Below are 46,934 nucleotides of genomic sequence, written 5' to 3' on the forward strand. Positions count from 1 at the left end.
AGCGCCTGGCTGACGTACTGCTTGAGCGTCTCGTTGGCGCGCTGCAACTCCTGGACCTCGCGCTCGAGTTCCGCTATGCGCTGCGCACCGGTGGTTTCCGTGCCCCTCTCCGGCCCCTGCTCGGCAGCGGCCTGTCTTCCGCGCGGTCCGACGGCCACCGGGACGGCGGTCATGGTGCTGCGGCGGATTCCCCTGTCCATCGTCTCTGCACTCATAGGGTCTGCCCCGAAAGTGTGTGTCCGGACATGCCCCGGACTGCGCATGCGGTCGCCTCTGCCACAAGACCCGCTCCGACGTTCACGTCGCACGGCCCGGTCCGTTCCGCTCGGTCCCCGGGCCGGCGTCCCGCACACGGGCCCGGCGCCGCGCGGGGCGGCGCGGGGGCCCGTGGCGGGGTGGTTCATCTGCCGCTGTACGCGGGTGTCTGGTCGGGTTCGCCCGCCGGCGCCGCGGCGTCGTCGCGGTGCCGGAACAGCTTGCTGGGCCACCACATCCAGCGGCCCACGTCCAGGGTGAGCGCGGTGACCAGGACCGAGCGCACCACGATGGTGTCGAGAAGCACGCCGAACGCCACCGTGAAGCCCAGCTCCACCGCGAAGACCAGCGGCAGCGAGGCCATCGCCGCGAAGGTGCCGGCCAGCACCACACCGGCCGAGGTGATCACACCGCCGGTGGACGAGAGGCCGGTCAGCGCGGCGCGCCGGGTTCCGTGCGACAGCGCGTCCTCGCGGACCCGGGTGACCAGGAAGATGTTGTAGTCGATGCCCAGCGCGACCAGGAACACGAACGACAGCAGCGGGAACGACGCTTCGGCTCCGGCGAGGCCGAAGACGTGCTCGAACACCAGGCTGCTCACGCCGAGGGCCGCGCCGAACGACAGCAGCACCGTCGCCATCAGCAGCAGCGGCGCGACCACCGCGCGCAGCAGCACCCCCAGGATGAGCAGGACCACGAGCAGCACGATCGGGATGATCACCTTGGAGTCGCGGGCCGCCGCGTTCTCCGTATCGACCATGATCGCGGTATTGCCGCCGACCTGTGCGTCGGCGCCCTCGATCCGGTGGACCGCGGTCCGGGCCTGCTCGACGGTGCGTCTCGCCGCCTCGCTGCTGGGCTCGTCCTCCAGCTGCGCGAGCAGCACCGCCTCGCCGTCCTTGACCACCGGGTCCGCGACGGTGCTGATCCCGGGCACGCCGGCCAGCGCCGTCCTGACCCGGCCGGCCGCGCCGGCCTCGGCCACGACGTGGACGGGGGTGCCCGACCCGGCGGGGAAGTGCGCGGCGCGGATCTCCTCACCGACGGCCATCTGCGGCTTGCCGGTGAACTGGTCCTTGTTGGACAGGCCCGAGGCGTCGAGCCCGAACGTGCCGAGCGCCATCGCCGCGAGCACCAGCACGGTGCCCGTCCACACCAGCCGCGGGCGGCCCGAGATGGCCTTCCCGACCCGGCTCCAGACGCTCTCCTTCCGCTCCTCCTCGGCGCCGTGGACCGGCTTCGCCGGCCAGAAGATCCACCGGCCGCAGGCGACCAGCAGCGCCGGCATCAGCGTCACCATGGCGAGCAGGCCGACCACGATGCCGATGGCGCAGGCCGGGCCCATGCCCTTGGTGGAGTTGAGGACGGCGAGCATCAGCAGCATCAGGCTGACGGCGACGGTCGCCGCGCTGGCCACGATCGCCGGGCCCGAGCGGTACAGGGCCTCCGCCATCGCCTCGTGCCGGTCCTCGTGCCGCGCCAGCTCCTCCCGGTAGCGGGAGATCAGCAGCAGCGCGTAGTCGGTGGCGGCGCCGAAGATCAGGACGATCAGGAGGAAGCCGGTCTGTTTGTTGATGACGAGACCGGCGTCCCTGGCCAGCAGATAGATCAGCGCCTTCGCCGCCGTCAGGGACACACCGACGGTGATCAGCGGCAACAGCGGCAGCAGCGGACTGCGGTAGGTGATCAGCAGGATCACGACCACGACCAGCGCGGTGATCGTGGTCAGCGCGCCGCCGCCGCCGAACGCCTTGATCGAGTCGGCACCGTAGCCGGCCGGCCCGGCGACGTGGAAGCCGAGGCCGTCCGCGTCCTTCTCGCCGATGTCGGTCATCGCGTCGACGACCTTGCCGAGCCCTGCCCAGCCGGACTTGTCCTTGTGGACCTGGACGACGGTCTGGATCGCCTTGCCGTCCTGGGACGTGACCGGTGCCTGCGGCGGGCCCACGACGTTGGCGATACCCCGGAAGGCCTTGGCGTCCGCCTGGGCCTTGGCCAGGTCGGCGCCGGTGACTCCGGCGGCCCGGTCGTAGATCACGATCGCGGGCAGGGAGTCGGCGGGCATCAGCTTCTGGGCGCGCTCGACGACCGCGGTGGACTCCGCGTTGCCGGGCAGCCAGGCCGAGTTGTCGTTCTCCTCCGCGTCACCGAGCTTCCCGGCCAGCATCAGCGCCGGGACCAGGACGACGGCCCAGAGCGCGATGACGACCCACTTGCCCACCCTTCCACTGGGCAGGGCGGCCAGTTTTCGCAGCATGTCTGTCTCTCCGTGTTCCGTGGGGGTGAACGGTGCTTCTCGTACGGTGCTTCTCGTACGGTGCTTCTCGAACGGTTGCTTCTCAGGGGCAGTGGTCCGGGGCGGGCGGGGCCCGGGGGTTCACCGCGCCTGGTGGAGCGTGCCTCGCAGGTCCGGGACCCGTGCGCGGGCGTGCCCGAGGGCGAGCAGCACCGGGATGTCGGTGAGCAGCGGGAAGTGGTAGGCGAAGGGGCGCGGGCCGACCATGTCGGGCGGGCCGCCGTAACTGCCGTCGGCCTTCTGCCGTTCGAGCAGCCAGGTCAGGGCGGCGCCGACGGGACGTGGGTCGTCGGCGTGGCAGAGCGTGATCAGGCCGTAGGCGGTGCTGATGTCGTCGCTGGGGTCGCCGGGCCGCATGCCCCAGCCGCCGTCGGCGTTCTGCGTCTCGCGCACCGTCCGCTCGATCCGCGCGGCCATGGCGGCGGAGCGCGGATCGTCCGGGCCCGCCGTACAGGCGGCGAGCCGCACCCGGAACAGGCTGTGCAGGCGGCTGCGGCTCCAGCCCGGCTCGAAGCCGCCGTCGGCGAGCTGGCTTTCGGCGAGGAACGCCAGGGCCTTCTCGCGCCGCGGTGCGGTGGCCGGGTGCGGGCCGAGCGCGCAGACCGCGGCGGCCGTCATGCACGGCTCGGAGGAGGCGCCCCGCACATAGGTCGGGAAGCCGCCGTCCGCGCCCTGCACGGCCAGCAGCGCGGCCACCCCGTCGCGCACCGTCCCGGCGTGCGCGGCCGGGTCGACGGCCTGGAGGAACTCCAGGGCGCAGGAGGTGTCGTCGACATCGTTCTGCGCGACGAGCGGTGACATGGACCAGCCGCCGGTCAGCGCCGTGCCGCGGGAGAGCGAGCGCAGCGGGGCGCCGCCCCGCTGGGCCGCGAGCGTCGCGGCCATCCGGCGCAGCAGCGCCGGGTCGGCGCCCGCCGCGTGCAGGGCGAGACCGCCGGTGGACGTGCACCAGTTGTGCATCTCCAGGACGAACGGGAAGCCGCCGTCGGTGCGTTGATGACGCAGCAGCGTCGCGAGGCCGCGGCGCACGGTCTCCTCGTGGCCGGGCGTCCCGGCGAGGGCGTGCAGCACCAGCAGGTGCATCAGCGCGTAGCCCTCCCACACGGTGGTGGCGGGGTCGGTGGCCAGCAGGGTGTCCAGGGCGGCCTCGGTGGCCCTGTTCCGTATGCCGAGGGCGTCGGCCAGGATCAGTGTGATGGCCGCCTGCTGCACGGCGGCCCAGGAGTGCAGCGGGTCGGTGGGAACCTGTCCGCTGCCCGGGAGTTCGGCGTCGGCGGGCAGCGGGCAGCCGAGCACCGAGAGCACCGCGTACACCATCAGGCGGCGGCGGGTGGAGATGAAGCCCGGCGCGGCGCCCAGGACGCCCGACGCCAGGGTGCCGGCGAGGGCGCCGTCGCCGCCGGGCTCCCGGCCCGCGGCGGCCCCTATGGCGCGCGAGGCGAGCACCCGGTCGAGCTTGTCCGGGGACTCCTGGTGGCCGCGCAGATAGGCGAGGAGGCGGCCCCGGGCCGGGGAGTCCGCGCCGGTCCGCGCCATCAGCGAGAGGGCGAGCGCCGACTCCAGCACTCTGCTCTCGCACTGTTCTCGTATCGCGCCGTCGTCGTCGGTTCTCCCGCTGACGTACGCGATCAGCCGGGCCGTGGCCCGGTGCACCTCGTCCGGGGAAACCTCCTCGGGCAGCGGCAGCGGGGCCGGACGCGCCGGGTCCGCGATCTTCATGGAGTGCTCCTGTCTGAGCCGGTCCGGCCGGGACGGCCTGGGATGACGGGAAACGGGCCGGGCCCCGCCGGGGAGGGATCCCCGTACGGGGCCGGGCGGTGGGTCAGCCGACCCCCTGCGCGAACCGGAAGAACCGGTGCGGGTCGTACTTCCTCTTGACCCGGGCCAGCCGCGTGTGGTTCTCGGCGTAATAGGAGCGCCGCCAGTCCGGCAGGCGCGGGTCGATGAAGTTCTGGTAGGTCTCGCCGTTGGAGTACGGGTCGATCACCGCGAAGCCGTCGTCGACGTACTCCCACGCGGCGGCCCTGGCCTCGGACGGGACCGGTGCGGCGGCGTTCGAGGTGAGGTAGCTGACCGAGAAGAGGCTGTCGCGGTGGACGTAGGCGGTGGCGTCGCGGGCCATGGCGTTGGCCCGGCCGCCGAGTGCGGAGATCTGCAGCTGGCGCATCTGTCCGGCGAACCGGTTCGCGTCGAACGTCTCCAGCGCCCTGGCCCAGCCCTCGCGCGGCATCGTCCGCTCGAACAGCCGGCTGCGCCAGGCGCCGAACGCCGGGCGCTGGAGCTTCCCGTCGGTGGAGGTGTCGGCGCGGTGGCACTGCTGCACGGTGAGCTCGGAGCACTGGTACAGCGACATCAGGACCGACTTGTACGGGGCGGTGAACTTCTGCCGGTGCACCGGGGGGCGGCCGACCAGCGAGATCAGCCGGGCGATCTCGCCGTCGAACGCCGCGCCGGTGTCCACCGAGCCGAGGAACACGGAGGCGGTCGGCACGGTGCCGGGACCGGCGTCGGTCAGCGTGACGTTGACACCGCTGCCGATCGTCCACGGGGCGTCGGGCAGCCACCGGGTCCAGCCGTCCAGCATGTCCAGGGCCTGGTCGAAGGTCCATACGAGGTTGATGGCGGCCACGTCGGTCAGCGGCGAGGGCGTGACCTCGTACGACGTGACGATCCCGAAGTTGCCGCCACCGCCGCCGCGCAGGGCCCAGTACAGGTCGCGGTGGGAGTGCGGCGAGGCGGTGACCGCGCGCCCGTCGGCGAGGACCACCCGCGCCGAGGTCACCTTGTCGGAGGCGACGCCGATGCTGCGGGTGAACAGGCCCATGCCGCCGCCCTGGAGGAACCCGCCGGCCGCGACGGTGGGGCAGTACCCGATGGAGAGGCCGAGGCCGGCCGGCGCGAGGGTGTTCGCGATGTCGACGGACTGGGCGCCGGGCCCCAGCCGGACCGAACCGTCGCCGAGCTCCACGGAGTTGAGCCCGGAAACATCGATGACCAGGCCCTCGGTGGTGGAGTAGCCGCCCGCGCTGTGGCCGCCGCTGCGCGCGGCCACGGGTATGCCGTACGCCTCGGCGAAGCGGACGCACGTGGCGACATCGGCGGCGGAGGCACAATAGGCGACCGCCCGGGGGCTGGTGGCGTCGAACTGGATCTGGTAGAGCTGCTTGGCCCGCCGGTAGTCCGCGTCCGACGGGAGCACGAGGCGTCCCCGGAGCCGGTCGGCGAGCCGGCTCCACCGGCTGCCGGAAGCACCGGCCGTGGCCTGCGCGGCGCCGGGCAGCGCCGTCGTGGCCAGCGCGACACCGCCGGCGCCGGCGAGGAAGGACCTTCTGTTGATCATGCCGCTTCTTCCGTGTTCGTAAGGGAGTTCGGGCGGGTGGTGCGGGTGGTCAGGGGGCCCGGTGGCCCAGGACGAGGGCGAGCGCCCCGGTCAGGGCTCCGGCCGGGTCCGCCTCGGCGCCCGTGGCGCGCCAGGCCACGTGCTGGTCGGGCCGGACGAGGACGGCACCCGCGTCGTCCGTCCCGCGCAGGCGCTGCCAGGCGCCGTCGGCGTCGGTGTACGCCGTGTCCCGGCCGGCCTCGTCGCCCTCGCCGCCGCCGATGCGGACCACGGTCACGGGGACGGAGAGCTTCTCGGCGGCCAGTGCGGCGGCCTCGGTCCACGCCGCCCCGTCCGCCCCGGTGATCAGCACAAAGCCGGTGCCGGAGCCGACCAGGTCGTGGGTGGACACGCGCCGGCCGTCCCGCTCGACCCAGGCGTGCGGCAGCAGATGCCCCGGGCGGGTCGTGGGCCGGTGCGCGTCGCCCAGCGGCGAACGGGCCGGCGGGCGGCTGCCGTCCGGGACGACCGCGCCCTGCTCGTAGGCGAAGCCGGTCTCCACGTCGAGGGCCTGGCACTCGCCGCGGTGGGTGGCGAAGATCTCCGCCGCCCGGGCGCGCTGCGCGGCACCGACCGGGGTCGGCGAGAAGTAGGAGAAGAACACCTGCGTGCGGCGCTCCGGCGGCACGTGCGGGCCGAGGCCGACGGCGGCGTCGATGACCACCTGGTGGTGCGCGGCGGCGGACATCGCCCAGCCCAGGTTGTACTGGCCGACGGGCCTGCGCTCGGTCTCGTAGGTGTCGAGCAGGCCGTCGCCGGCGCGGCCCGAGAGCACCGCGGCGAGCTTCCAGGCGAGGTTGTGCGCGTCCTGGATGCCGCTGTTGAGGCCGAGTCCGACGGCGGGCGGCTGGCGGTGGGCGGCGTCGCCGACGAGGAACGCCCGGCCGTGGCGGTAGCGCTCGGCGAGCACCGCCTCGACGCTCCAGGAGGTCACGTCGTGCAGGGTCAGTTCGAGGCCGGGCAGGCCGAGCACCTCGCGGATGCGGCCGGTGACCGCCTCCTCGTCGGTGCGGTCGATACCGGCGAGCGGCAGGTGCAGGCCCCACTCCTCACAGTTCTTGCCCCAGGTCGGGCCCATCTCGATGAGGGCGCTGGACAGGTCGGGGCGGTAGGGGTTGAGGAACCAGGTGATGACCGAGCCCTCGGTCCACCACTGCGACAGGTCCGCGGAGAAGTACGCCGTGGTGGCGTCGAACAGGGCGGGCAGGCCCTCCATGCGGATGCCGAGGGCGGGGCCCACCGTGCGGCCGGCGTCCGCCGCGATCACGTACCGCGCGACGACCGTCGTGGTCTCGCCGGTCTCGGTGGAGCGGATCTCGGCGGTGAAGCCCTCGCCGGTCCCGCCCTCGGCGTTCCCGGTCAGCGAGACCAGCTCGTGGCCGAACCGGACGCCCCCGGGGTTGCGCTCCTCCGCGTGGCGGCGCAGCACCGGTTCGAGGCGCAGCTGCGGCAGCTTGGCCGGCAGTACGGGGCCCGCCGCCTCGTACGTCCCGCGCAGCGCGCCGCCGCCGAAGCCGTCCATCTCGTGGATGACCCGCCCGTCCAGCGGGCCGGGTCCGGTGAGCGTGGTCTGCCAGCGGACCTTGCCGAACTGCTCGGGTGCGGCGGCCGGTTCGGCCACGTCGTCCGCCAGGCCGTACTGGCGGAAGATCTCCATGGTGCGCTGGTTGATGTAGTGCGCCTTCGGCAGGCGCGAGGTGTCGGCGCGGCGCTCCACCAGCAGGTGGTCGACGCCATGGCCGGACAGGAAGACGGAGGCGGCCAGGCCGGAGCCGCCGCCGCCCACGATCAGTACCGGAACTTCTACGGTGCTCAAGGCTGTTCCTTCCGAAAGCGGGATGAGAAAAGAAGAGGGAAGTGGAGAATTGACGTGGTGTCACACCGGGTCCGCGAGGGCCCCTTCGGGGAGCTGCATGATCTCCGGCACGCCGGAACCCCACCGGTAGTAGGACTGGAGCTTGTAGTACTCACCGTCGGGCTGGGAGGCGACCGCGTAGACGAACTTCGTGTTCGGGTCCGCGCGTCGCACATGCCGCACGAACCGCTCGATCCGCTCGTCGAGTTGGACGGGCAGGGAGGCCGGGTCCGTCGTCGCCACGGCGAAGCTGATCCGCTCGATGGCCGGGGAGTCCCAGCCGAGGGTCACATAGACGCCGAAGGCCTGACGGCCGAGGCGGAGCATCTGTTCGCCGGGTTCGGCCTGGTCGACCTCGCGGAGCATGGACCGTACGGACTCGGGGGCGATGCCCCCGGCGGGCGGCTCGCCGAAGTAGATGTTCACGGTGCGGTTGCGGCAGTCGATGCCGAGCAGGCCCACGGTGTCGCCCAGGCCGTGCCGGGCGATGAAGTCGAGGTTCTCCTCCAGGCCGCGCGGCATCGACGGGAGGCCGGCGAGCTTGGTGACGTCCTGGAGGGCGGTGCGGGGCAGCACCACCCAGATCTTCTTGAACCCTCCCACGACACCGAAGTCGATGCCGTAGCCGTCGACGGGGCAGTTGTCGCGCAGGTCCGCGAGCAGCCGGGCCACGGGGTGGTCCGTCTTCTCCAACAGCCCGTTGTCCACGGCGAGTCGGTACGGGTCGATGTCCTGCGGCACCGTGAACCGGCAGTCGAGCTCACCCGCGCGGCCCGCGCCGGTCGCCACACGGAACGCGACCACGGCCCGGGTGAGGTCACCTCCGTACAGGTTCAGGATGCGCAGCACGTCGTCGCGCGCGTACTCCACCTCCAGCAGTCCGGCCGCTTCCTCGATGGCCGAGGAGAGGGCCTGTACCGCGTCCTGTCGGGTGATCGGGGCCGCCTCACTCACGGCAGTCACCATCCTTACGTTTCATGTCGGCCGGTCTCGGCCGTCCGTTCGTGAACAGGGCTGTCACCGGACCGGCCGGCGGCCCGGCGCGGGGTCACCGGGGCGACGGCCTTCGGGGAACCGTGTCCGCGTGCAGCAGGACCAGTGGGTGGAAGCGGTAGTGGTCCTCGCCGGGGGCGCCGTCGGGCTCCGCGAAGAGCAGGCTGCCGTCGACGAGTTCCTCCAGGGCGCGTTCCGCCTCGGCCTCGGACAGGCCGGTCAGCTCGCCCGCGAGCCGGGCGGTGAAGGGGCCGGGCCCCACCGGGGCGAGCCGGGGCAGCACGGCCGCGGTGGCCGGGCTCAGCCGGGTCAGGGCGCGGCCGAGGGTGCGGGTCAGATCGAGGTTGCCGTAGCTCAGGGCGGCGAGCCGGGTGCGCGGGTCGGCGAGCCGGGCGGCGAACCGGGCCACGGCCCGGTGCGGGCGGGCCGCGAGCCGGGCGCCCGCGATCCGCAGCGCGAGCGGCAGTCCGGCGCAGTGGCGCACCAGGTCCCGGACCGCCGCGGGTTCGGCGCGGATGCGGTCGGCGCCGGCGGTCTCGGCGAGCAGCGCCACGGCGTCCTCGTCGGCGAGCGGTCCGAGGCTCATGGTGTGGACGGCGGGCACGGTCGCCAGCCGCTCCCGGCTGGTGACGAGCAGCGCGCTGTCCCGGCCGACGGGCAGCAGCCCGGCCAGTTGTCCGTCGCTCGCGGCGTCGTCGAGTACGACGAGCAGCCGGGAGCCCGCGATCCGGGCCCGGTAGCGGCACACCAGCTCGCCCAGGCCGTGCCGGGCGGTCCGCGCGGTGTCCGCGGTCTCGCCCAGGGCGGCGAGGATCTCCGCGAGCACGGCCGCGGGAGGGCGGGCGGCCCCGTCGGCGTCATGGAGGTCGGCGTGCACCACGCCGTCCGGGAACGCCTCGGCACAGCCGTGGGCCACTTCGGTGGCCAGGGCCGTCTTGCCGCTGCCGGGCATCCCGGTGACCAGCGCCGCCCTGAGCCGTGCGCCGGGGCCCGAGGGGCGGCGCAGCAGGAGCGACCTGAGCCGGGCCGCCTCGGCGGTGCGCCCGGTGAACGCGGCGGCCCGGGCGGGCAGCAGTACGAGCGGCCGGCGCGGCGTGCCGGCGCTCTCGCCGCGCAGCATCCGCAGATAGGCGCCGCTGAGCTGCTGTCCGGGCACGACGCCGAGCTGTTCGTCGAGGATCCGGCGGCCTTCGCCGTAGACCTGGACGGCCTCGGCCTGCCGGTCGGAGCGGTGCAGTGCGGTGATGAGGTGGGCGCGCAGGTTCTCGTCCATGGGGAAGCGGGCCACCAGGGAGAGGAGTTCGGGCACCAGGGAGCGGTGCCGGCCGAGCGACAGGTCCGCCTCGATCCGGCGCTCCAGCGCCTGCGTCCGCAGGAATTCCAGGCGCGGCCGCTCGAAGCGCAGAAGGTGCTCGGTCACGTTCTCCAGGGCATGACCGCTCCAGCAGTCGAGGGCGCGGCCGAGCAGTCCGCCCGCTTCCTCGTGCCGGTTTTCCTCAAGGGCCTGACGGCCGAGCCGGTCGAGCCGTTCGAAGGAGAGCAGGTCGATCTCGGCCCCCCGGGCGTCGAGGACATAACCCGGACCTTTCCGGAAGATCTGTACGCCGTTCCCGAGTGTTTTTCTGAGCCGTGAGACATAGGTGTAGATCTGCGCGTTCGACGTGGGCGGGGGCGCGTCTCCCCACAGCGCGGCGCTCAGCCGGCTGTCGGCGACCAGCGCGCCGCGCGCCAGCAGCAGCACCGCGAGCACGGTGTGGATCTTCGCCCCGGACAGCGGGACCGCCGCGCCCGCCCGGGTCACGGAGACCGGACCCAGCAGCCGGAATTCGAGCGCCCCCGACGTGTCCGCGCCCGGACCGCACGGGTCGCCCGGACCGTCCCGCCCGGCGGTTCCTCCGGCGGGCCGGAAAGCCACACCAGCAGAGTTCAGCACAGTGCAATCTCCATCCCGCAAGATCTCCGGCGAACTACACTCCGGAACCATATCCGCGGGCGCTCTCCGCGCGTTATCGAGTCGATTTCGAGTACGCGAAACAGCAGCGAAATCACATCAAAAGCGTGCACCTCTAGAATGTTTCCAGCATATGAGCCACGGCATTTCTGCAAGCATTCCGGAAACAACGAGGAGATTCCTTTATGCGTAAGCCCCGTACGGTCGCGCGTGCGCTCGCCGGCCCCGCGCTCCTCCCTCTTCCGCCGCTTCTCGCCGAGGGCGCCGGGCAGGGTGCGGACGACGATCTGCCCTGGACGTGACGCGTACGCGGGCCCTGAAGGGATGTGAAGGGACGTGAAGAGAGGGGCGGGAGGGGAGAGGGACGCGCCGGTCAGCGGCCGGCGAGCAGGCAGACCAGGACCGACCCCTCGATGGGGCGGACCGTGTCGTGCGACTCCAGGACCTCGCGCAGCCGGCCGACGCGCCGCTCCCACATCGGCGCGTTGAGCGTACGGAACTCCTTCTGGGCCCAGCCCAGGGGCTCGCCCGCGCCGGTGCCGCCGCGGATCGCCTCCGCGCAGGCGAGGTGGGTGACGATCCGGGCCTGCAGGAACCGGTCCCCCACCTCTTCGGCGAGGCGCAGCGCCAGCAGCAGGCTGGCGCGGGCCTTGTGCGGCTCGTGCTGCCGCCACTGCGCCTCACCGAGGACGCACAGGCCGTGGGCCTCGCCGAGCCGGTCGCCCTGGCCGCGGGTGAGGCCCACCACGTCGTGGCAGATCCGTTCCGCCTGCGCCGGCCGTCCCGCGCCGAGCAGCGCCTCGGCGAGCCGGTAGAGGTTCTGGGTGCGGCTGCGCAGCGACCCCGCCTCGTAACTGACCTCGATCGCCTGGTTGCTCAGCTCCACCCCGCGCTCGGGGTCGCCCTGCTCGATCTCGATCTGGGCGAGCAGCCCCAGCGCGTGGGAGAGGCCCGAGTCGTCCCCTGCCCGCCGGAACAGCGTCAGGGACTCCTCGCAGTAGCGGGCCGCCTCGGCGAGGTCGCCGAAGAAGCGGGCGCACACCGCGAGGTTGCGCCGCACGATGGCCCGGCCCTGGGTGTCGTCGCTCCGCTCCAGGTGGGCCAGAGCGGTGAGCAGCAGCTCCCGCGCCTCCTCGTAGCGGCGCTGGTAGATGGCGAGCGTCCCCAGGGAGCGGAGCATGGTGCCCGCCCCGCGCGTGTCACCCGCGCGCCGGGCGCCTTCCAGTGCGCACTCGGCGGTACGCCGCCAGTCCTCCAGGTAGTTGCGTATCTCGTAGAACGGGACCGACCCCACCGCGAGGAGCCAGGCGCGCTCCGCCTGCCCGTCGCGCACCGCCTGTGCCACCAGGGCGCCGAGCGTCTCCCGCTCGCCCTCGAACCACTCGATGGGGTCGGCGACGAGTTCGCTCACCGTCTCGCCCCGGATCCGCCCGGTGTGTGCCGGGCCGCGCGGGGCCTCGCCCTTGCCGTACAGCTGCTCCTGGGCCGCGTACACCAGCGTGAGCACCGCGGTCAGGACCCTCTCCAGGGTCTGCTCGCGCTCCTGCGCGCTGTCCTCGGCCAGGCACCGCTCCCGGGCGAACAGGCGCATCACGTCCTGGAAGCGGAAGCGGGCCGTGCCGTCCCGCGCGGCACGGATCTCCAGGAGCTGGGCGCCGACGAGCCGGTGGAGCAGTTCCTCGGACGCGTCCGGGGTGACGCCGAGGACGGGGACGCCGATCCAGGCCGGGAAGTCGGGCACGTCCAGCATGCTCAGCTGCCGGTAGAGCCGCGCGGCCCGCACCGACAGCGCCCGGTAGCCGAGCCAGACGCCCGAGCGCACCCCGCTCTCGCCCGGGCTGAGGACGCTCACGCGCTCACGGCGGTCCTCCATCCGCGCCGCCATCTGGCGCAGCGACCACCGGTGGTCGGACAGCAGCCGGGTGGCGACGACCCGCAGGGCCGGCGGAAGCCGGTCGCACAGGTCCACCAGGCGCCGCGCCGCGGCCGGTTCGGCCGCCACCCGGTGCTCGCCGATCGTGGCGGCGAGCAGGTCCAGGGACTCGGCCGGGCTCATGGCGCCCAGTTCCACGCGGGTCACGGCGAACGCCCCGGCGAGCCCGTTCAGCGGGTCCCGGCTGGTGACCAGGGCCCGGGCGGGGCCGCGGCCGGGTATCAGCGGGCGGATCTGGTCCACGGAGCGGGCGCCGTCGAGGACGACGAGCACCCGTCTGCCGTCGAGGGTGCTGTGGTAGAGCGCCGCCCGCTCCTCGGGGCACACGGGGATGGAGGTGCCGGGCACCCCGAGCGCGCGCAGCGCCCGCTCCAGGGCCGCCTCGGGTGTGCCGGGGCCGCCGCGCCCGGACGGGTCCTGGAGGTCCAGATGGAGCCGGCCGTCGGGGAAGCGCCCCGCGACGCGGTCGGCCCAGTGCAGGGCGAGCGCGCTCTTGCCGACCCCCGCGGGGCCGCAGACCACGGCGATGCGGGCCGTCGTGCCGCCGGCGTACCCCGGCGCCGCCGGCACGAGCGGCTCCAGCAGCTCCAGTTCGCGTTCTCTGCCGACGAACGGCTCGGGCGGCACGGGGAACGGGTGGGACACGACGACAGGAGCGGGGCCGGGAGCGGCGTCCGGAACCACGGTGTTCGATAAGACCTCGGCCCGCACCGGGGCCGGCCCGTCGCCCTCCAGTACCGTGCGGTGCAGTTCCCGCAGTTCGACGCCCGGCTCGACGCCCAGCTCCGCGACGAGGACGCGGCGTCCCTCGCGGTAGCAGTCCAGCGCCTCGGACCGGCGGCCCGAGAGGTGGTACGCCCGCATGAGGGCGGCCCGGGAACTCTCGCGCAGCGGATGCTCGGCGACGACCGGGCCCAGGCACTCCACCACCGACCGGTAGCGGCCCCGCTGGAGCTGGACGGCGGCGTACTCCTCGATCAGGTTGGCCCTCAGCTCCGAGATCCGGCCGACCGCGCCGCTCAGCGCGCTGCCGTCCATGCCGTCGAGCACCGGCCCCGACCACAGCGCGAGGGCGTGCTCGAAGCGGGCCGCGGCCTCGCCCGCGTTCCCGGCCTCGACGGCGGCTCGGGCGGCCGCGGCCGACTCGTACAGGTCGGCCACATCGACGTAGTGGCCCTCCCTGTGCAGCACATAGCCGGGCGGCTGCGTCTCGATGAGGCCGTGCACACCCGCCTTGTCCCGGAAGGTCTTGCGCAGGGCGGAGACACAGATGGCGATCTGGTTGCGTGCGGTGACGGGCGGATCGCTGTGCCAGACGGCGTCCGCGAGCGCGTCCACGGAGACGGCGCGTCCCGGAGTGAGCAGCAGCACGGCCAGCACCGTGCGCTGCCGTGCGCTGCGCAGCAGCAGTGGTCTGCCGTCCACACTCGCCTTGAGCGGGCCCAGCACCTTGAACGACAATCGGGGCGCCACACCGCCTCCTTCCAGGACCGCGCACGCCCCGCCCCCCGCGAAGACATTGCCAAGACATTGTGTGGAGTAGACCTGATCTCTACAACACACTCTGCATCAACTCACGCTGTGTGCCGGTCACTTGATTTCTCGCTGCTGATCCGGCGGGTTCCGCCACGTTCCGTCATCAGCCGTCCGGTGCCCGTCCGCCATTTGGCGTACGCGCCTCGGCCCGGCCCTCGGCCTCCTCGCCCCGACCGGTCTCCGGCCCGATCGGTCTCCGGCCCGGCCGTTGGACGGCCCGGCCCTTGGTCGGCCCGACGGGGCCGCGCCCGCCGGGGAGCGTGCGCGGCGCCGGCTAGACCCGGCTGCCGGAGCCGTCCGGCCCGCCCCGCCCGTACGGCCCGGGCAGCGCCGCCCGCTCCACCCGCCCGTCGGCGTCGCGCGGCACCTCGTCGAGGAGGGTGAGGCTCGCGGGGACCAGGTGCCCGGGCAGCCGCCGCCGGCAATGGGCGGCCAGCGCCGCCGCGTCCAGGCCCTGCGCGCCGGGGCGCGGCACCACATAGGCGGCCAGGCGGACATCGCCCGGCGCGGCCCGGACGCCGATGACGACGGCCTCGCCGACGCCCGGGTGGTCGTGCAGCGCCTCCTCGGTCTCCGCCGGGTCGGCCCGGTGGCCGCGTACCCACAGCTGCCCGTCGGTGCGGCCGAGCAGCTGCACCTCCCCCGCGGCCGTCCGGCGCGCGAGCTCCCCGGTACGGTGCATCCGCGTCCCCGCCGGACCGTAGGGATCGGGGACGAACCGCTGCGCGGTCAGCGCGGGCCGGCCCACATAGCCGCGGGCGACGCCCGGACCGGCCACGTACAGCTCGCCCACCGCACCGTCCGGGACCGGCAGGCAGGCGCCGTCGAGCACGTGCAGCCGCACGTCCGCGCCGGGCCGTGCCGGGGCCAGTAAGGGGCCGTACGACGTCTCGGCCGTCCCGTGGGCGGTACGCAGCCGGCCGGGGCCGAGCAGCCCTGCGAGCCGCGCCGCCGCGGGCCCCGGCGCTCCGCCCGCGACCACGAACGCCCCGGCCAGTGCCGCACTCTCCTTGTTCCCCAACTGCCGTACCAGCAGCTCCAGATGGTCCGGCGCCATGACGAGGAACGCGAACGAGCCGGCCGCCGAGAGCCATTTCCCCAGCTCGGCCGGGTCCAGGGCCTGCGGAGCGAGCAGCACCCGCTGTCCGGCGCACAGCGGCGCCCACAGGCCCGTCGCCGCCGGCTCGGAGGCGACCGACGCGAACACCGCCGTGCCGCCGTCACCCGACCCGGTCAGCTCCTGTGCGGATGCCACCACATGGTGCGCCAGGCCGCGGTGTGTAACCGCGACGGAGAGCGGGCACCCGGCCGCCGCGGGCACCTGCGTCACATACGCCACGTCCTCCGGATCCGTCGGCCCGCCGAACGGCTCGTCCGAGTGCCGGGCCAGCGCGCCGCGGACCTCGGGATCGTCCACGTACCGGACCTGCCCCTCGAACCCGTCCGGCCCGCAGGCCACTTCGGCGACCACATATCCCGCCCCGGTGGCGGTGAGCAGCGCCCGCAGCCGGGCCGCCGGGAACTCCGGGTCCAGTGGCAGACACCCCGCACCCGCCTTCCACACGCCCAGCGTCACCGCGTGCAGCTCGGCACCCCGGCCGAGCAGCACCCCCACCAGCGCGCCGCGCCCCACGCCCAGCGACCGCAGGTACCGGGCCCAGCGGTTGGACACCGCGTCGAGCTCCCCGAAGGACAGCGCGAACCCCTCACCCCGCACCGCCACCGCCCCCGGCACCCGACGCGCCTGCCGCCCGACGATCTCCGCGACGCACACCCCCTCCGCGCTCCTCCCCTCCGCCGTACGACGGCGCAGCCCCGCCGGACGCGGATCGGCCCACACCTCCTGCACCCGGGCCAGACAGCGCTCCCGCGCCCCGCTGGTCCCCTCGGCCCGCCAGCCGGCGGGGAGTTCACGGCCGGTCCACCAGATCGAGTACTGCCCCTCGCCGTTGAGCACGACGCGCCACTCCGCGCGGACGACGGCCTGTGGTTCGGACAACGCTGCTCCTGTCGGGTCCTGGGCGTTCTCTGAGTCGGAAAAGTCGGGCCCATCCTGCCCAGGCATGCCATACACGACCTATGCGAGCGCTGGGCCCCAGGGGCAACGGCTTGCCCGAACCTCGGCCGCTTATTCCCCACAGCCTTCCGCGGGCCTCGCGGATCATGGCTGCCAAGAGATCGCCAACCACCGGAAGAGGACCAGGAGTTCTACTGCAGTCGAGACGCCGGGCCCGGCACTCGCACGTATCCCCCGTTCTGTCAGGAATCCGGCACCTTCCAAGGAGGAGCACCCTTATGCACGGCTTCTCGGCGCGACGATCCGCCCTGACCCTGATCGCCGCCTCAAGCGCGCTCGCGGCGTCCCTGGCCCTGGCCGGCCCGGCTGCCGCCGTCGCCCCGGCGACGGCGACCGCGACGGCCTCGTACGACTGCGACTACACGGGCAGCGGCACCGTCACGCTCACCGCGGACGGCTCCGGCAGCGGCAAGACGATACGGATCGACTCCACGGACATCCGCGCGCAGTTCCCGTACGCTGCGAATTCCGTGGCCACAACGCTGAAGCTGAACAAGAAATCCGGTGGTGCGACGAGCGAGGTGCAGTTCTCCGGCGCCGTGCACGCGGCCACGGGGACGGGCGACCCGATCGCGTTCGGTCCGCTCCCGCTCACCGCCGGGTCTCTGGCCGCCGGTGACACCACCGACTCGGTCACCCTCTCGGGCAGGCCGAGCGAGACCAACTGGTCCCTGAAGTTCACCGTGACCCGCCCCACCGGCACCTTCACCTCCTACTGCACGGCCACCAGCAACCAGTCGACGGCCCTCACCTGGTAGTCCGTGGACACGCCGCGTCCCCCGGAGCGCTCATGCCCCGGGGGACGCGGCGCGGACCCCGGGCCGCGGCAGCTCACCGGACGGCTGTCACGTCGGTGTCGTCGTCCGCGGGGGCGGCGGCGCCGTCGACCGTCCGCCCGGCCTCGCAGAGCGCGGCGACCGCGGCCCGGACCGACGGCCGCGCACCGGCCTCCGTCCGCCAGACGGCGAACACCCGGCGGCACATGGTGTGCCGCACCGGGACCATACGCACTCCTTCGGCGACGGGACCGCGGCCCAGGCGGGGGGAGACGACGACGCCGAAGCCGGCGGCGACGAGGGCGAGCTGGGTGTGGTGCTCGTCGGCCATGTGCGAGATGCGGGGCTCGATGCCCTGGGCGCGCAGGGTGCCCAGCAGCCATTCGTGGCAGAACTCGCCCTTCGGCCAGGAGACCCATTCGTCGGCCGCGAAGTCCTCCAGGTCGACGTCCCGCCGGCCGGCGAGCGGGTGTCCGTCGGGCACCGCCACGTCCACGGGGTCGTCGAGGATCGCGGCCTTCGAGAGGCCGCTGGGCAGGGCCACCGGCCGGTTGTTCCAGTCGAGGACGACGGCGACGTCGAGGTCGCCGCGGTCCACCCGCCGCACGCCCTCCTCGGGCCGCATCTCCTCCAGGCTGACGCTGAGCCGGGGGTGCTCGTCGCGCAGCCGGGTCAGCGCGGCCGGCAGCAGCCCGCGGGCGGCCGTGGGGAAGGCGCCGAGCAGCAGCTCGCCGATGGCCCGGCCGCGCTGTGCCTCCAGGTCCGACCGGGCGAGTGCGACCTGGCTGAGGATGCGCGCGGCGTGGGCGGCGAGGAGCCGGCCCGCGTCGGTGAGGCGGACGCCCCGGCCCTGCTTGGCCAGCAGTCGCTGGCCGGTCTCGCGCTCCAGCTTGGCCAGTTGCTGCGAGACCGCGGAGGCCGTCACGTGCAGTTCTTCGGCGGCGCCGGTGATCGATCCGTGGCGGGCGACGGCGTCGAGGGTGCGCAGGCGCTCCAGGTTCAACATGTAAGCGATGCTACGCGGATAAACGCATATTATTTTGCTTGTCCTAAGAGGTCCGGTCAGTACATCTTGAGCCCCATGAGCACCATCACCCCGCGTTCCTCCGCCGACCCCTCCACCGCCCCTTCCGCCCCTTCCGCCCCTTCCGTCTCAGCCGCCGCGAGCACGCCGAGCACCCCGAACCGGGCCTCCGGCCTCGACTGGCGCGTCCGCTTCGGCGCGCTGGCCCTCGTCTGGGGCTTCAGCTTCCTGTTCATCCGGCTGGGCACCGACGGGTACTCCCCGCTCTTCGTCTCCCTGGGCCGCATGCTCTTCGGAACGGCGGTGCTCGCCGCGGCCCTGGCGGTCAAACGGCAGCGGCTGCCCCGGGCGGGGCGCACCTGGGCCCACCTGACCGTGGCGGCGGTCCTGCTCAACTCGCTGCCGTTCACGCTGTTCGCCTACTCCGAGCTCACCATCCCCTCCTCCCTGGCGGGTATCTGCAACGCCACGACCCCCCTGTGGGGCATGGTGCTCTCCCTCGTGGCGCTCTCCGAGGACCGGCCGACCCGGAGCCGGCTCGCGGGGCTGGCCGTCGGCTTCATCGGGGTGCTCGTCGTGCTCGGCGCCTGGAACGGGTTCTCGGGCCAGGATCCGTGGGGCACCGCCATGGCGCTGACGGCCTCCGCCAGTTACGCCGTCGGCTGGATCTACGTGCGGCGCACGCTCTCCGGCACCGGCGACTCCCATCTGTCCCTGACCACCGGCCAGTTGCTGATCGGCACCGTGCAGCTCGCCGTCGTCGCCCCGCTGTTCGCGCCGCTGCCGTCCTCCTTCCGGCTGGTGCCGGTGCTGGCGATCGTCGCGCTCGGGGCGCTCGGCACCGGGCTCGCCATGCTCGTCCAGTACGGGCTGGTCGCCGAGGTCGGCCCCACCACGGCGACCCTCATCACCTATTTCATCCCCGTCGTGGCGACGGCCGCGGGGGCCGCCCTGCTCGGCGAGAAGCTCACCTGGAACATGCCCCTCGGCGCACTTGTCGTGCTGGCCGGGGCCGCGCTCACCCAGGCCAGGGGCGTCCGGAAGGCCGCGCCCCCGGCCGGGGACCGGCGGGAGGCCGCTCAGCCGTAACGTCCCGCCGGGGCCGGGCCGGTCGCGTACGCCAGCGCGTCCGCGACCGGCTCCACGTCGTCCATGCCCAGGGCCGAGACCGTCAGCCGCACCCCGGGCGGCGACGCGAGCCGGAAGCGCGCGCCGGGCGCCACCGCGTACCCGGCCCGGAGCAGCCTGGCCACGACGCCCGTCTCGTCCGGCACCGGGAGCCAGACGTTCATTCCGCTGCGTCCGCGCGCCGCCAGCCCCCGCTCCCGCAGCGCGCGGACGAGCGCGTCGCGACGGCGGCCGTACGAGGCGGCCGTCACCGCCGGGTCCACGGCCCCGGTCCGCCAGAGGTGCAGCACGGCGTCCTGCAGCACATGGCTCACCCACCCCGGCCCCAGCCGCTGGCGGCCGCGCACCCGGTCGACGGTCACGGGGTCGCCGGTGAGCACGGCGAGCCGCAGGTCGGGCCCGTACGCCTTGGCGACGGAGCGGACGAACGCCCAGTGCTCGGTGGTCCCGCCGAGCGGATGCGGGGGGCCGTCGACGATGCCGTGCCCGTGGTCGTCCTCGACGAGCAGCACCCCGGGGTGCCCGGCGAGGACGGCCCGCAGCTCGCGGGCGCGGTCCGCACCGATCACCGCGCCGGTGGGGTTCTGCGCGCGACTGGTGACCACCATGGCCCGGGCCCCCTCCTCCAGCGCCCGCGCGGCCGCCTCGGGCACCGGACCGTCGTCGTCCACCGCGACGGGGACGGCCCGCAGGCCGAGCGCCGGGACGAGATCGAGGAGGCTGCCCCAGCCCGGATCCTCGACCGCGACGGCGTCGCCCGGGCGCAGATGGGCCGTCAGCACCCGCTCCATGCCGTCGAGGGCGCCGGAGGTGACCGCCATCGGCCCGTCCGGCACGCCGTCCGCGCTGAAGGCGGCGCGCGCCATCCGCTCCAGCTCGGTGTCGACCGGGGGTTCGCCGTAGAGCACCGGCGCCCGGGCCGCCCGCCCGGCCGCCGCCGCGAGCGCCTCGCCGAGCGGGGGCAACAGCGCGGGGTCGGGGTTGCCCGTCGCCACGTCGCACACCCCCTCCGGCACCTCCACCCCGATGAGCTCGCGCGGCGCACTGGCCGGCCGGGGACGCACCCGGCTGCCGCGCCGCCCGGCCGTCTCGATCACGCCCCGGTCGCGCAGGATCCGGTAGGCGGCCGCGACCGTATTGGGGTTGACCCCCAGGTTGACCGCCAACTCCCTCAGGGGAGGCAGCAGTTCCCCCGGAGGCAGGCGGCCCGCTCCGACAGCGCGCTCCACACTCTCGGAAATCTCCGCGGCACGACGACCCGTGATCCGATATTCTCCTAGCACAAACAACATTATGCACTAGTGCAATGGAGCCCGCAATGTCCACCGCGAACCAGCTGTCACAGGGCGGGACGTACGAGCGGACCGCCCGCACCACCCCCACCCGGTACCGCGACCGCGCCTCGTACGACCGTGATCTGGTCCACGCCATCCTCGACGAAGGCCACCTGTGCCACCTCGGCTTCGTCCGCGACGGCGCCCCCGTCGTCCTGCCCACGCTCTACGGACGCGTCGGCGAACGGCTCTACGTCCACGGCTCGACCGGCTCGGCCCCGCTGCGCGCCGCCGGGGAGACGGACCAGGGCATACCCGTCTGCCTCACGGTCACCCACGTCGACGGCCTCGTCCTGGCCCGTTCCGCCTTCCACCACTCCCTCAACTACCGCTCCGTCGTGGTCCACGGCACGGCCCGCCCGGTGACCGACCCGGACGAGCTGACCACCGCCCTGAACGCCCTGGTGAACCAGGTCGTGCCCGGCCGCGCCGCCGACTCCCGGCCGGCCACCCCCAAGGAGCTGGCCGCCACCGCCGTCCTCCGCGTCGACCTCACCGAGGTGTCCGCCAAGGTCCGCACGGGCGGCCCCGGCGATGACCCGGAGGACATCGCCCTGCCGCACTGGAGCGGCGTCGTCCCCGTGACCACGGTGCGCGGCACCCCGGTCCCCGCGGACGACCTCGCCCCCGGCACCCCGCTCCCGGACTACCTCACCCCGCGCTGACCGGCTCGCCCGCGGGAGCCGTCGCGCCGCGGGTCTCCACGAGGGCCAGTCCCGCCACCGCGGTCATCAGCACCACCGTGCCCAGGACGGTCGCGGCCGTCAGCCGCTCGCCCAGCACCGTCACGGCGATGACCGCGGCGGTGACCGGTTCCAGCAGCGTGATCACGGTGGCCGTGGTGGCCCGCACCGCCGTCAGCCCGGTGAAGAACAGCGCGTAGGCCAGGGCCGTCGGCACGGTCACCAGGTAGCCCATCAGCAGCAGGGTGCGGCCCAGGCCGTGGGCGGTCGGCAGTACCCCTCCGGCGGCGGCGAGCGGCAGCAGGGCCACCGTGCAGACGCCGAACGAGGTCAGGGTCGTGGTGAACGGGTCCGTCGCCCGCCCGACCCGGCCGAGGTACCGGGCGTGGACGGTGAACAGGGCGTACCCGGCCGCCGACAGCAGCGCGAACGCCACCCCGGCCGGACGGACGGTCGCAGAGCCGCCGCCCAGTACGAGGACGGCCAGTCCCGCGACGGCTCCCACGACGGCCAGCCGGCCGCCCCCGCCGAGCCGTTCGCCCATCAGCAGCCGGCCGCCGAGTGCCGCCAGCACGGGCGCGGCGCCCAGGGTGACGACGGTGCCGACCGCCGTCCCCGTCGACTCCACCGCCGCGAAGAAGGCGGTGTTGAACACGGTGAGGCCGATCCCGTTGACGAGCACGGCCGCCGCCCGGCGGCTCCTGGACCCGACGGGCCGCCGTGTGCGCGCGGCCCTCCGGTAGCCGGGCACCAGGAACCGTACGGCCAGCAGCAGCGCGAACCCGCCGGCGCCGCGCCAGAAGGTGAGGGCGACGGAGCCGAGGCCGCTGCTGTCCATGGCCAGGGTCGCGGTCGCCCCGGTGGTCCCCCAGGTGAGGGCGGTGAAGGTGACGTAGAGGAGCCCGCGTCCGGCGGTGAGTCCGGGGGCAGTGGTGGCCGCCGGGGAACCGACGGGCAGATCCTGCGCGGAGCAGGAGGAAAGAGCGGAGTTGGACATGACTGTTCTCCCGCAGAAGACGTGAAGTGATCGCGTGGTCTTCTCTGCGGGCAGCGCCGGTCGCCCGGGCGCGCGTCGTGGCACGCCGGATGCGATGTTCCGGAAGATTCCGTGGAACCCGGGGAATCCGCCGGGAGGAATCCGGGGAATCCGTGAAGAGGCAGCCGCCCGCGCTAGGCGGCGGGAGGCGGAAGAACAGCAGTCCTGGGCATGATCGGATGCTATGCCCGCGCCGACTCCTCGGACAACCCCCGCTCGGCGGGCACCCCGTCGGACCCCGCGTGCACCCGGTTCTCCGCCGGGGCGGAGCGCTGGGCGATGAACGCACCGAGGAGCACCACGACGCCGCCGGCGGTCTGCGGCGCGGAGAGGTGTTCGCCGAGCAGCACCCAGGCGAGCACGGTGGCGACGACCGCCTCCAGACAGGCCACGACTCCGGCCACCTGCGGGGACAGCCGGCGCACGGACACCACCCCGGTGAGGTAGGCGGCCACGGTGGCGACCAGCACCAGCCACCCCAGCAGGACGGCGGCCGGCACGTCCACGCCGTTCATCGGCGCGCGCCCGGCGAGCACGTGCCAGTCCATGTCCCAGGGCCGGGCCACGGCGGTGAGCAGGAGGGCGCCGACGAGGAGCCCGTAGGCGATGACGCCCATGGGGTCGACGGGGTCAACGCCGTCGCCGCCCCGGTCCGAGAGGACGAAGTAGCCGACCTGGCAGCAGGCCGCGCCGAGGGCGAGCAGCAGCCCCACCCCGTCGAAGCCCAGCCCGGACCACACCTCGACCACACAGGCGAGCCCGCCCGCCGCCAAGGCCACCCCGACCGCGGCACCCCGGCTCACCGGCCGCCGCTGGACGAACCGCACCCAGCCCAGCACCAGCGCGGGGGCCAGGTACTCGATGAGCAGGGCGACGCCCACCGGGATCCGGGAGATGGCCGCGAAGTAGCAGGCCTGCACGCCCGCGACGGCCAGCAGGCCGAAGCCGGCGAGCAGCGCGGGGCGGCGCGTCACCAGGGCGCGGTGCCGCCAGGCCACGGGCAGCAGCACCAGGGCCGCGCCGGCGACCCGCAGCCACACCACGTGGAGCGGGTCGAGACCCGCCTCGATCAGCGGCTTCGCCGCCACACCCGAACCACCGAACGCCAGCGCGGAGACCAGGGCCAGACCCAGTCCCGCACTCCTTCCCCCGGACAGTCGACGCGTCTGCATCGACGCATCATGTCAGGCGCCGACAGGACCGTCATCCATTTTGCTCATGGCCCTCCGGACGCCCGCCGGACCGTGCCGTGCACCACCGGCCGGCAGCGCGCGCAGCGGCGGTACGTCGACCCCGGCGCGCTCCAGCACCTCCACGGCCCGGCAGTGGGGGTCGAGGACCAGGGCGGCCAGCAGGTCGAGCCCTTCGACCGGACCGGCGCCGCGCTCGGCGGCCCGCGCGTACGCCTCGCTCATGGCGGTCGCGGCCGCGGGCGACCAGCCGGGAACCCCGCCTTCCGGCAGCAGCGGCAGGGCCTGGGAGTCCTCCACGGAACCGCGCCAGCGCAGGCCGTAGCCGATGCTGCGCTGGACGAGGTAGCCGAGCAGCCGGGCGACCTGAGGGGCGCCGCCGGGCAGTGCGCCACGGGTCTCCGGATCCGCTTCCAGGAGGCTGTGCAGCAGGTGTGCGGTGTCGATCTGCCGGTCACAGTCGCGCAGGGCGCGTCTGCGAGCACCGGCGACCGTCGCGGCCACTTCCGTGCTCAGCGGCTCCTCGCCCGCCCCGCTGATGTCAGGTGTACGGCTTTGCACCCTCCCACCTCATCAGCACCGGGCCGTCAAAAGCATCCCCGAGGGGAAGCATTCGGGCGTCCGCCCCCGGTTGGGTGCGGACGCCCGCGTGCTCCTCCTTGAGGAGGAGACGGGCGGACGGGGCCTCAGGGTCGGCCGGCCCCCTACGTATGATCACCACATGAGGAAGGTTGTGTCCTGGGGCTTCGCCGCGGCGATGGCCGTCATGGCCGTGAGCGTCGTCGTCGACTGGCGCCGGGGCGACGGCCTGGACCTGACCGTCGCGGCCCTCCTGCCGGTACTGCTGCCCTACGCGGCCGGCGAACTGCTGCGGGCGTACGGCAGGGAAGGCGCGGCCGCCCGGACCGACAGCGCGTCGCGCTGGATGACGCTGCCCGCCGCCGCCCTCCTGTGGGCGGGTCTGATCACCGGCTGGCGCCGGGGCGACGGCACGCAGTGGATCCCGCTCACGGCGGCTGTCCTGATGTCGCTCGGCGCCGCGGTGGGACTGCTCAAAGGGCTCGTCGAACGGCGCGTCAAACAGCGTGCCGCGGCGGAGTAGAGGCCCCCGCGTACCGCGCGACCACTCCACGGGCCACGAAGCGGTGGGGCCGGCAGCGCTCCCGCGGGCCCGATGGGCGACGGGCCTCGGAAGACCGCCCCCACAGGCGGGCAGAACGCCGGTACCGGACCGCGGCCCGGCTCCTGACCCGGATCGCCGTCTCCCCGGACCCGCGGCCCGGTAACACTCCACCGATCCGGCCGGGCACGGAGGCCACCTCCCGAAGAAAGCAGGCCACATCCCAAAGATTGGCCATGTCCCGTCCCCGCCCGCGCCCTCTACCGTCCTTGCCATGCGAATCCGAATCGTCGACGCGTTCACCGACCGCCCCTTCGCCGGCAACCCGGCCGGCGTCATGCTCTTCGACGGCCCCTTCCCCGACGACGAACGGCTCCAGGCCGTGGCCGCCGAGGTCAACCTCTCCGAAACGGCGTTCGCCCGCCCGCTGGACGGCCCGGCGGAGGCGGAGTGGGAGTTGCGCTGGTTCACCCCGACCACCGAGGTGGGGATGTGCGGGCACGCCACGCTCGCCACGGCGCACGTCCTGCACACCACGGGGACGGCAAAGGGCACCGTGCGCTTCGCCGCCCGGTGCGGCCTGCTGATCACGACAGTGCACGAGGACGGCTCCCTGACGCTGGACTTCCCGACCTCGCCGCTCACCCCCGTCGACGCACCCGACGGACTGGCCGAAGCGCTCGGCGCGACCCCCGTCAGCGTGCACGACACGAGCCACCACATCGGCGACCTGGTCGTCGAACTGGCCGACGAGCGCACCGTCCGCACCCTCGCCCCCGACCTGCGCCTCCTCGCCGAACGCTCCAGCCGGGGAGTCATCGCCACCGCGGCGGCCGAGGACCCCGCGGGCGGCTACGACTTCGTCTCCCGCGGCTTCTTCCCGAACGCCGGCATCGACGAGGACCCGGTGACCGGCAGCGCGCACACCGCCCTGGCCCCCTTCTGGTCCGCGCGCCTCGGCCGCACGGAGCTGACGGGACTTCAGGGCGGCACCCGGCAGGGCCTGGTCCGCACCGCGCTGCGCGGCGACCGCACCCTGCTGACGGGCTCCGCGGTGACCGTGATCGACGGCGAGCTGCTCGTCTAGCTGCTCGTCCGGAGGGCCGATGCGACTCCGAACAGCCCGAGAGTGGCGGTGACCGTGCCGAGCAGCGAGTCGGCGTCAACCCCGGTGCGGGAGCGGACGTTCACCCCGTAGGCGAGCAGCACAAGGGCCTCGGCGGTGGCCGCGACAGAGAGCCCCGGGGGCAGCTGCCCCCGCTCGCGGGCGGTTTCGAGGGCGGTGTGCATGGCATCCCGCAGCTGCCGGTGGTGCGCGTCCAGCAGGTCGCGGATCTCGGGATCGTCGCAGTCGGCGTCGGCGTGAGCGTTGACGAGCATGCAGCCCCAGCCCGCGTGCTCGCCCGAACAGCGCGCCGCTATCAGTGCGCTGAAGAACTCCTGTATCGCCGGCAGTCCACGGCCGTCCTCCGCAAGCCGCCTCTGCGCGGGCCACGCGCGGTGGCGGACGTAGCGCCGCAAGGCGGCCAGGTAGAGCTCCCGCTTGCCGCCGAACGTGGCGTAGAGGCTGGAGCGGCTGAGGCCCGTCGCGACGGTGACCTCCTGGATCGACGCCTTGGCGGCACCGTGCTGCCAGAAGAGCCGCTCGGCACGTTCGAGCGCGCTGTCGGGGTCGAAGTGCTTGATGTCGGGCATGTGTTACCGCTCCCGGCCGCTGGACTGACCGTTCCAGGATACCCCTTGACGCATACGCGATCGCATGGTCATTCTTGTCACCGATCCATCCTGGAACAAACGTTCCGGGAACCTCTCGGAGAGAGATGACCGCGGACATGAGCCTTCGTGACGAGCTACAGGACCTGCACGAGAACAAGCACCGCAAGCTTCCCTCCGACGCACTTGAGATCATGGACCGTGCCGCACGGGAGCTCGCCGCGACCCGTATGGCAGGCAGCGCCGTCGGCGTGGGCGCGCAGGCTCCCCGGTTCACGCTCCCCTCGGCCACCGGGAAGGACGTCGCACTGGACAGCCTGCTGGCGGACGGGCCCGTGGTGCTGACCTTCTACCGCGGCGCGTGGTGCCCGTACTGCAACCTCGCACTCCGCGCGCTGCAGCAGCACCAGGACGCGATCACTGCCCGTGGCGCACGACTGGTGGCCGTCTCGCCACAGATTCCCGACGAGTCACTCTCCCTCATCGAGAAGGAACAGCTCGCCTTCGAGGTCCTGAGCGACGGCGGCTCCGAGGTGGCCGAGCGGTTCGGCATCGCCTTCGACCTGTCGGACGAACTGGGCGACCTCTACGACCGGTTCGGGTTCGACCTGCAACGCGTCAACAGCGGCAACGTCCGCACCCTGCCGCTGCCCGCCACCTACGTCATCGACCGGACCGGCGTCATCCGGTGGGCATTCGTGACAACCGACTACACCGTGCGGGCCGAACCGTCCGAGATCGTGGCCGCGCTCCACGCGTTGACATGACCGCCACCCACGCTCCGCCCGGGGCCCGGGGGCCGCCGTGACAGCGTCACCCCATGGGGCATCACGCCGTGGGCAGCCACCCCACCTTCCCCGCGAGCAGCGCGTACCCCACGAACGCCACGATGTCGATCAGCGCGTGGGCGGCCACCAGCGGCCCGACCCGCCCCCACCGCCGGTACAGCAGGACGAAGAGCACGCCCATCGCCATGTTCCCGAGGAACCCGCCGATGCCCTGGTACAGGTGGTACGAGCCGCGCAGCACCGCGCTCGCGGCCAGGGCCGCCATCGGCGTCCAGCCCGTCTGCCCCAGCCTGCGCAGCAGGTAGCCGACGACCACGACCTCCTCCAGCACCGCGTTCTGCACGGCGGAGGCGATCAGCACCGGGAACTTCCACCACACGTCCGGCAGCGACTCCGGCACCACCGTCAGGTTGGATCCCGCGGCCCGTGCCCCCAGGTAGAAGAGCAGGCCGGTGCCGCCCACGACCGCCGCGACGGCGGTGCCGCGCGCCAGGTCGGACCCGGGGCGGTCGCGGTCGAAGCCGATGGACCGCAGGCCGGCGCCCTCGCGCAGCAGCAGATGGGCGACGAGGAGGACGGGGACCAGCGCGGTCGCGATGCCGAAGACCTGCCAGGACAGGTCGAGCCAGGGCCGGCCGGGGGCGTGGGAGGTGTTGAGCCGGGCGGCCTGGTCCTTGAGCCCGCCCGGCCTGGTCAGCGCGCCGATAAAGCTGATCAGCGCCGAGACCCCGCTCGCCCCCAGGGAGAGGGCGAGCACCAGCACGGTCTCGGTGCCCAGCGTCCGCCGTGACGGCGCGGGGCCGGCGGCCGGTACCGCCGCCGGGGCGACGGGCCGGGGCTCCCCGGCGTCGCGCGTGTTCTGCCGCGTCGCTCTGTTCACTCCTGGTCCACTCCTGCCTGCGCCCTCCGCGTCCCCGCCCGCACCGCACGCGGACGGCGCGGGGACCGTCCCTGCCGTCCGATGTCACCGCGGTCGTCACAGCTTGCCCGACGACCGGGCGCAGGTGCGACAGCGGGGGTGCGGCGCGAGGAGACGGCCTCGGGAGCGCGGACGGTCAGCCGACGATGCCCACCGGCCAGGTGTGCACCGGCTCCCCGGTCGCCATGAGCTCGCAGTAGCGGCGGGTGGTGGCGGCCAGCGCGGCGTGCCGGTCCATGCCCCGCTCCCGTGCCGCGTGGTAGGTGGCGGTCTGCCAGGACGCCCCGTTGGCCCGCCAGCGGCAGCGGCCCTCGATGACCCCGAGGTAGCGGTCGCGGTCGGCCGGCTCCACTCCCCAGGCGTCGAGGCCGGCGGCGGCCAGCGGCAGCAGTTCCTCGCGGACCAGCCGGACGGCGGGCACCTCGGCCACACCGCCGTTGCGCCCCTTCGGCCAGCGCAGGACGGCGTCGATGCCGTGCCGGCAGGCGGCGTCGAAGTTGTCCGCCGCCGCGGCGAACGGCAGTCGCGTCCACACCGGGCGGGGCTCCTCCGCGAGGGCCCGGACGAGTCCGTAGTAGAACGCGGTGTTGGCCAGCACATCGGTGACGGTGGGGCCGGCGGGCAGGACGCGGTTCTCCACCCGTAGGTGCGGGACGCCGTCGGCGATCCCGTACACGGGCCGGTTCCAGCGGTAGACCGTGCCGTTGTGCAACGTCAGTTCGTCCAGCCGCGGGACCCCGCCCTCGGCCAGCACCCGCAGCGGGTCCTCGTCCCCGCTGATGGGCAGCAACGGCGGGAAGTACCGCAGGTTCTCCTCGAAGAGCTCGTACGCCGAACCGATCCACCGCTCGCCGAACCACGTGCGCGGCCGCACACCCTGCGCCTGGAGTTCGGGCGGACGGGTGTCGGTGGACTGGACGAACAGCGGCGGCCGGGACTCGCGCCACAGCTCCCGGCCGAAGAGGAACGGGGAGTTGGCGCCCACCGCGATCTGCGCGGCGGCCACCGCCTGGGCGGCGTTCCAGACGGCGGCGAACCGTCCCGGGGTGACCTGGAGGTGCAGCTGCACCGAAGTGCAGGCGGCCTCCGGGCAGATGGAGCGCGCGGTGCAGGTCAGCCGTTCGACGCCCTCGATGTGGATGCTGACGTCCTCGCCGCGGGCCGCCATCACCTGCTCGTTGAGCAGCGCGTACCGGTCGGCGGCGGAGAAGTTCGCGGGGACGAGGTCGGCCTGCCCCAGGGTCGGCAGAATGCCGATCATCACTATTCGGGACCCGACTTCCCGGGCCTTGCGGTCCGCATAGGAGAGCCCGGTGCGCAACTCTTCGGCGAGCTGGTCGAGAACGCGTCCCGACAAGCGGTGCGGGACAATGTTCACTTCCAGGTTGAATTGACCGAGTTCGGTCTGGAAATCATGGCTCGCGATACGCTCCAGCACCTTGGCATTCATCATGCTCGGCATGCCGTCCGGGCCCGCCAGATTCAACTCGATCTCCAGCCCCATAAGGTTGCGGGGCCGGTCGAATCGCTTCTCCTCCAGTAACCTCCCCAGCCCTTCCAGGCACTGCCGGAGCTTGTCGCGGTGGCGCTGCCGGTCGGCCAGGTCGAACTCCACGGCCGCGACCTTCTCACCCATGGACGCGTCCTCCTCAAGCGGGTCGCCCGCGGCGCCGGCCTGCTCCCGTCACGGTCGATGATGCCCAGACAGGGCGATCGAAACGCATCGCCCCGTCACCGTATAACCGGTAGGCTGGCAGCCAAGCGCACTCCGGCACATTCCGTTGGCATGACGGCAGCTCATGGCATGGTGCATTGCGCTGGTGATAAACACCGACGAGTTTCGGCCTACCGTTCCCGGGAAAGAAACCGAGGTCAGGTGTGCGCGACCGGGAACGAAATCGCCGAAATCCACCCCGCAGGCGGCCCTGATTTCCCCTTGCCGGAAATACCGGCGACAGCTAGCCGAAACACCATGTGAACATGTGTCGTATAAACTCGGAGCGAGGCAGAGAGTAGGCGCCCCGGCAGTCGGTCCCGGCTCCCCTCTGACCCCGCACACCGACAGCGTCGTCACCTGCCCAGCACCACCGTGTCTCCGAAGTGAGAGGCGACCCATCATGCCGCTGCATGTCCCCCCTGCCCCCGCGCCTGCCCTCCGCAGCGTCCGCACCGCCCTCGGCTCCCCCACCGCGGTCCGCGAGACCCGCACCCCCTCCCTCAAGGCCGCCCAGGGAGCGCTCAGCTGCGAACTCCCGCTCCCCGTCCATGTGCTGGAGCAGATCTCGCCGACCGGCGGCGCACCGCGCACCCGGCTCACCGGATGGCGCTTCCTGATCAAGGAGGATGAGCACGCCATCGCGGCCGGCGAGTCCCGGCTGACCCCCGACGGCTGGGCGTTCTCCCACTTCTTCGAAGGTCCGTACGTCGTCTCGACCGAACTCGCGCTGCGCCAGGCGGAGTCGCTGACGACGCCGTACCAGCCGCGGCTGCTGACCGTCCCCGGGCTCTACATGCTCACCCTCTGGCTGCACGGCGACATCGCGGCCGAGGCGTCGTCCGGTCTCCCCGCCCCCGGCGACCTGCTGGTGCCGCTCGCCCCCGCCCCGCCCGGCATCGCCGCGCACCGGCCGCACCGCTTCGCCGACCTGCTGCCGGTCCTCACCCTCCGGCTGACCACGGCACCCGTGCTGCAGAAGAGCGCGTGACGCGTCCCGACGGCGCCCCGCGGCCCGGCCGCGGGGCGCCGCGCGCTGTCCACACCCGTGTCACCCACACGGCCCACTCCGCCGAGGTCGACCCGAATCGACCGAAGGGGCAGACTTGTTGACAGCAACCGTCCGCATGGGTGACGCGTCCTCTTCTCCAGAGGACCGCTGCCATGAAATCCCTGCGGAATCACGCCCGTAGGGCAACACTGGGAACGACAGACCACATCGTCACGGGGGGCGGCATGACCACCGCATCGAGCCGCAGCACGGCAACAGCAGCAGAGACATCCCAGCGAAAGAACCCTCCCATGTGCCAGCACCAGCCCGCGTGCCCGTCAGCCGATTCAGCCGACCGGGAAGCCGCCCACCTCGTGGCGCACTTCCCCCAGCAGGGCTGGAGCCTGCTGTGCAACGGCGTCCTGTGCTTCGAGGACACCGGCGAACTGCTGCCGGACGGGCAGATCATCGCCCCGCACCGGCCGCTCGGAACGGAGCATGTGGTGACAGCGGCCTGACGGCCGCACCGAGAACCACCAGCAACACAGCTACATACGAACACCGCACGACGACATGAAAGGGCCGGCCCGGCGCACCCGCCGAGCCGGCCCTCCCCGCGTACGGGATTCCCGCCCCGGGCTAGCCGTCGTACTCCTCCAGCGGCGGGCAGGAGCAGACGAGATTGCGGTCACCGAACGCGCCGTCGACCCGCCGCACCGGCGGCCAGTACTTGTCGGCCGGGGAGACGCCGCCCGGGAAGACCGCCTCCTCCCGGCTGTACGGGTGCTCCCACCCTCCGGCTACGGACGCGGCGGTGTGCGGGGCGTTGCCCAGCGGGTTGTCGGCCTTGTCCCACTCCCCCGAGCCGACCTTCTCGATCTCCGCGCGGATCGCGATCATGGCCTCGCAGAAACGGTCCAGCTCGGCGAGGTCCTCGCTCTCGGTGGGCTCGATCATCAGCGTGCCGGCCACCGGGAACGACATCGTCGGCGCGTGGAAGCCGTAGTCGATCAGACGCTTGGCGACGTCGTCGACGCTGACTCCGGTCGCCTTGGTGAGCGGCCGGAGGTCCACGATGCACTCGTGGGCGACGAGGCCGTTGGGGCCGGTGTAGAGCACGGGGTAGTGCGGCTCCAGGCGCTTGGCGATGTAGTTGGCGCTCAGCACCGCGACCTGGGTGGCGCGCTTGAGGCCCTCGGCGCCCATCAGCCGGACGTACGCCCAGGAGATCGGCAGGATGCCCGCCGAGCCCCACGGCGCCGCCGAGATGGGCCCGACGCCGGTCTCCGGGCCGGCGGCGGGCTGGAGCGGGTGGTTGGGCAGGTACGGCGCGAGGTGGGCGCGGACGCCGACCGGGCCGACGCCCGGACCGCCGCCGCCGTGCGGGATGCAGAAGGTCTTGTGCAGGTTCAGGTGCGAGACGTCGCCCCCGAACTCGCCCGGCTTGGCCACCCCCACCAGGGCGTTGAGGTTGGCGCCGTCCACGTACACCTGACCGCCCGCCTCGTGCACGAGGGCGCAGATCTCGCTGATGTGCTCCTCGAACACTCCGTGCGTGGACGGGTAGGTGACCATGAGCACGGCCAGCTCGTCGCGGTGCTTCTCGATCTTGCCGCGCAGGTCGCCGGCGTCGACCTCGCCGTCCTCGCCCGTCTTCACCACGACGACGCGCATGCCGGCCATCACGGCGCTGGCCGCGTTGGTGCCGTGCGCGGACGACGGGATGAGGCAGACCGTCCGCTGCTCGTCCCCGTTGGCGCGGTGGTACGCGCGGACGGCCAGCAGCCCGGCCAGCTCGCCCTGCGAACCGGCGTTCGGCTGGAGGGAGACCTTGTCGTAGCCGGTGACCTCGGCCAGCCGCTCCTCCAGCTCGTGGATGAGCGTCAGATAGCCCTCGGCCTGGTCCGCCGGGGCGAACGGGTGCAGCGCGCCGAACTCGGGCCAGGTGACCGGCTCCATCTCGGTCGTCGCGTTGAGCTTCATCGTGCAGGAGCCGAGCGGGATCATCCCGCGGTCCAGCGCGTAGTCCCGGTCGGCGAGGCGGCGCAGGTAGCGCAGCATCGCGGTCTCGGAGCGGTGCTGGTGGAAGACCGGGTGGGCGAGGAAGTCGGAGCTCCGCAGCAGCTCCTCGGGGAGCGCGTCGGCGGTGGCGGCGTCCAGCGCCTCGATGTCGGCGGTCACGCCGAACGCGGCCCAGACGGCGGTCAGGTGCTCGCGCGTGGTGGTCTCGTCGCAGGCGATGCCGACCGTGTCGGCGTCCGTCCGGCGGAGGTTGACACCCCGCTCCAGGGCGGCGGCGACGACCTCGTCGGCCCGCCCGGGCACGCGCGCGGTCACGGTGTCGAAGTGCGCGCCGTGCACGACCTCGACACCACCGGCCCGGAGGCCTTCGGCGAGCAGCGTGGCGTAGCGGTGGGCGCGGCGGGCGATGGCTGTGAGGCCGTCGGGGCCGTGGTAGACGGCGTACATGCCGGCCATCACGGCGAGCAGCACCTGCGCGGTGCAGATGTTGCTGGTGGCCTTCTCGCGGCGGATGTGCTGCTCGCGGGTCTGCAGGGCCAGCCGGTACGCCTTGTCGCCGTCCGCGTCGACGGAGACGCCGACGAGGCGGCCGGGGAGGCTGCGGGCGTACTGCTCGCGGACGGCCATATAGCCGGCGTGCGGGCCGCCGAAGCCCATCGGGACGCCGAACCGCTGGCTGGTGCCGACGGCGATGTCGGCGCCGAGCTCACCGGGCGGGGTGAGCAGGGTCAGCGCGAGGAGGTCGGCGGCCACGGTGACGACGGCGCCGAGCTCGTGGGCCCGCTCGATGACCGGGCGCGGGTCGCGGACGGCACCGGAGGCGCCGGGGTACTGGAGCAGGACGCCGAAGACGCCGCGCTCGGCGATCTCGTCCGGGATGCCGGCCGAGAGGTCGGCGACGACGACCTCGACCCCGGTGGGCTCGGCGCGGGTCTCGATGACGGCCACGGTCTGCGGCAGGGCGTCGGCGTCGACGAGGAACACCCCGTCCTTGACCTTGCCCACCCGCCGGGAGAGCGCCATGGCCTCGGCGGCCGCCGTGCCCTCGTCGAGGAGGGACGCGCCGGAGGTGGGCAGCCCGGTGAGGTCGGCGACGACCGTCTGGAAGTTGAGCAGCGCCTCCAGGCGGCCCTGCGAGATCTCCGGCTGGTAGGGCGTGTACGCCGTGTACCAGGCGGGGTTCTCCATGACGTTGCGCAGGATGACGGGCGGGGTGAAGGTGCCGTGGTAGCCGAGCCCGATCATGGGAACGAGCACCTGGTTGCGGTCCGCGAGGGTGCGCAGCTCGGCGATCACCTCGGCCTCGCCGCGGGGTGCGGGCAGCCGGAGCGCCTCGGCGCTCTTGATCACGTCCGGCACGGCGGCGGCGGTGAGTTCGTCGAGCGAGCCGAAGCCGACCTGGGCGAGCATCTTGGCCTGGGCCTCGCCGTCGGGGCCTATGTGGCGGCCGGCGAACGGAGTGCCGCGCTCCAGGTCGGAGAGGGCGATGCGGTGGGCAGTCATCTGCGGGGGCCTCCTGGTCATTGCGACCTGCGAGGGGTACCACGGCGCGGGTACCCGGACGGCCTCCCCCTCTGTCATCTCAACCTGAGAGCTTCACCGGGTCCTGTGCGCGACCCGGCTTTCACCGTCGGTGAGGAGGGGCTCGGCGTGGTGCCCGGACCGGTTGCCCGCCCTGCTTTCCAGAGTGACCTCGTCCGCGCGGTACGTGTGCCTGAGAGATTCCGGGGAGGATTTGCTCCTTCGGCGCCCCCGTCGGCCCCTTCGAGGTCAATGCCTCTGCAGGGCCCTGGAGGACTCTCCCGCGCGGGGTCCACAGCCAATCGCCAGCCTACCAGCGGCGATGCCGACGGCGGATCTCCCGAACGCGGCCTTCCTCCGGCGTCCCTCCACTGCCGCGCCTTTGCATCACATTTGCTGAAAGTTGCGGCTTTTTATGGCCTTCGAGGGTTTTCCTGGGCTTTACGAGATGCTTCCCGGGGAAACCAGGGGACAGAAGTGACTCCAGGGAGGAAATATGCAGTCCGATATCGACCCCCGGAGCCTGATCGGCCGCAAGGCCTACGACCGTGACGGCTCGAAGATCGGCACCGTGGACGAGGTCTACCTCGACGACGCCACCGGCGAGCCCGAGTGGGCGGCCGTCCGCACGGGGCTGTTCGGCCGCGACGCGTTCGTCCCGCTGGAGCCGAGCGAGGTCGTCGGCGAGGCGTTGCGCATCCCCTACGACCGGGCACTCATCAAGGCCGCCCCGGACCTGGGCGTCGGCCGTCACCTCTCCCCCGAGCAGGAGCTCCAGCTCTACCACCACTACCGCCTGACGCTGCCCGGCCCGGCCGGCGACAACGGCTCGGGGACGGGGCAGGAGACCGCTCCTCCCGCGGAACCGAGGGGCGCCCCGGAACGGGGGCACGACACCGGTCCGGAGCCCGGGCCGTAGCCGCGGCCGGGAGTGCGGCCCGGTGGGGGGCGGTACCGGCCCGACGGGCCTACGCCGCCGATCCCTCGGTCCCAACGCCGGACCCGTCGCCGGGACCCGTGTGCGGCCCCTCCGAAGGACGTATCAAGGGTTCCTCCCCCGACACCCCCGACACCCCCGGCGCCTCCGACGCCCGTAGCAGCGGCACGGGCTCCGCGGGCTCCAGGGCGGGATCGTCGACAGGGAACGTCTTCACCCGTCCCGGAGCCGCCGACCAGGGCTCCTCGAACCGCACGGTGACCCGGCCGAGACCACTGCCCTGCACCCAGCCCCGGCCGAACGCGCTGTGCACCACGTCCAGCCCCGGCAGCCACTGCCGCGGCCGGGAGGCGTCGTCCTCCGCCGGGCGGTCGTCCGCCGCGGCGGATTCCGGCACCGGCTGCTCCCCCTCGGCCGTCCCCCGTTCCGCCTCGGCGGCCCGGGCCTGGGCGAAGAGGTCCTCCTGCGTGTAGTCGGCGAGCCCGCTGACGCCGACGCCCAGCAGCCGCACGCCCTCCGTGGTGTCGACGGCCTCCAGGAGGCGTGCGGCGGCCTCGCGGACGACCGCGGGGTCGTCGGTCGGGCCCCGGAGGGTCTCGGAGCGGGTCAGGGTGGAGAAGTCGTACCGCCGCACTTTGATCACGACCGTGCGGCCCGACCGTCCGGCGGCCCTGAGCCGCTGGACACAGCGGTCGGCGAGGCGGGCCAGCTCCAGCTGCACCCGCGTCCGGTCGGTCAGGTCCTCGGCGAAGGTGTCCTCCACCGAGACGGACTTCGCGTCCCGCTCGGCCACGACGGGGCGGTCGTCCCGGCCGGTGGCCAGCGCGTGGAGCCCGGCGCCGTGCGCCTTGCCCAGCAGCCGCACCAGCTCCGCCTCACCCGCCTCGGCGGTCTCGGCCACGGTGTGGATGCCCGCGCGGCGCAGGGTCTCGGCCGTGGCGGGGCCTACGCCCGGGATCGTCCGCACCGGCATGGGCCCCAGCAGTTCCAGCTCCGTGCCGGGCTCGATGACGACGAGGCCGTCCGGCTTGGCCTGCTCGGAGGCGATCTTGGCGAGCATCTTGGAGCCGGCGAGCCCCACCGACCCGCTCACCCCGGTCGCCGCCAGGATGTCCCTGCGCAGCCGCTCGCCCACGGCCCGCACGGCCGCCGACGTCGGCTCCACGCCGCCCGCCTCCAGGTCCACGAACGCCTCGTCGAGGCTCAGCGGCTCGACCAGCGGCGACAGCCGGCCGAGCAGTTCCATGACGACATCGCTCACCTGCCGGTACAGGGTGAAGCGGGGGTGGAGGTAGGCCGCGTTGGGGCAGAGGCGACGGGCCTGGGCCGTCGCCATCGCCGAGTGCACGCCGAAGACCCGTGCCTCGTACGACGCGGTGGCCACCACGCCCCGGGGCCCGATGCCCCCCACGACGACGGGCTTCCCGCGCAGGCTGGGCTTGGCCGCCTGCTCCACCGAGGCGTAGAAGGCGTCCATGTCCAGATGCAGGATCGTCGGTGAACCTCTCACACGACAGATGGTCCCGCATGGCACTGACAATCGCGCTGACGTGCGACGTCACGGTCTCCCGCGCCGCCCGGGGGCCGGAGGCCCGGGGAGCGAGTGTCCTCAGCCCGCCCGGTTGCGGCGCCGGGCCAGCTCGTCCGCCGGGTTGTGCCCGATGAGCGTCTCCCCGGTGTCCACCCGCTCGCCGTGGAGCTGGGCGAGCGCGCTCTCGACGTCCCGCCACACCACGCCGACGGCGATCCCGAAGACACCCTGTCCGCCCTGGAGGAGGCCCACGACCTCGTCGGGCGACGCGCACTCGTAGACCGTCGCGCCGTCGCTCATCAGCGTCATCTGCGCGAGGTCGGCCATGCCGCGCGAGCGCAGGTGCTGGACGGCCGTGCGGATGTTCTGGAGGGAGACCCCGGTGTCCAGCAGCCGCTTGACGATCTTGAGGACGACGACGTCCCGGAAGCTGTAGAGCCGCTGGCTGCCCGACCCGTACGCGGGCCGCACGCTGGGCTCCACGAGCCCCGTGCGCGCCCAGTAGTCGAGCTGCCGGTAGGTGATGCCGGCCGCCGCGCAGGCGGTGGGCCCGCGGTAACCGATGGTGTCCGGACCGGCCGCACCGGCCCCTCCGGCCCCGGCGTCCGCGTCCACGGGGCCGCCGGGACGGGACCCTCGCTGCGAAGTGACCGCCGCCGCGGCGGGGACCGGAGTGCCTCCCACGCCGCCCATGCCGTTCAGGCCATGGGGGCGGGCCACCGGTTCGACCGTTCCCCCATGCAGCGGATACGGACTGCCGACCGCTGTACCGTCGCCCGTGCTTCTCACGCCGACCTCCGTCCTTGACCTGCCTTCTCGACGGTAGGCAGTCGCTCGGGGTGCGTCAACGATCGCCACACTCGGCACGCCGAGTGATAATCACCCTGAGAGTGGTTTTACGTGTCTCCGCGAGGGGAAAGGCTACTCGAATGCGCTGCCGCGGCCTGTCAAGGCCGGGGCCTCCACCTCATAGGCGCCTCATGGACGCCTCATCGGCCGCCTCACTGGCTGTTGGTACCGAAGTCCTCCGGCGAGATCTGGTCGAGGAACTCGCGGAACTTCTCCACCTCGTCCTCCTGCTCGTCCGGGATCGCGATGCCCGCGTCGTCCAGCACCCCGTCACTGCCGTAGATCGGCGTACCGGTGCGCAGGGCCAGCGCTATGGCGTCGGACGGCCGCGCACTGACCTCCACCCCGCTGGCGAAGACCAGCTCCGCGTAGAACACGCCTTCGCGCAGGTCCGTGATGCGGACCTCGGCGAGCTGCTGCCCCACCGCCTCCAGCACGTCCTTGAACAGGTCGTGGGTCAGCGGCCGGGCCGGAGCCATCCCCTGCTGTGCGAAGGCGATGGCTGTCGCCTCCCCCGGTCCGATCCAAATGGGGAGGTAGCGGTCGCCTCCCACTTCACGCAGGAGCACGATCGGCTGGTTGGAGGGCATTTCCACCCGGACACCCACGACATCGAGCTCGTTCACACAGCAACCCTAGGACGTGCTCGGCCGGTTTGGGTAGTCGGGGCGCCTTCGGTCACTGTCCGCGCAATTGGAGCGCGGAGCGCACCAGGGCGGCGTGCAGCCGTACGGACAGTCCGGCCAGCTCGCGCGCGGTGGCCTCCGCGTGGGCCCTGGTCTGCGGGTTACGGTGCCTGCGCAGCGGTGCGACCACCTGTTCGACCAGGCCGGCCTCGCGGTCGGCGGCCGCCTTCATGGCCCGTAGGTGCCGCGGCTCCAGCCCGAAACGTCCCAGGTCAGCGACGAGCCGGGCGACGGCGACGGAATCGGCGGCGAATCCGCCGTCCGGGTGGGGGGTGACCAGGCCGTACGACTCCCACTCCGTGAGCTCCCCCTCGGTCACTCCCGTGGCCTCCAGCAGCTCGGCACGGCCGGTGCGGCCGCCGGGCCCCGCGGAGGCGTGCTCGGGACCGGAGTCCGCCTCCACGTCCTCGCCCGGCTCACCGAGGTCGAGAGCGTCGCGGGGCTGGCCGGGGGCGGGCAGCTGGATCCGCTCGCCGCGGGCCAGCGCGTCCAGGTACTCGCGGATGACCTTCAGCGGCAGATAGTGATCGCGCTGCATCCGCAGCACCTGGGCCAGCCGCTCCACGTCCGCCGTACTGAATTTGCGGTAGCCGGACGGCGTCCGCTGCGGCTCGACCAGGCCCTCCGCCTCCAGAAACCGGATCTTGGAGATGGTGACCTCGGGGAATTCCTCGCGCAGCAGGTTGAGCACCGTACCGATGCTCACCGGCCGTCCCTCCGCACCGGCGGTGCCGGAGGAGCCGGCACCGCCCGACGGTGTCTGAAGCATGGCCTTCCCCTGGTAGGTCAGATGCCCCGCTGGCTGCCGAAGAAGACCAGGCGGTACTTGCCGATCTGCACCTCGTCACCGTTCGACAGCACGGCGGAGTCGATCTGTTCCCGGTTGACGTACGTGCCGTTGAGGCTGCCGACGTCCGTGACGCTGAAGCCGCCGTCGTGGCCCCGCCGGAACTCCACGTGCCGGCGCGAGACGGTCACGTCGTCGAGGAAGATGTCGCTCTGCGGGTGCCGGCCCGCCGTGGTCACCTCGCCGTCCAGCAGGAAGCGGCTGCCCGAGTTGGGACCGCGCCGGACGACCAGCAGCGCCGACCCCAGCGGCAGCGCCTCCACGGCGGCCTGGGCCTCCGGGGAGAGCGACGGGATGGCCGTCTGGCCGGTGGTCTCGGAGTCGTACGCCTCCAGACCCGAGATGGAGATCGTGGACGTGGTCTCCGACGCGCGCTCGGCGACGGCACCGGGCCGCAGCGGCGCACCGCAGTTGGAGCAGAAACGGCTGTTCTCGCCGTTCCGGTGACCACACCTCGTACAGACCAAGGCAGCCCCTTCCCCCGCACCCGACATCGGCGTCCCGAGACCTATACGGCCGGTCGCCGAGGGATCACCGGGAGGAACTCCCTGCCCACCCGGGGCACCGCCGGAAACACCCATCTGATCGCGGAACAGGGGACGCCCCTCCTGGCCCCGCTCATCGCCTTCCACCGGAGCCGAGGCCCGGTGGCGCGCGGAACCGCCGCCACTCTGGCGTGCGCTCTTGCCGAACAACTTCGCAAACAACTTCACGGGCGATTCCCCTTGACCGAAACAGACCCGCCCGTGGGGCAGGACAAACCCTCGATGCACACACCGTCCGACCTGAACATCCTTACAACGTCCATGGCCGACAGACAGTTTCCATCACGCACCCCCATCTTGGTGCGCCGACCCCCCGCAACTTCCCGCCCTCCCCGCAGAGCCCCTGCGTTCGCCCGACTCACTGCGATGACGACCGAGCGTAGTCAGGCCGCTTCGCCGGACGCAAGGCGTCAACATTGATCTTCTCAGACCGGGAGATGTCCACCCCGGCCTGCTCCTTCTGCAGAGTCTGCACCACACCACCGGGGATGTTGAGAGCGGGCTTCAGATCGTCGGGCTTGCCGATGACCTTGAACTTGTACGGCTGCGAGACCTTCTTGCCGTCGATCTCCACCCTCCCCGCGCTGCCCGAGAAATATGTACCGGCGACCACACGGACATCGTTCACCTGGATCGCCTCGGCGCCCGCGGCCCGCAACTCCTGGACGGCGTCGAGCAGCATGTCGGACTCCACCGACCCCTTGCTGTCGCTCACCGTGAGGACGATGCCGGGCCCCTGCGCGGCGACCGTGCCCGCCAGCACCCCGAGCTGCTGCTCCTTCTGCGCCGTCTGCTTACGGGCCTCCGCGGCCTGGTTGGAGCTGTTCTCCAGCTCCGTCCGCTGGCCCTCCAGCTTCCGCTTCTCGTCCTGCAGCCGCTTGGTGCGGTTGTCCAGCTCGTCCAGGATCCGCACCAGGTCCTCCTGGCGCGCCCCGCGCAGCACACTGCTCCCGCTGTTCGACCGGACCTGGATCGCCAGCCCCAGGCCCAGCACGCACAGCAGCAGGGCGACGGTCAGCTGCGCCCGGGTCAGCCGGGGCGGCCACAGGCCCTTGACGAGCCGCTGACGCCCCGTCAGGGGGGCTGTGGCCGGTGGCTCCGGCGGAGGGCCGGACGGCGGCGGCGTACCGCCCGCAGGGCCCTCCCCGGCCGCGTGCCCGGGCCGCCCCGCCGGCTCCGGGCGCTCCTGCGGTCCGGAGGGCTCCGCTTCGGGCGTACCCGGCCCGGTGTCCTTCCGCTTCCGGTCCCCGGCGCCGGGTTCCACCGGCCCGGTCCCGTCCCCGGCGGGCCCCTGGGATTTCTTCGGCTCCTCGGGCGTGTCGTCGGTGCTCATCGGCCTCACGCCCGGAAGACGTGCCGCCGGATGGCGGCGGCGTTGGAGAAGATACGGATGCCCAGGACGACCACCACACCGGTGGACAGCTGCGCGCCGACCCCCAGCTTGTCGCCCAGGAAGACGATGAGGGCCGCGACGACCACGTTCGACAGGAACGACACCACGAAGACCTTGTCGTCGAAGATGCCGTCCAGCATGGCCCTGAGCCCGCCGAACACCGCGTCGAGCGCCGCGACGACGGCGATCGGAAGGTAGGGCTCGACCGCCGTCGGCACCACGGGGCGGACCACCAGCCCGACCACGACTCCCACAATGAGGCCCAATACGGCGATCACGATGTGCCCTTCCCTGTGTCGGCGGCGCGGCCGGCCGCGCCGCCCTCCTGCGGCCGTGCGGTGTGTACGGTCAGACTCGGCGCGGGCGGCAGCCGGATCTCGTCCTCGACGGAGATGGTCGCCCTGACCCCGTAGTTCTGCTGGAGCACGTGCAGGTACTGTCCGTCGACGCTGTCCTGGAACGAGGTGCTCATCCGCCGGCCGTCGCCGATCGCCAGCACCGTGTACGGCGGCACCAGCGGCCTGTTGTCCACCAGTATGGCGTCACCCGCCGCCCTGATCGCCGACAGAGACGTCAGGCGCTGGCCGTTGATGGCCACGGCCTCGGCGCCCGCCTGCCACAGTCCGTTGACGACCCGTTGCATGTCATGGTCGCGCACCCGGCCGGTGTCCGAGAAGCCGCTGCTCTCCCGGGGACCGCCGCCCCCGGACTTCGCCTGCTTGGCGTCGTCGACGACCACCTTCACCCCGGGCCCCCGCACCGGCGTGGCCCCGGCGAGCAGGGAGACCAACTCGGCCTTGTCCCCGCCGTGTTCCTCCAGGGCCTCGCGCTGCCGGCTGCCCACGGACTCCCGGAGACCGTTGACGTCCTTCTGCAGCCCGTCCGCCGCCGACGTCTCCGTCTCGATGCGGTCGATGAGCTGCTCGCGCTCCTTGGCCAGCGTCGGTGCCGATATCCGCGCCTGCGCGGCTCCCAGCGTCACGACCACCGCGGCCAGCAGCAGCGCCGCGGCGAGCCCCAGCCTGGCCCGCAGCTTGCCCGGCAGTTCCTTGCCGCCCTCGGCCCGCCGGGCCGCCGCCTCCGCGTACCCGTCGTCCAGGCTGTGATCCATCACATTGGTCAGCAGCGACATGGAGGCGTCGGGGCGCGGAGGCGGTGCGGGGGTCCTCCGAACGGGGGGCTGCTGCGACATGCCGCACATCGTCGCACGTCGGGGGCGCCGTCTCCCAATGGCCCCACCGGCGTGCCGGAACGGGACCGGAAGCGGCGCCCCCGGTGCTCAGCGCCTCCGCCGTACGCCCGGCGCCCCACGACGGGGCGCGGGCCCGGCGGGGGCGTTCACCGCCCGGCGCCGTCCACCACGGCCGACCACTCGTCGAGCAGCGCCCGGGCCGAGGCGTCGTCAGGACCCTCCGCCCAGAGGTGCGTCACGGCCTCCGCCGGGTCGGGCAGCACCATCACCCACCGCCCGTCGGCCTCCACGACCCGGACCCCGTCGGTCGTGTCGACCGAACGGTCCCCGGCCGCCTCGACCACCTGCCGCATCACCAGACCCTTGACCGCCCACGGCGTCGCCAGGTCCCGCCGCAGGACGTGCGCCCGCGGGATGCGCGCGTCGATCTGACTCAGCGTGAGCTGAGTGCGCGCCACCAGCCCGACCAGCCGGACGAAGGCCGCCGTGCCGTCGAAGACGCTGCTGGACTCCGGCACGATGAAGCCGCCGCGCCCGTCCCCGCCGAAGATCGTCGAGTCGGCCCGGCCCACCCGGGTCAGATCGTCCGGCGACGTCGTCGTCCACTCCACCTGCGTACCGTGGTACGCGGCCACCTGCTCGGCGATCCGTGTCGTCGTCACCGGAAGCGCCACCCGTCCGCTGCGCCGCTCGGCGGCAACCAGATCGAGCAGCACCAGCAGGGCCCGGTCGTCCTCGACGATCCGCCCCCGCTCGTCCACCAGCGAGATCCGCTCGCCCACGGGGTCGAAGCGCACCCCGAACGCCGCCCGCGCGGACGCCACGATCTCCCCGAGCCGCACCAGGCCGGACCGCCGGGCGTCGGCGGTCTCGGTCGGCCGCGCCTCGTCCAGTCCGGAGTTGATGGTCAGCGCCTCCACACCGAGCCGCCCGAGGAGGCTGGGCAGAACGAGCCCTGCGCTGCCGTTCGACGCGTCGACGACGACCTTCAGCCCCGCCTCGGCGACGCCCGAGGTGTCGACGGACCGCAGCAGCGACCCCGTGTACGAGTCGTAGACGCTCGACGGGAAGGACAGGTCACCGATCTCGCCGGGGAACGCGCGCCGGTACTCCTGCCGGGCGTACACCCGGTCCAGCTTCCGCTGGCCCGCCTGCGAGAGATCCGCCCCGCGCTCGTCGAAGAACATGATGTCGACCGAGTCCGGCACCCCGGGAGTGGTACGGATCATGATCCCGCCCGCGCTGCCCCGCGCGGTCTGCTGCCGCGCCACCGGCAGCGGAACGTTCTCCAGGTCCCGCACCTCGATCGCACTGGCCTGCAGCGCCGAGATCACCGCCCGCTTGAGCGCCCGCGCGCCCCGGGAGTGGTCCCGCGCCGTGGTGACCGTCGCGCCCTTCTTGAGCGTCGTGGCGTACGCGCCGGCCAGCCGCACCGCCAGCTCCGGCGTGATCTCCACATTGAGGATCCCCGACACGCCCCGCGCCCCGAACAGATGCGCCTGGCCCCGCGACTCCCAGATGACCGAGGTGTTGACGAACGCGCCGGCCTCGATCGTCTTGAAGGGGTAGACCCGGACGTTCCCCTGGATGATCGATTCCTCACCGACGAGACACTCGTCGCCGATGACGGCACCGTCCTCGATCCGCGCGGCGCGCATGATGTCGGTGTTCTTGCCGACGACACAGCCCCGCAGATTGCTCTGCTGGCCGATGTAGACGTTGTCGTGGACGACGGCCTTATGAAGAAAGGCTCCGCTCTTGACGACGACATTGGAACCGACGACGGTGTGCTCGCGGATCTCGGCGCCGGCTTCGACCTTGGCGTAGTCGCCGATGTAGAGCGGGCCGCGCAGCTCGGCGTCCGGATGGACCTCGGCTCCCTCGGCGACCCACACGCCGGGCGAGATCTCGAAACCGTCTATTTCGACGTCCACCTTGCGTTCCAGGATGTCGGCCTGGGCCTTGACGTAGCTCTCGTGAGTGCCGACGTCCTCCCAGTAGCCCTCGGCGATGTAGCCGTAGATGGGCTTGCCTTCCTTCATCAGCTGGGGGAAGACATCACCCGACCAGTCGACGGGAACGTCCGGCGCCACGTAATTGAAGACCTCGGGCTCCATGACGTAGATGCCCGTGTTCACGGTGTCGGAGAAGACCTGACCCCAGGTCGGCTTCTCCAGGAAACGCTCGACCTTCCCCGCCTCGTCGACGATGGTGATGCCGAATTCGAGCGGGTTGGGCACCCGGGTGAGACAGACGGTGACCAGGGCGCCCTTTTCCTTGTGGAACCGGATGAGATCCGTCAGGTCGAAATCGGTGAGGGCGTCGCCCGAGATGACGAGGAAGGTGTCGTCCTTGAGGGCTTCTTCCGCGTTCTTGACGCTTCCCGCCGTGCCGAGTGGCTTTTCCTCGTTGGCGTAGGTGAGCTCCATGCCGAGCTCCTCGCCGTCACCGAAGTAGTTCTTCACCAGCGAGGCGAGGAACTGGACGGTCACCACCGTTTCCGTGAGCCCGTGCCGCTTCAGCAGCCGGAGTACGTGCTCCATGATCGGACGGTTGGCCACCGGCAGGAGCGGCTTGGGCATGCTTGAGGTCATGGGGCGAAGACGAGTGCCTTCGCCACCGGCCATCACGACGGCCTTCATGTCGGAAGCGTCCTCCTTGAGAGATGACGGACCGCCGACGAAATCGCCTCGATGAACCTGCGCCCAGGGCGAGATCAGTCGGCTGTGGTATCCGCCTTGACCAGTCGGCGGACTTGAACCACATAGAGGATCCCTGCCCACCAATAGAGGGTTGTACCCCATCCGGCGAACGCCCATCCGAAAACAGTGGCAGGCAGCTGCACCCAGCTGTCATTGTCACTGAGAAGCAGCAGCGGGAAGGCATACATCAAGTTGAACGTGGCAGCCTTGCCGAGGAAGTTCACCTGAGGCGGCGGGTAACCGTGCCGTCGCAGGATCCACACCATGACCAGGAGCATCGCCTCGCGGGCCAGGAGGGCCGCGGTCAGCCAGAGCGGCAGGATCTCCCGCCAGGTCAGGCCGACCAGGGTGGAGAGGATGTAGAGCCGGTCGGCCGCCGGGTCGAGCAGCCGGCCGAGGCTGCTGATCTGGTTCCAACGCCGCGCGAGCTTGCCGTCGAGATAGTCACTGACGCCGCTCAGCGCCAGCACCAGCAGCGCCCATCCATCGCTCTTCGGACCGCCGAAGACGGGCTGCAGGATCAGCCACAGGAAGAGCGGGACGCCGACGAGGCGAGCCATGCTGAGGATGTTGGGGATGGTGAGGACGCGGTCGGTCTGGACGCGCGTCTCCTGGACCTCCACCCGGGGGCCTCCTGTGGGGAACGTTCCTGTTGATGCCTCTTGACCTTACCGGTAGCCCGGGAATGCGTGTGCGGGAGGGGCTGCCGGGCCGGTAAACGCAAGTAAGCCCTGGCAGAGGAGCTGGGCTCCCTGCCAGGGCTTACTGAATAATTGCTCGGCGGCGTCCTACTCTCCCACACGGTCCCCCATGCAGTACCATCGGCGCTGAAAGGCTTAGCTTCCGGGTTCGGAATGTAACCGGGCGTTTCCCTAACGCAATGACCACCGAAACACTATGAAATTAACCCAACCAACCATCACTTGCATGGTTTCGGCTGTTCGTTATTTCAGAACAAACACAGTGGACGCGAGCAACTGAGGACAAGCCCTCGGCCTATTAGTACCAGTCAGCTCCAACCGTTACCGGTCTTCCACACCTGGCCTATCAACCCAGTCGTCTACTGGGAGCCTTACCCACTCAAAGGTGGTGGGAGCCCTCATCTCGAAGCAGGCTTCCCGCTTAGATGCTTTCAGCGGTTATCCCTCCCGAACGTAGCCAACCAGCCATGCCCTTGGCAGGACAACTGGCACACCAGAGGTTCGTCCGTCCCGGTCCTCTCGTACTAGGGACAGCCCTTCTCAAGACTCCTACGCGCACAGCGGATAGGGACCGAACTGTCTCACGACGTTCTAAACCCAGCTCGCGTACCGCTTTAATGGGCGAACAGCCCAACCCTTGGGACCGACTCCAGCCCCAGGATGCGACGAGCCGACATCGAGGTGCCAAACCATCCCGTCGATATGGACTCTTGGGGAAGATCAGCCTGTTATCCCCGGGGTACCTTTTATCCGTTGAGCGACGGCGCTTCCACAAGCCACCGCCGGATCACTAGTCCCGACTTTCGTCCCTGCTCGACCCGTCGGTCTCACAGTCAAGCTCCCTTGTGCACTTACACTCAACACCTGATTACCAACCAGGCTGAGGGAACCTTTGGGCGCCTCCGTTACCCTTTAGGAGGCAACCGCCCCAGTTAAACTACCCACCAGACACTGTCCCTGATCCGGATCACGGACCCAGGTTAGACATCCAGCACGACCAGAGTGGTATTTCAACGACGACTCCACACACACTGGCGTGCATGCTTCACAGTCTCCCACCTATCCTACACAAGCCGAACCGAACACCAATATCAAGCTATAGTAAAGGTCCCGGGGTCTTTCCGTCCTGCTGCGCGAAACGAGCATCTTTACTCGTAGTGCAATTTCACCGGGCCTATGGTTGAGACAGTCGAGAAGTCGTTACGCCATTCGTGCAGGTCGGAACTTACCCGACAAGGAATTTCGCTACCTTAGGATGGTTATAGTTACCACCGCCGTTTACTGGCGCTTAAGTTCTCAGCTTCGCCCCACCGAAAT

Annotated in this window: 37 protein-coding genes, 2 rRNA genes and 1 riboswitch (2 of these 40 cut by a window edge); of the genes, 9 read left to right on the forward strand and 30 right to left on the reverse strand. The window is 72.3% G+C overall.

What is annotated here, in order from left to right:
* The 9 genes from HN013_RS04060 to HN013_RS04100 form a co-directional block, all read right to left on the reverse strand.
* On the reverse strand, positions 1-200 hold the 5' end (the start) of the coding sequence (locus HN013_RS04060) for an AfsR/SARP family transcriptional regulator (protein WP_249374706.1). 859 nt of this gene lie to the left of the window's left edge; 200 of the gene's 1,059 nt are visible here — the first part of the coding sequence; it begins with the start codon at positions 198-200; its stop codon lies off the left edge, out of view.
* Positions 201-400: 200 nt separating this feature from the next.
* Positions 401-2,512 carry an MMPL family transporter gene (locus tag HN013_RS04065; RefSeq protein WP_171163035.1) on the reverse strand — a complete coding sequence of 704 codons (2,112 nt, stop codon included), beginning with the start codon at positions 2,510-2,512 and terminating at the stop codon, positions 401-403.
* Positions 2,513-2,632: 120 nt separating this feature from the next.
* Positions 2,633-4,270 carry a prenyltransferase/squalene oxidase repeat-containing protein gene (locus HN013_RS04070; RefSeq protein ID WP_171163037.1) on the reverse strand — a complete coding sequence of 546 codons (1,638 nt, stop codon included), beginning with the start codon at positions 4,268-4,270 and terminating at the stop codon, positions 2,633-2,635.
* Between the two features lie 103 nt (positions 4,271-4,373).
* A complete protein-coding gene (locus HN013_RS04075) occupies positions 4,374-5,891 on the reverse strand; it encodes an FAD-binding oxidoreductase (protein ID WP_171163039.1) in 1,518 nt (505 codons plus the stop codon).
* A 49-nt stretch (positions 5,892-5,940) separates the two neighbouring features.
* Positions 5,941-7,746: an FAD-dependent monooxygenase gene (locus HN013_RS04080; RefSeq protein WP_171163041.1), complete on the reverse strand. Its 1,806-nt coding sequence runs from the start codon at positions 7,744-7,746 to the stop codon at positions 5,941-5,943.
* A 60-nt stretch (positions 7,747-7,806) separates the two neighbouring features.
* Positions 7,807-8,739 (reverse strand): aromatic prenyltransferase, encoded by a 933-nt coding sequence (locus HN013_RS04085; protein ID WP_312018492.1) that lies wholly within the window; start codon positions 8,737-8,739, stop codon positions 7,807-7,809.
* A 94-nt stretch (positions 8,740-8,833) separates the two neighbouring features.
* Positions 8,834-10,693, reverse strand: coding sequence for an AfsR/SARP family transcriptional regulator (locus HN013_RS04090; RefSeq protein ID WP_171163045.1), 1,860 nt, complete (start codon positions 10,691-10,693; stop codon positions 8,834-8,836).
* A gap of 409 nt (positions 10,694-11,102) precedes the next feature.
* Complete coding sequence (locus HN013_RS04095; protein ID WP_312018493.1) at positions 11,103-14,135, reverse strand: BTAD domain-containing putative transcriptional regulator; 3,033 nt, start codon at positions 14,133-14,135, stop codon at positions 11,103-11,105.
* 337 nt (positions 14,136-14,472) lie between these two features.
* Positions 14,473-16,197, reverse strand: coding sequence for an AMP-binding protein (locus HN013_RS04100; RefSeq protein WP_171163047.1), 1,725 nt, complete (start codon positions 16,195-16,197; stop codon positions 14,473-14,475).
* A gap of 296 nt (positions 16,198-16,493) precedes the next feature.
* Here HN013_RS04100 and HN013_RS04105 point away from each other — a divergent pair, with 296 nt between their 5' ends.
* Positions 16,494-17,033 (forward strand): hypothetical protein, encoded by a 540-nt coding sequence (locus HN013_RS04105; RefSeq protein WP_171163049.1) that lies wholly within the window; start codon positions 16,494-16,496, stop codon positions 17,031-17,033.
* 73 nt (positions 17,034-17,106) lie between these two features.
* Here the strand turns inward: HN013_RS04105 and HN013_RS04110 are convergent, their stop codons facing one another.
* The gene (locus tag HN013_RS04110; protein WP_171163050.1) at positions 17,107-18,057 is read right to left on the reverse strand and encodes a LysR family transcriptional regulator; all 951 of its coding nucleotides are present in this window, start codon (positions 18,055-18,057) and stop codon (positions 17,107-17,109) included.
* Positions 18,058-18,132: 75 nt separating this feature from the next.
* Here HN013_RS04110 and HN013_RS04115 point away from each other — a divergent pair, with 75 nt between their 5' ends.
* Entirely contained in the window at positions 18,133-19,164 is a 1,032-nt protein-coding gene (locus HN013_RS04115; RefSeq protein ID WP_171163052.1) for a DMT family transporter, read from the forward strand.
* Here the strand turns inward: HN013_RS04115 and HN013_RS04120 are convergent.
* On the reverse strand, positions 19,155-20,486 hold the full coding sequence (locus HN013_RS04120; RefSeq protein WP_312018494.1) for an aminotransferase class I/II-fold pyridoxal phosphate-dependent enzyme: 1,332 nt from the start codon (positions 20,484-20,486) through the stop codon (positions 19,155-19,157). The genes HN013_RS04115 and HN013_RS04120 overlap by 10 nt on opposite strands.
* A 35-nt stretch (positions 20,487-20,521) precedes the next feature.
* On the opposite strand from HN013_RS04120, the gene HN013_RS04125 reads away from it, so the two are divergent.
* Positions 20,522-21,202 carry a pyridoxamine 5'-phosphate oxidase family protein gene (locus HN013_RS04125; RefSeq protein WP_171163056.1) on the forward strand — a complete coding sequence of 227 codons (681 nt, stop codon included), beginning with the start codon at positions 20,522-20,524 and terminating at the stop codon, positions 21,200-21,202.
* Here HN013_RS04125 and HN013_RS04130 read toward each other — a convergent pair.
* From HN013_RS04130 to HN013_RS04140, 3 genes are all read right to left on the reverse strand, one after another.
* Positions 21,189-22,217 (reverse strand): EamA family transporter, encoded by a 1,029-nt coding sequence (locus tag HN013_RS04130; RefSeq protein WP_171163058.1) that lies wholly within the window; start codon positions 22,215-22,217, stop codon positions 21,189-21,191. The genes HN013_RS04125 and HN013_RS04130 overlap by 14 nt on opposite strands.
* A gap of 221 nt (positions 22,218-22,438) precedes the next feature.
* Positions 22,439-23,428, reverse strand: a complete 990-nt coding sequence (locus HN013_RS04135) for a DMT family transporter (protein WP_171163060.1) — start codon at positions 23,426-23,428, stop codon at positions 22,439-22,441.
* 12 nt (positions 23,429-23,440) lie between these two features.
* Positions 23,441-24,007: a Clp protease N-terminal domain-containing protein gene (locus HN013_RS04140; RefSeq protein ID WP_312018495.1), complete on the reverse strand. Its 567-nt coding sequence runs from the start codon at positions 24,005-24,007 to the stop codon at positions 23,441-23,443.
* Between the two features lie 160 nt (positions 24,008-24,167).
* Between HN013_RS04140 and HN013_RS04145 the strand changes: the two genes are divergently transcribed.
* On the forward strand, positions 24,168-24,548 hold the full coding sequence (locus tag HN013_RS04145) for a hypothetical protein (protein ID WP_171163062.1): 381 nt from the start codon (positions 24,168-24,170) through the stop codon (positions 24,546-24,548).
* Between the two features lie 292 nt (positions 24,549-24,840).
* A complete protein-coding gene (locus HN013_RS04150; protein ID WP_171163064.1) occupies positions 24,841-25,653 on the forward strand; it encodes a PhzF family phenazine biosynthesis protein in 813 nt (270 codons plus the stop codon).
* Here the strand turns inward: HN013_RS04150 and HN013_RS04155 are convergent.
* A complete protein-coding gene (locus HN013_RS04155) occupies positions 25,650-26,261 on the reverse strand; it encodes a TetR/AcrR family transcriptional regulator (RefSeq protein WP_171163066.1) in 612 nt (203 codons plus the stop codon). The two genes, HN013_RS04150 and HN013_RS04155, sit on opposite strands and share 4 nt — an antisense overlap.
* 137 nt (positions 26,262-26,398) lie before the next feature.
* Between HN013_RS04155 and HN013_RS04160 the strand changes: the two genes are divergently transcribed.
* Entirely contained in the window at positions 26,399-27,046 is a 648-nt protein-coding gene (locus tag HN013_RS04160; protein WP_171163068.1) for a peroxiredoxin-like family protein, read from the forward strand.
* Positions 27,047-27,107: 61 nt separating this feature from the next.
* Here the strand turns inward: HN013_RS04160 and HN013_RS04165 are convergent, their stop codons facing one another.
* The gene (locus HN013_RS04165) at positions 27,108-27,845 is read right to left on the reverse strand and encodes a CPBP family intramembrane glutamic endopeptidase (RefSeq protein ID WP_171163306.1); all 738 of its coding nucleotides are present in this window, start codon (positions 27,843-27,845) and stop codon (positions 27,108-27,110) included.
* 277 nt (positions 27,846-28,122) lie between these two features.
* Positions 28,123-29,622: a glutamate--cysteine ligase gene (locus HN013_RS04170; protein ID WP_171163070.1), complete on the reverse strand. Its 1,500-nt coding sequence runs from the start codon at positions 29,620-29,622 to the stop codon at positions 28,123-28,125.
* 481 nt (positions 29,623-30,103) lie between these two features.
* On the opposite strand from HN013_RS04170, the gene HN013_RS04175 reads away from it, so the two are divergent.
* Both HN013_RS04175 and HN013_RS04180 read left to right on the forward strand, forming a co-directional pair.
* Positions 30,104-30,691 carry a hypothetical protein gene (locus HN013_RS04175; RefSeq protein ID WP_171163072.1) on the forward strand — a complete coding sequence of 196 codons (588 nt, stop codon included), beginning with the start codon at positions 30,104-30,106 and terminating at the stop codon, positions 30,689-30,691.
* 311 nt (positions 30,692-31,002) lie between these two features.
* Positions 31,003-31,209, forward strand: a complete 207-nt coding sequence (locus tag HN013_RS04180; protein ID WP_171163074.1) for a DUF5999 family protein — start codon at positions 31,003-31,005, stop codon at positions 31,207-31,209.
* A 121-nt stretch (positions 31,210-31,330) separates the two neighbouring features.
* Here the strand turns inward: HN013_RS04180 and gcvP are convergent, their stop codons facing one another.
* Positions 31,331-34,216, reverse strand: coding sequence for an aminomethyl-transferring glycine dehydrogenase (gene gcvP / locus HN013_RS04185; RefSeq protein WP_171163076.1), 2,886 nt, complete (start codon positions 34,214-34,216; stop codon positions 31,331-31,333).
* 189 nt (positions 34,217-34,405) lie between these two features.
* Positions 34,406-34,528: riboswitch (glycine riboswitch) on the reverse strand.
* A 202-nt stretch (positions 34,529-34,730) separates the two neighbouring features.
* On the opposite strand from gcvP, the gene HN013_RS04190 reads away from it, so the two are divergent.
* Positions 34,731-35,153 carry a PRC-barrel domain-containing protein gene (locus HN013_RS04190; RefSeq protein ID WP_171163078.1) on the forward strand — a complete coding sequence of 141 codons (423 nt, stop codon included), beginning with the start codon at positions 34,731-34,733 and terminating at the stop codon, positions 35,151-35,153.
* A 49-nt stretch (positions 35,154-35,202) separates the two neighbouring features.
* Here HN013_RS04190 and HN013_RS04195 read toward each other — a convergent pair whose 3' ends face one another.
* The 12 genes from HN013_RS04195 to HN013_RS04250 form a co-directional block, all read right to left on the reverse strand.
* Positions 35,203-36,681, reverse strand: coding sequence for a DNA polymerase IV (locus HN013_RS04195; RefSeq protein ID WP_171163079.1), 1,479 nt, complete (start codon positions 36,679-36,681; stop codon positions 35,203-35,205).
* Positions 36,682-36,780: 99 nt separating this feature from the next.
* Positions 36,781-37,491 carry a MerR family transcriptional regulator gene (locus HN013_RS04200; protein ID WP_171163081.1) on the reverse strand — a complete coding sequence of 237 codons (711 nt, stop codon included), beginning with the start codon at positions 37,489-37,491 and terminating at the stop codon, positions 36,781-36,783.
* A 212-nt stretch (positions 37,492-37,703) separates the two neighbouring features.
* Positions 37,704-38,177: a bifunctional nuclease family protein gene (locus HN013_RS04205; protein ID WP_004947186.1), complete on the reverse strand. Its 474-nt coding sequence runs from the start codon at positions 38,175-38,177 to the stop codon at positions 37,704-37,706.
* A 52-nt stretch (positions 38,178-38,229) separates the two neighbouring features.
* Positions 38,230-39,006, reverse strand: coding sequence for a MerR family transcriptional regulator (locus HN013_RS04210; protein WP_171163083.1), 777 nt, complete (start codon positions 39,004-39,006; stop codon positions 38,230-38,232).
* A gap of 17 nt (positions 39,007-39,023) precedes the next feature.
* A complete protein-coding gene (locus HN013_RS34085) occupies positions 39,024-39,857 on the reverse strand; it encodes an FHA domain-containing protein (protein ID WP_398978320.1) in 834 nt (277 codons plus the stop codon).
* 130 nt (positions 39,858-39,987) lie between these two features.
* Entirely contained in the window at positions 39,988-40,962 is a 975-nt protein-coding gene (locus HN013_RS04220; RefSeq protein WP_171163086.1) for a DUF881 domain-containing protein, read from the reverse strand.
* Between the two features lie 5 nt (positions 40,963-40,967).
* On the reverse strand, positions 40,968-41,300 hold the full coding sequence (locus HN013_RS04225) for a small basic family protein (RefSeq protein ID WP_004947174.1): 333 nt from the start codon (positions 41,298-41,300) through the stop codon (positions 40,968-40,970).
* Entirely contained in the window at positions 41,297-42,214 is a 918-nt protein-coding gene (locus HN013_RS04230; RefSeq protein WP_171163088.1) for a DUF881 domain-containing protein, read from the reverse strand. Before HN013_RS04230 ends, HN013_RS04225 begins: the two co-directional genes overlap by 4 nt.
* Positions 42,215-42,360: 146 nt before the next feature.
* Entirely contained in the window at positions 42,361-44,856 is a 2,496-nt protein-coding gene (locus tag HN013_RS04235; RefSeq protein WP_171163090.1) for a mannose-1-phosphate guanyltransferase, read from the reverse strand.
* A gap of 74 nt (positions 44,857-44,930) precedes the next feature.
* Positions 44,931-45,539: a CDP-alcohol phosphatidyltransferase family protein gene (locus HN013_RS04240; RefSeq protein WP_171163092.1), complete on the reverse strand. Its 609-nt coding sequence runs from the start codon at positions 45,537-45,539 to the stop codon at positions 44,931-44,933.
* Between the two features lie 152 nt (positions 45,540-45,691).
* Positions 45,692-45,808: ribosomal RNA gene (rrf, locus tag HN013_RS04245) — 5S ribosomal RNA — on the reverse strand.
* An 87-nt stretch (positions 45,809-45,895) separates the two neighbouring features.
* A 23S ribosomal RNA gene (locus tag HN013_RS04250) occupies positions 45,896-46,934 on the reverse strand; it runs 1,822 nt beyond the window's last position.

It is taken from the genome of Streptomyces sp. I05A-00742, assembly GCF_013055795.1.
Taxonomy (GTDB): domain Bacteria; phylum Actinomycetota; class Actinomycetes; order Streptomycetales; family Streptomycetaceae; genus Streptomyces.

Bases quoted from the DNA above. Each gene is read 5' to 3' on its own strand.
- HN013_RS04170 (WP_171163070.1), bottom strand. From the start codon at position 29,622: ATGGGTGAGAAGGTCGCGGCCGTGGAGTTCGACCTGGCCGACCGGCAG.
- HN013_RS04235 (WP_171163090.1), bottom strand. From the start codon at position 44,856: ATGAAGGCCGTCGTGATGGCCGGTGGCGAAGGCACTCGTCTTCGCCCC.
- HN013_RS04230 (WP_171163088.1), bottom strand. From the start codon at position 42,214: ATGTCGCAGCAGCCCCCCGTTCGGAGGACCCCCGCACCGCCTCCGCGC.
- HN013_RS04105 (WP_171163049.1), top strand. From the start codon at position 16,494: ATGCACGGCTTCTCGGCGCGACGATCCGCCCTGACCCTGATCGCCGCC.
- HN013_RS04160 (WP_171163068.1), top strand. From the start codon at position 26,399: ATGAGCCTTCGTGACGAGCTACAGGACCTGCACGAGAACAAGCACCGC.
- HN013_RS04150 (WP_171163064.1), top strand. From the start codon at position 24,841: ATGCGAATCCGAATCGTCGACGCGTTCACCGACCGCCCCTTCGCCGGC.
- HN013_RS04065 (WP_171163035.1), bottom strand. From the start codon at position 2,512: ATGCTGCGAAAACTGGCCGCCCTGCCCAGTGGAAGGGTGGGCAAGTGG.
- gcvP (WP_171163076.1), bottom strand. From the start codon at position 34,216: ATGACTGCCCACCGCATCGCCCTCTCCGACCTGGAGCGCGGCACTCCG.
- HN013_RS04175 (WP_171163072.1), top strand. From the start codon at position 30,104: ATGCCGCTGCATGTCCCCCCTGCCCCCGCGCCTGCCCTCCGCAGCGTC.
- HN013_RS04155 (WP_171163066.1), bottom strand. From the start codon at position 26,261: ATGCCCGACATCAAGCACTTCGACCCCGACAGCGCGCTCGAACGTGCC.
- HN013_RS04075 (WP_171163039.1), bottom strand. From the start codon at position 5,891: ATGATCAACAGAAGGTCCTTCCTCGCCGGCGCCGGCGGTGTCGCGCTG.
- HN013_RS04210 (WP_171163083.1), bottom strand. From the start codon at position 39,006: ATGCTTCAGACACCGTCGGGCGGTGCCGGCTCCTCCGGCACCGCCGGT.
- HN013_RS04125 (WP_171163056.1), top strand. From the start codon at position 20,522: ATGTCCACCGCGAACCAGCTGTCACAGGGCGGGACGTACGAGCGGACC.
- HN013_RS04115 (WP_171163052.1), top strand. From the start codon at position 18,133: ATGAGCACCATCACCCCGCGTTCCTCCGCCGACCCCTCCACCGCCCCT.
- HN013_RS04130 (WP_171163058.1), bottom strand. From the start codon at position 22,217: ATGTCCAACTCCGCTCTTTCCTCCTGCTCCGCGCAGGATCTGCCCGTC.
- HN013_RS04190 (WP_171163078.1), top strand. From the start codon at position 34,731: ATGCAGTCCGATATCGACCCCCGGAGCCTGATCGGCCGCAAGGCCTAC.
- HN013_RS04110 (WP_171163050.1), bottom strand. From the start codon at position 18,057: ATGTTGAACCTGGAGCGCCTGCGCACCCTCGACGCCGTCGCCCGCCAC.
- HN013_RS04145 (WP_171163062.1), top strand. From the start codon at position 24,168: ATGAGGAAGGTTGTGTCCTGGGGCTTCGCCGCGGCGATGGCCGTCATG.
- HN013_RS04220 (WP_171163086.1), bottom strand. From the start codon at position 40,962: ATGAGCACCGACGACACGCCCGAGGAGCCGAAGAAATCCCAGGGGCCC.
- HN013_RS04180 (WP_171163074.1), top strand. From the start codon at position 31,003: ATGTGCCAGCACCAGCCCGCGTGCCCGTCAGCCGATTCAGCCGACCGG.
- HN013_RS04070 (WP_171163037.1), bottom strand. From the start codon at position 4,270: ATGAAGATCGCGGACCCGGCGCGTCCGGCCCCGCTGCCGCTGCCCGAG.
- HN013_RS04135 (WP_171163060.1), bottom strand. From the start codon at position 23,428: ATGCAGACGCGTCGACTGTCCGGGGGAAGGAGTGCGGGACTGGGTCTG.